Annotated in this window: 40 protein-coding genes, 1 pseudogene and 1 riboswitch (1 of these 42 only partly in view); of the genes and pseudogenes, 4 read left to right on the forward strand and 37 right to left on the reverse strand. The window is 51.6% G+C overall.

The features are described 5' to 3' along the window. Positions 1-897, reverse strand: the 5' portion of a protein-coding gene (locus tag A7K91_RS12755; protein WP_068683255.1) for an AraC family transcriptional regulator. It extends 771 nt beyond the left edge of the window; only the first 897 of its 1,668 coding nucleotides appear in the window; its start codon is at positions 895-897; its stop codon lies off the left edge, out of view. 242 nt (positions 898-1,139) lie between these two features. Between A7K91_RS12755 and A7K91_RS12760 the strand changes: the two genes are divergently transcribed. Continuing rightward, positions 1,140-1,661, forward strand: coding sequence for an LOG family protein (locus tag A7K91_RS12760; RefSeq protein ID WP_068683257.1), 522 nt, complete (start codon positions 1,140-1,142; stop codon positions 1,659-1,661). Positions 1,662-1,751: 90 nt separating this feature from the next. Here the strand turns inward: A7K91_RS12760 and A7K91_RS12765 are convergent, their stop codons facing one another. The 23 genes and pseudogenes from A7K91_RS12765 to A7K91_RS12875 all read right to left on the reverse strand — a co-directional run bounded on the left by A7K91_RS12765 (position 1,752) and on the right by A7K91_RS12875 (position 26,439). After that, on the reverse strand, positions 1,752-2,138 hold the full coding sequence (locus A7K91_RS12765; RefSeq protein ID WP_068683259.1) for a VOC family protein: 387 nt from the start codon (positions 2,136-2,138) through the stop codon (positions 1,752-1,754). 84 nt (positions 2,139-2,222) lie between these two features. Beyond that, positions 2,223-2,942, reverse strand: coding sequence for an SDR family NAD(P)-dependent oxidoreductase (locus A7K91_RS12770; RefSeq protein ID WP_068683261.1), 720 nt, complete (start codon positions 2,940-2,942; stop codon positions 2,223-2,225). Between the two features lie 336 nt (positions 2,943-3,278). After that, the gene (locus tag A7K91_RS12775) at positions 3,279-4,625 is read right to left on the reverse strand and encodes an LLM class flavin-dependent oxidoreductase (RefSeq protein ID WP_068683263.1); all 1,347 of its coding nucleotides are present in this window, start codon (positions 4,623-4,625) and stop codon (positions 3,279-3,281) included. 45 nt (positions 4,626-4,670) lie between these two features. Beyond that, on the reverse strand, positions 4,671-5,381 hold the full coding sequence (locus tag A7K91_RS12780; RefSeq protein ID WP_082967437.1) for a GNAT family N-acetyltransferase: 711 nt from the start codon (positions 5,379-5,381) through the stop codon (positions 4,671-4,673). A gap of 2 nt (positions 5,382-5,383) precedes the next feature. Further along, a complete protein-coding gene (locus A7K91_RS12785) occupies positions 5,384-5,875 on the reverse strand; it encodes a DinB family protein (protein WP_068683330.1) in 492 nt (163 codons plus the stop codon). Positions 5,876-6,004: 129 nt separating this feature from the next. Beyond that, the gene (locus A7K91_RS12790) at positions 6,005-7,267 is read right to left on the reverse strand and encodes an amidohydrolase (protein WP_068683265.1); all 1,263 of its coding nucleotides are present in this window, start codon (positions 7,265-7,267) and stop codon (positions 6,005-6,007) included. Continuing rightward, positions 7,264-8,274 carry an LLM class flavin-dependent oxidoreductase gene (locus A7K91_RS12795; RefSeq protein ID WP_068683332.1) on the reverse strand — a complete coding sequence of 337 codons (1,011 nt, stop codon included), beginning with the start codon at positions 8,272-8,274 and terminating at the stop codon, positions 7,264-7,266. Before A7K91_RS12795 ends, A7K91_RS12790 begins: the two co-directional genes overlap by 4 nt. Positions 8,275-8,308: 34 nt before the next feature. Then, positions 8,309-9,061 carry an amino acid ABC transporter ATP-binding protein gene (locus tag A7K91_RS12800; RefSeq protein ID WP_068683267.1) on the reverse strand — a complete coding sequence of 251 codons (753 nt, stop codon included), beginning with the start codon at positions 9,059-9,061 and terminating at the stop codon, positions 8,309-8,311. After that, a complete protein-coding gene (locus tag A7K91_RS12805) occupies positions 9,058-9,768 on the reverse strand; it encodes an amino acid ABC transporter permease (RefSeq protein WP_068683269.1) in 711 nt (236 codons plus the stop codon). The genes A7K91_RS12800 and A7K91_RS12805 overlap by 4 nt, the downstream gene beginning before the upstream one ends. Then, a complete protein-coding gene (locus tag A7K91_RS12810; protein ID WP_068683271.1) occupies positions 9,765-10,460 on the reverse strand; it encodes an amino acid ABC transporter permease in 696 nt (231 codons plus the stop codon). The genes A7K91_RS12805 and A7K91_RS12810 overlap by 4 nt, the downstream gene beginning before the upstream one ends. Positions 10,461-10,487: 27 nt before the next feature. Next, positions 10,488-11,315, reverse strand: coding sequence for a transporter substrate-binding domain-containing protein (locus A7K91_RS12815; RefSeq protein WP_068683273.1), 828 nt, complete (start codon positions 11,313-11,315; stop codon positions 10,488-10,490). Between the two features lie 141 nt (positions 11,316-11,456). Beyond that, positions 11,457-12,347, reverse strand: a complete 891-nt coding sequence (locus A7K91_RS12820) for a LysR family transcriptional regulator (protein ID WP_068683334.1) — start codon at positions 12,345-12,347, stop codon at positions 11,457-11,459. A gap of 189 nt (positions 12,348-12,536) precedes the next feature. Next, positions 12,537-13,109: pseudogene (locus A7K91_RS12825) on the reverse strand (alpha/beta hydrolase); the annotation flags it as partial. Between the two features lie 118 nt (positions 13,110-13,227). Then, a complete protein-coding gene (locus A7K91_RS12830) occupies positions 13,228-14,964 on the reverse strand; it encodes a methyl-accepting chemotaxis protein (protein ID WP_082967438.1) in 1,737 nt (578 codons plus the stop codon). 327 nt (positions 14,965-15,291) lie between these two features. After that, positions 15,292-15,376: riboswitch (cyclic di-GMP riboswitch) on the reverse strand. A 263-nt stretch (positions 15,377-15,639) separates the two neighbouring features. After that, entirely contained in the window at positions 15,640-16,494 is an 855-nt protein-coding gene (locus A7K91_RS12835) for a DUF368 domain-containing protein (RefSeq protein WP_068683277.1), read from the reverse strand. Between the two features lie 153 nt (positions 16,495-16,647). After that, positions 16,648-17,586 (reverse strand): SDR family oxidoreductase, encoded by a 939-nt coding sequence (locus A7K91_RS12840; RefSeq protein ID WP_082967439.1) that lies wholly within the window; start codon positions 17,584-17,586, stop codon positions 16,648-16,650. Positions 17,587-17,606: 20 nt separating this feature from the next. Beyond that, entirely contained in the window at positions 17,607-18,761 is a 1,155-nt protein-coding gene (locus A7K91_RS12845) for a GNAT family N-acetyltransferase (protein ID WP_068683279.1), read from the reverse strand. Next, the gene (locus tag A7K91_RS12850; protein WP_245697480.1) at positions 18,751-20,106 is read right to left on the reverse strand and encodes a F390 synthetase-related protein; all 1,356 of its coding nucleotides are present in this window, start codon (positions 20,104-20,106) and stop codon (positions 18,751-18,753) included. The genes A7K91_RS12845 and A7K91_RS12850 overlap by 11 nt, the downstream gene beginning before the upstream one ends. Next, complete coding sequence (locus tag A7K91_RS12855) at positions 20,103-21,071, reverse strand: MBL fold metallo-hydrolase (RefSeq protein ID WP_245697482.1); 969 nt, start codon at positions 21,069-21,071, stop codon at positions 20,103-20,105. Before A7K91_RS12855 ends, A7K91_RS12850 begins: the two co-directional genes overlap by 4 nt. Positions 21,072-21,109: 38 nt before the next feature. Next, positions 21,110-22,108 carry an NAD-dependent epimerase/dehydratase family protein gene (locus tag A7K91_RS12860; protein WP_068683281.1) on the reverse strand — a complete coding sequence of 333 codons (999 nt, stop codon included), beginning with the start codon at positions 22,106-22,108 and terminating at the stop codon, positions 21,110-21,112. Continuing rightward, positions 22,105-23,457: an ATP-grasp domain-containing protein gene (locus A7K91_RS12865; protein WP_082967441.1), complete on the reverse strand. Its 1,353-nt coding sequence runs from the start codon at positions 23,455-23,457 to the stop codon at positions 22,105-22,107. Before A7K91_RS12865 ends, A7K91_RS12860 begins: the two co-directional genes overlap by 4 nt. Further along, a complete protein-coding gene (locus tag A7K91_RS12870; RefSeq protein ID WP_068683283.1) occupies positions 23,447-24,448 on the reverse strand; it encodes a beta-ketoacyl-ACP synthase III in 1,002 nt (333 codons plus the stop codon). Before A7K91_RS12870 ends, A7K91_RS12865 begins: the two co-directional genes overlap by 11 nt. A gap of 836 nt (positions 24,449-25,284) precedes the next feature. Beyond that, positions 25,285-26,439, reverse strand: coding sequence for an MFS transporter (locus A7K91_RS12875; RefSeq protein WP_068683285.1), 1,155 nt, complete (start codon positions 26,437-26,439; stop codon positions 25,285-25,287). A 131-nt stretch (positions 26,440-26,570) separates the two neighbouring features. Between A7K91_RS12875 and A7K91_RS12880 the strand changes: the two genes are divergently transcribed. Then, complete coding sequence (locus A7K91_RS12880; protein ID WP_068683287.1) at positions 26,571-27,464, forward strand: LysR family transcriptional regulator; 894 nt, start codon at positions 26,571-26,573, stop codon at positions 27,462-27,464. A 345-nt stretch (positions 27,465-27,809) separates the two neighbouring features. Here the strand turns inward: A7K91_RS12880 and A7K91_RS12885 are convergent, their stop codons facing one another. Then, a complete protein-coding gene (locus A7K91_RS12885; protein WP_068683290.1) occupies positions 27,810-28,397 on the reverse strand; it encodes a TetR/AcrR family transcriptional regulator in 588 nt (195 codons plus the stop codon). Between the two features lie 185 nt (positions 28,398-28,582). Between A7K91_RS12885 and A7K91_RS12890 the strand changes: the two genes are divergently transcribed. Next, entirely contained in the window at positions 28,583-29,443 is an 861-nt protein-coding gene (locus A7K91_RS12890) for an alpha/beta fold hydrolase (RefSeq protein WP_068683292.1), read from the forward strand. 96 nt (positions 29,444-29,539) lie between these two features. Here the strand turns inward: A7K91_RS12890 and A7K91_RS12895 are convergent, their stop codons facing one another. From A7K91_RS12895 to A7K91_RS12950, 12 genes are all read right to left on the reverse strand, one after another. Next, on the reverse strand, positions 29,540-30,679 hold the full coding sequence (locus A7K91_RS12895) for a serine hydrolase domain-containing protein (protein ID WP_068683294.1): 1,140 nt from the start codon (positions 30,677-30,679) through the stop codon (positions 29,540-29,542). 127 nt (positions 30,680-30,806) lie between these two features. Then, entirely contained in the window at positions 30,807-31,271 is a 465-nt protein-coding gene (locus A7K91_RS12900) for a hypothetical protein (RefSeq protein ID WP_068683296.1), read from the reverse strand. Between the two features lie 2 nt (positions 31,272-31,273). Continuing rightward, positions 31,274-31,426: a helix-turn-helix transcriptional regulator gene (locus tag A7K91_RS12905; RefSeq protein ID WP_068683298.1), complete on the reverse strand. Its 153-nt coding sequence runs from the start codon at positions 31,424-31,426 to the stop codon at positions 31,274-31,276. A gap of 125 nt (positions 31,427-31,551) precedes the next feature. Beyond that, entirely contained in the window at positions 31,552-32,493 is a 942-nt protein-coding gene (gene murB / locus A7K91_RS12910; RefSeq protein ID WP_068683300.1) for a UDP-N-acetylmuramate dehydrogenase, read from the reverse strand. Between the two features lie 681 nt (positions 32,494-33,174). After that, a complete protein-coding gene (gene ahpF, locus A7K91_RS12915; protein WP_068683302.1) occupies positions 33,175-34,704 on the reverse strand; it encodes an alkyl hydroperoxide reductase subunit F in 1,530 nt (509 codons plus the stop codon). Between the two features lie 14 nt (positions 34,705-34,718). Beyond that, a complete protein-coding gene (gene ahpC / locus A7K91_RS12920) occupies positions 34,719-35,282 on the reverse strand; it encodes an alkyl hydroperoxide reductase subunit C (RefSeq protein ID WP_068683304.1) in 564 nt (187 codons plus the stop codon). 111 nt (positions 35,283-35,393) lie between these two features. After that, a complete protein-coding gene (locus A7K91_RS12925) occupies positions 35,394-36,485 on the reverse strand; it encodes an NAD(P)/FAD-dependent oxidoreductase (protein ID WP_068683306.1) in 1,092 nt (363 codons plus the stop codon). 204 nt (positions 36,486-36,689) lie between these two features. After that, a complete protein-coding gene (locus tag A7K91_RS12930; protein WP_068683308.1) occupies positions 36,690-37,421 on the reverse strand; it encodes a GntR family transcriptional regulator in 732 nt (243 codons plus the stop codon). A gap of 10 nt (positions 37,422-37,431) precedes the next feature. Then, complete coding sequence (locus A7K91_RS12935) at positions 37,432-38,445, reverse strand: sugar kinase (RefSeq protein WP_082967443.1); 1,014 nt, start codon at positions 38,443-38,445, stop codon at positions 37,432-37,434. Continuing rightward, positions 38,438-39,193 carry a 2-dehydro-3-deoxy-phosphogluconate aldolase gene (dagF, locus tag A7K91_RS12940; RefSeq protein ID WP_068683310.1) on the reverse strand — a complete coding sequence of 252 codons (756 nt, stop codon included), beginning with the start codon at positions 39,191-39,193 and terminating at the stop codon, positions 38,438-38,440. The genes A7K91_RS12935 and dagF overlap by 8 nt, the downstream gene beginning before the upstream one ends. A gap of 631 nt (positions 39,194-39,824) precedes the next feature. Then, positions 39,825-40,928: a DgaE family pyridoxal phosphate-dependent ammonia lyase gene (locus A7K91_RS12945; protein ID WP_068683312.1), complete on the reverse strand. Its 1,104-nt coding sequence runs from the start codon at positions 40,926-40,928 to the stop codon at positions 39,825-39,827. Further along, entirely contained in the window at positions 40,906-42,006 is a 1,101-nt protein-coding gene (locus A7K91_RS12950; protein WP_068683314.1) for an amidohydrolase/deacetylase family metallohydrolase, read from the reverse strand. Before A7K91_RS12950 ends, A7K91_RS12945 begins: the two co-directional genes overlap by 23 nt. 130 nt (positions 42,007-42,136) lie before the next feature. Here A7K91_RS12950 and A7K91_RS12955 point away from each other — a divergent pair, with 130 nt between their 5' ends. Continuing rightward, complete coding sequence (locus tag A7K91_RS12955; RefSeq protein WP_082967444.1) at positions 42,137-44,494, forward strand: helix-turn-helix domain-containing protein; 2,358 nt, start codon at positions 42,137-42,139, stop codon at positions 44,492-44,494. Positions 44,495-44,582 lie beyond the last annotated feature (88 nt).

Raw genomic sequence — 44,582 nt, forward strand, 5'->3', positions numbered from 1 at the left:
CGCAACCGTAGGCTCTAAGCCAAGCGCTCTCATATGGCTTGCATATGGAGGAACCAGCACCGCCGCACGCTTGCCGAATTGCGGCAGGTATCGCGAAGGCGAAATGCCCGTATGCTGCTTGAATCGCCTGCTCAAATAAAACTCGTCCTTATAGCCGGATTGAATTGCAATTTCCTTTAAAGCCTCCTTTCCCTCCAGCAGCAATTCCATCGCGGCATGCACCCGCAGCAGCGCGGCATATTGACTGGGCGAATAACCGGTAAGCTGCTTGAAGGCAACGGAATAATGGGAGCGGCTCATCCGCGTCGCCGCAGCCAGCTGATCTCGCGTTATTTTTTCCCGAAAATGCTCCTCCAGATAAACCACGCTTTGCTCCAGGCTCAAATCGCCTTCGCCGCGCGGGGCGGCGTCCATGACCTGCAGCAAACGGTAAAGCATTTCGTGGAACACCATGCCGTTTCGGATATGGCGCAGTTCATAAATGGGAAGGCGATGGAGGTACAGCTCCTCCAGCATCGTAACCAGTTCAAGAACATTACGAAGGCAAGCGACTTGTTTAGGCGCAGCCAAGCTGCTTGGACGCGGCAGGCTTCCTCCGGTATCATCCTGACTGTGCTTGCGTTGCCTGATATCCATTACATACCCTTGCAGCAATTCGTTTTTATGAGACTGAATCGCCAAATGTGTATCCGCCGGAAGCAGCAGTATGTCGCCTCGCCGCAAATGATAGAACTCGCCGTCTGCCGCTGCCTCTCCGCCGCCGCCAGCAACAGCAACCAGCAAAGCCGCTCCAATAATAGAAGGAGGCGGGATTTGGACATTGCCGTAAAACGTCTCGATAACCGAAAAATAATACGAGGAGAAACGGGATTCCGACCATTCCGGGCTATCCGTCATCTCTTACACCCCTTCCGCCTTTGCTTCTGTATCCTACGGTCATTATAAGCAGGAGCTTTTGACACAAGCAAGCTTCTGTAAGAATACTCACGCCCAATCGCTTGGCAGACTTTGCAAACATTCGTTCTGTACTTCACGCTTCTGGAGGAGTAAAATAGTTGGGGTTGGATGGTACTCGGAAAACATAGCCAGTTGTGCAGCATGCTGTAGGCTAAAGCTTAATTGGAAGAGGAGAATGTAACTTGAACAACATAGCCGTTTTTTGCGGGTCGAGCGAGGGCCTATCGCCGGTTTACAAGGAAAGCGCCATAGCGCTGGGGACAGAGCTGGGCAAACGCGGGTTAACGCTAGTATATGGAGGCGCCAACGTAGGCCTTATGGGCGCGGTTGCGGATGCTGTCCTTAATGCCGGGGGAAAGGCGATCGGCATTTTACCGCGATTGCATGAGAGAAAAGCCAGAATGGCTGAACTCGCGGATGCCTTTATAGCGATGCCGGGCGGTCCAGGCACCCTTGAAGAATATTTTGAAATATTCACATGGGGACAGCTGGGTCTGCACACAAAACCGTCCGGTTTATTAAATGTCAATCACTATTTTGACTCGCTTATAGACATGTTCAATACAGTTGAACGTGAAGGGTTTATGGCGTCCAAATATCGCTCAATGGTGCTTGCAGACACCACGGCGAGCGGCTTGCTGGAGCAATTCGCCGCTTACACGCCTCCCGGGATAAAAACCTATCTCACGGAGCAGCGCACATAACCTCCGGCTTATTGCAAAAGGATAAAATAAGGAGCCTTTCATTCCGCGGATATCGGGGAATGTAAAGCTCCTTTGCTTTAGGTAGTCTTATCAGGCTTCATTACTTTCCATGACGGCAAAATAATTGTCTTCGAAATCTGCAAAGTTAAATACTCTTCCTCCGGGCAATTGAACAATGTCTCCGACCTTAATCTCTTTTTCCTTCAAGTTGGCGTGCAATTGATCAAACTGGTCGCTAATAAACATAAGCGAAGGGGTGCCAAGCGTGACGCCAGGGGACATTCTGGCAACAAAATCCTTGTTGTAAAGCATGATGCTGGTTTCCGCGCCATTTGCCGGACCAATTTCGATTCCTCTGTGCTCCTCTTCCTTGTCCCGATCCGCGATAATGCGAAAGCCCATTATTTCTGTCCAAAACTGAGCCGCCTTGTCCTGATCGTTGACGTAAACCATGATTTGTCCCACTTTTTGAATCATTTTATCCAGCCCCTTTATGTTGGAATGGGTCACCGTTTGGGTACACGCCCTAGTATAACACGCTTGCCCCGCTTTCAATAACGGCTAAGCATTGGAGTCACTCATCGCGGGCACATGGATTTCCTTGACGCAGGCCGCGCGTGACAAGCTGGTCACGCATTTGACGATGGAGACCATGTCCTGAACCGGAATCCGCGTTCCTCCGTATTCCTCTAGTGCCTTGTCCGCCCCATCCACAAACGGAATTTCGGCTGCAAGCTCTCCGGGGTTAATACAGGTTACGGCTATGCCGTCCTTGCGGACATGCTCGCGCAGAGCGCTTGCTATGCCTCTAAGCCCAAATTTGGAGGCTACAAAGGAAACCTGCGTGTTGCCTGTATTTTCCAATCCCGCGGTTGAGCCAATCAGCGCTATTTTACCATTTCCCGACAAACGGACATTGGGAAGCAATGCCTGAATACAAGTTATCGTTGAAGCCATATTGACATGAATAAGGTTTGCAATATCGGCCGGGTCATCCTTTTCAAAATCATAATGCTCCTCGAACCCTTCCTTCTCCCATATGCCTACGTTATAGATCAAGACATCAACCGGCCCGCCATCCAGGGCGGCCGCAATCATACCCGCAGCCCAAGATTGCGACAAATCCGCAGAAATCCATTTACGATCTACGCCATCCTGCACGGCCAAGCTGTCCGGCTTGCTTCGGGAAACAATCCATACTGTATCTCCCGCTTCCGGCAACCCTCTAACAAACGCGTCTCCCAATCCTTTGCTTGCGCCAAAAATGATATATGTTTTCATCATCGTCTCCTTGAAAATATAAATGTATATAAGTTCAACTAAATAATGTTGCTAGGTGGGCTAGGCCGCCGTGAGGAAGGTTCTTCCGATCGCAGTTGTTTCCAGATTTCTTGATTGTATACGTATAATGTTGAAATCTGAAAACACAAGCGAACGCTTCGCTTCTCCAGAACCATCCTCACTTTGGCCTGCCACTGCCAATTTTTTTGTTGAACTTATATATAACGCTGGAACACCAGTCCAGTATACTATAATCATGCCTGCAACAAAAAAACGCATAAAAAAGCACCGGGTATTGCCGCGATTTATAACGGCTTGCCTCCCGGCGCTTCCTATTCAAATAGCTGATTCAGTTTCCCGTTGCAGAGGTTTTGCCGCATTACGGTTAAGCGGGAAGGGCAAGCCCAAATTCCCTCGAAGCGTATCGGACTCATATTCCGTGCGGTAGATGCCCCGTTCCTGAAGAATCGGAATGACGTAATCCACAAAATCGTTCAAGTCGTTCGGAATGTGGGTGTGAACGATGAATCCGTCGCTCGCTTCAGCATCGTACCACTGCTGAATCGTATCTGCGATTTGCTCCGGCGTGCCTATAAAAGCGCTGCGCGGCGTCGCCGTCTCCAGCGCAACCTGACGAAGAGTTAATCCAAGCTCCTTGGCCCGGCTTTTAATTTTATCCGTGCCGCTGCGGAAGGAGTTTTTGCCCAAATCGCCAAGCTCAGGGAACGGGGCGTCAAGATCATATTGTCCAAAATCATGATGCTCAAAAAAACGGCCAAGGAAGTTCAGCGCGTTTTCGATGGAAACCAGACTCGCCAGCTCCTGATATTTACGCTCCGCCTCTTCTTCCGTTTTGCCGATGATGGGAGCAATACCTGGCAAAATAACGATATCATCGCCCGAGCGCCCTTCCTTCGCTGCCCGTTCCTTCACATCGCGGTAAAAGGCTTTGGCCTCCTCTATTGTTTCTTGCCCGGTGAACACGGCGTCGGCCGCCTTGGCAGCCAGCTGCTTGCCCGCCTCCGACGAACCCGCCTGGAAAACAACCGGCTGCCCCTGCTTGGAGCGCGCGATATTAAGCGGGCCAGCGACCGAAAAGTGCTTGCCTTCGTGGTTGAGGCGATGCAGCTTTTCCGGGTCAAAAAATACGCCGGATTCCTTGTCGCGCACAAAAGCGTCATCCTCCCAGGAATCCCACAGCCCGCGTACGACATCCAAATATTCCTCCGCGATTTCGTAACGCTCCCCATGCGAAGGATGGTTTTTCCGGCTAAAATTGCTTGCCGAGCCCTCAAGCGGCGATGTCACCAGATTCCATCCGCCGCGCCCGCCGCTAATATGGTCCAGCGAGGCGAATTGACGCGCTACATTAAAGGGTTCGCTATAGGAGGTGGACAACGTGCCGACCAGACCGATACGGGATGTTACCGCCGCAAGCGCGGACAGAATCGTCAGCGGCTCAAACCGGTTCAAAAAATGCGGAATCGACTTTTCATTAATGTATAATCCGTCCGCGATAAAAGCGAGATCAAACTTGCCGCGCTCCGCCGTCTGCGCCTGGCGCTTGTAGAAATCAAAGCTTACGCTTGCGTCCACAGGCACATCGGGATGCCGCCAGCCGGAAATGTTGCCGCCTACGCCATGAATAATTGCACCCAGTTTAAGCTGTTTTCTTTTTCCCATTATAAAAACCTCCCGTATGATTTTGTGATGCGCCGTTATCCCTTCCTATTGCAAAAACGAAGCGTTCGCCAGCTGCAGGCGATAGCTTTTGACCAGCACCTCGCCCGACATAAACTCCTTATCATAGGCACGCTCAAAGCCTAACCGCTCATAGAGTCGGACGGCTGAATCCATCATGTCCGATGTGTGCAGATGAAGAGTAGACGCCCCGCTGTCCCGGGCGATTCTGGCGCTTGCGGCAATCAGCTCCGTGGCAACGCCAGCCCCTCGCGCTTTGCGGGAGACGCCCAGCAGCCGTATGATCGGGGATAGAATGCCAAGCCCGGGGTTGCCATATGCCTTTTCGGAGGATTCGAACAAAAAGACGCTTCCTACCACCTCGCCATCCAGCTCTGCCACTAGCCTTGCGCTCGTTGGCGCGGCGTCAATGGCTTGAATAATGCTGTCCTTATATTCCATCCACCGCGCTTCGGACAACGTTTGTTCATACTGTCCATATGCGTCAATAAGCACGTCCTGGAGAACTTGCCGATCCTCAGGGACAGCCTCCCGAATGAGAAGATGGCGGCGCGTATTGGCACGATACTCTGTTTGCTTTGTTTTCTCTGTTTGCTTTGTTTTCTCTGTTTTCTCAGCTTGCACTGGCTGCCCTATCTTCTCTGTTTCTACTATCTGTACCGTTTGCACTATCTGTACTGTCCGCCCTATCTGCTCTGTTTGCTCCGCTTTTCCTTCTGCAGCTTGCGCCTCTCCCATACCTACACCTGCTTTCCTGCGGATTGTTGCTTGATTCTGCGAATCTGGTTTAAGTGACTCTGCACATGGGATACAAATGCGGGAATAATTGCCGCGATTTGAATCGGCTCACCTTTGGCGTTAATGCCGCTCCTTTGCCAATCCACCTCGCTTAAGCGCCCAAGCAAGCCGGCATTGTAGCGCACCAAAGCACGGGCGGCTGTCAGCAGTTCGCTTATGCTCTCCTCATTGGCCCTTTGTCCCGCAACCCAGCTATCCTGATCAAAGGCGGGAAGCCGGTTAGCCGAACCTGCCAAAATATCGCGAATCCGAAAAGAAACAACAATACTGTGGTCAACCAGATGGGCAAGCACCTCCGTTATGCTCCAGGATTGGGGCGAAGCCTTCCATTTCACCTGTTCCACCGACAAGCCTTCTATTTCCTCCTCGATGTCGTCATAGACATGAAGGTAGGACAAAATCGCTGACTCCGCTGTCGCTGCTGCATTTCCCATCAAAACCGGCTCCTTTTTCTCAATTTTCAGACAAATAAAGCTTGAAAAGCTCTGGAGGAGCGCTTCTTCGTAAGCCAATGCTTTTCTCCAGAACCCTTCACACTCAGGCTTAAAGCTGTTTTTTTCAGTTTAACTTAGCTTCGTCAACGCATTTTCAGCAATCGCCGCAAGCAAACTAGCGGTTCCCGGCAGCGCCGATTCATCCAAATCGAAGGCGGGATGATGCCACTGAAACGGCCCGTCTGTGCCAACAAAAAGGAAGGCTCCCTTTGTCTGCTCCAGGTAAAAGGAAAAGTCCTCTCCGGCGGGCGACACCTGCGGCTTTACAACCGTTAACCCCTGCTCTTTGGCGGCTTCAGCGGCAACGTCTGCCCAAAACTCGTCATTATGGACGGCCGGAGGGCCATCCAGCCACTTTACTCTGGCGGTTGTGCCAAACGCAGCCGCCACTCCTGCCACTACGCCTTCAAAACGTCCCTTGACCGCTTGCCGAACCTCGCTTGTAAAGGTGCGAATGGTTCCATCAAATACGGCCTTTTCCGAAATAACATTCCAGGAGCTTCCGGCATTCAGCCTGGTTACGCTAATGACCGCGCTGTCCAAAGCGCTCACATTGCGGCTGACGATGGACTGAAGCGCCGTAATGATATGCGAAGCCGTCACGATGGGATCGATTCCGGCCTCTGGAACCGCGGCATGAGTGCCCACACCGTCCACCTCTACGACAAACCCGTCGGCAGCCGCCATAAGCGGGCCGCCGGTGATGCCAATAGTACCCACTGGCAAATCCGGTTTGTTATGGATGCCGAAGATGGCGTCCACTCCCTCAAGCGCTCCGCGTGCAATGAGCTGCTGCGCGCCCTTCGCTTTCTCCTCCGCCGGCTGGAACAGCAATCGGACAACGCCCGGCAGCTCGTGCTCCCGCTCCTTCAGCAAAAAAGCGGCTCCCAGCAACGCGGCGGTATGAAAATCGTGGCCGCAGGCATGCATCACACCATCAACCCGTGAAGCAAAAGGCAACCCCGTTTCCTCCTGTATAGGCAGCGCATCAATGTCCGCCCGGAGCGCCACGACCGGCGCAGCGTTATGCTCTCTCTCTTTCGTTTCTCTGTCTCTTGCTGCGCCGGGCGCGCTTTTGTCTTTGCCGCTTCCTGAATTGCCCGGGCCGGCAGCCGCTTCGCCCTTGTTAATATTTTCTGCCTCTCCGCCACGGCCGCCAAGCTCCGCAACTACGCCTGTCGGCAGCCCGTAATCCAAGATGCGAATTCCGGCTTCGGCCAGCCAGCCCTTGATCGCCTCCGTTGTTTCGTATTCCTGAAAGGATAGCTCCGGCTTCTCATGAAGCTGCCGCCTGATAGCTACCAGCTTCGCTGCAAATGGTTCTCCGGTCATACCAATTCCTCCGCAAAGGCCTCTTTAAGCAGGGTAAAGGAATGAACGCGTTTTTTGAAATCGGGCACAATGGTTGTAAAAATAAAGCTCTCTACCCCATACTCCTCCGACAGCTCAAGCAGCCGCTTCCGCACCGTCTCCTTGGTTCCGCGCGTGATGTCCGCATCCCGCTCAACTGCCGTATAGTCTTCACCCGCCTGTCTTGCAAATTCCTCGGCCTGCTCCAGCGTGTTGACGTTTACGGTTTTGCCGCTGGCGAGCGTCACGCGGACGCTTTTGTGCTGTCCCGCGAGTTCGTTCGCCTCCTCCTCGGTATCCGCCGCGATGACTGACAGAGCCAAAATAGGCTGCGGTTTCCTTCCAAACTCACGGTTAAAGGTCGACCGGTAAAGCTCCAACGCCGCCAGCGCCGTTTCGGGATCATTGTTGATAAACAGCGCAAACGCATAAGGAAGCCCGCGTTTTGCCGCCAGCTCCGCGCTGGATACACTTGTGCCCAGCACGTAGACAGCCGCCGGCTGCTCCGGAAGGGGATGTGCGGCCAATCCAGGCAGGTAATGGGATTCGCCTGTTTCCGAATGCAGAAGAACGTTTAATTCATCCAGCTTTTCCTCCAGCGTCTCCGGCTCCGCAATCCCCTTCTGCAGCGCCTTTGTGGAACGCGGCAAGCCGCCCGGCGCCCGGCCGATGCCAAGCTCAACCCGTCCCGGAGCCAGCGTGGCAAGCACATTGAAGTTTTCGGCTACTTTGTAGGGACTGTAATGCTGAAGCATGACGCCGCCCGACCCGATTGCGATTCGTTTGGTCTGCGCCAGCAAATAAGAAACCAGCACCTCGGGCGAGGAGCCTGCGGCTCCGGCAGAGTCATGATGCTCCGAAACCCAGAAGCGTTCATACCCCAGCGCCTCCGCAAGCTGAGCCAGCTTTACCGTATTGCTTAATGCCTCCGCCGCCGTGTAGCCCGGAAAAACGATGCTTTGATCCAATATGCCCAATGTAAAAGCCATTCCGTCCATCTCCTTCTTCTCCCGTTTCACGATCTTATATAGAATAGCCGGCTTCCGGCGTAATCCGTTTTAAGAACTGTTGGGTGCGCTCCTCCTTGGGATAGCGGAACAGCTGCTTCGGTTCCCCTTCCTCCACAATGACTCCGCCGTCCATAAACACAACGTGATTAGCAACCTCCTGCGCAAAGCCCATTTCATGGGTCACGATAATCATCGTGATGCCTTCCTCCGCGATCTGGCGAATAACGGACAATACTTCGCCGACCAGCTCGGGATCAAGCGCCGAGGTTGGTTCATCGAACAATATAACCTCGGGATTGAGTGCAAGCGCCCGGGCAATGCCGACGCGCTGCTGCTGCCCGCCCGACAGCTCGCTGGGATAAGCGTTCAGCTTGGCTCCAAGCCCTACCTTTTCCAAAAGAGCGATGCTGCGCTCCCGCGCTTCGGCTTTGGATACCTTGCGGACAACAACAAGGCCCTCCATTACATTTTCCAGCGCGGTTTTATGACGGAACAAGTTGTATTGCTGGAATACCATCGCCGATTTTTGCCTCAGCGCATGAACATCCTTTTTGCCGTGCTGTCTGCAATTCAATTTAAAATCGCCGATGGAAATAACGCCGGAGTCCGGCTTCTCCAAATAATTGATGCAGCGCAGAAGCGTCGTTTTGCCGGAGCCGCTTGGCCCAAGGATGGCAACAACCTCGCCCCGATTCACCTTCAGGTCGATTCCCGACAGCACCTCGTTTTTGCCAAAGCTTTTTTTTATTCCACTAAGTGCAATCATGATACGCCTCCCCGGCTATACGCCTTGAACCGCTTCTCGGCCAGCGCGCTCAGCCTTTCAATTCCAATTGTCAGGCCCCAATAAATAAGAGCCGCAGCCAGATAAGCCTCGAAAAATTTCCAGTTTGTTGTCGCAACAATTTGTGCTTTGGCGTTTATTTCGACTACCGATACTGTAAAAGCTAGCGATGAGCCATGCAGCATGCCGATCAGCATGTTGGAGATATTGGGCAGGCTGGCCGCAAAGGCTTGCGGCAGCACAATCCGCAATAGCGCCTGCGGCCCCGTCATGCCGATGGAATAAGCAGCCTCCAGCTGTCCCCGGTCCACGGCGAGCAAGCCCGATCTGACTACCTCCGACGCATAAGCGCCTGCCGTAATCGAAAAGGACAGGAAAGCAAAAACAATCATGGGAATGGAGGCCGAACGGAAGCCAAAACCAAGCGCTTCCGCAGCAGCGTCCAGCAGCATGGGCATGCCGAAATAAATCAGCAGCAGATGGGTAATCATCGGCGTGCCGCGAATAAAGGTGACATACGCCGCGCCTGCCTGGCTCAACACCGGAACCCGGAACTGCCGTGCAAGCGCGACGGCCGTGCCGATCAGAAAACCGCATAGAACAGATACCGCCGTAATGGCAAGCGTAACCGGAATGGCATCCAGCAGTTCAACAAACGCGGTCCAGATAAAGGAAACATCCAGCTTCATAGACTCGCCAGCCCCCTCTTCTGCACTCTCTGCTCAAGCAGCCGGAGCAGCCTCTCCAGCACAAAGCTGACGATAAAATAGATAGCTGCCAGTGAAATGTACGCTTCAATAAGATGCCGGGATACAACCGCAAGCGTAGACGCTTTGCCCGTCAGCTCCATGACGCCAACGCTGAAGGCAAGCGAGGTGTCCTTCAGGCTGGCAATAATCAGATTGGAGAAAACCGGCAGCGCCGTAGCGAACGCCTGGGGCAGCACGATGCGGACAAAGGCTTGCGGCCCTGTCATGCCCACCGCATAAGCGGCCTCCACCTGCCCCCTGTCCACCGAAGCGACGGCTGCGCGAATCATCTCCGACATAAAGGCCCCGCTATGCAGTCCGTAGGTCAGGATAACAAAATACAAGGCGGGCCAACGGGCGGCGTCAACGGCAATCAGCTTCAGCATTTCCGGCAATCCGTAATAAAACAGGAACAACTGGATCAATATCGGCGTGCCGCGAAAAAAGGAGATATAGACCTGGGATACCCGTCTCAGCACCGGAATGTTATACATTTGCGGAAGGGCCACGAGGAAGCCAACGACAAGTCCGATCGCTATGGCGCTGGCAACGATCAACAGCGTTAGCTGGATAGTCGGAAGCAGCTTAATGAAGTATTGAAAAACAAAGCTAAAGTCAAAAGTTGCTCCCATTGCTTCGGCCCGCCTTTCCTGTTGGTATTAGTTGATTTCCGAAGTCGTGTAGTCCGCTCCAAGCCATTGCTCGCTTAGCTTCTTCAGCGTGCCGTCTGCCTTGATTTCCTTAAGCGCTTCGTCCACGCGATCTGCAAGCTTCTGCTGATCGGCATCGTTTTTACGGAACATAAACAGCGTGTTGGATTCGCTAAGCGGAGGGCCAACCAGCTTCAATTCGCCTTTTGTATCAACAAGGGGAAGGGTAAAATCCGCTGCCAGGAACGCTTCTGCGCGGCCGGATGCGATCTGGGCCACCGAATCGTTTGCAGCGCCGTTCTGATACACAATATCCAGCGCATTGTCATTGGCCTTGTTATAGTTTTCCAGCAAAATCGCTTGGGCGCTTGTAGCCGTTGTCAGCACTTTTTTGCCCTTCAAATCATCGATGGAGTGAACGCTGTTATTGCCCTTTGCAACTGCGACTTTATTTTTCCAGTGCGAATAAGGCTCTTTGTTGAACAGATACTTTTGTTCGCGCTCCGGATTTTTTTCCATTTCATGGGCAACCATGTCGATTTTTTTCGTTTCCAGACTGAGCAGCAGGTTGGTGAACTCCAGCGTCTGGAATTCAAATTCGTAATCGTCCAGTCGTTTATCGATCTCTCTGACAAGCTCCACATCATATCCCGTCAATTTCCCGTTTTCGTCGATAAAGCATACATTGGGAAATTGTGTGCCTGTGCCTACGATTATTTTGACCGGCGCAGCCTCTCCGCCAGCTCCCGATGCCGATTTCGATGGACTGCCGGCTCCGCAACCTGTCAACGCCAGTGTTAATACTGCAGTAACCGTCAAAATGGACCATTTTTTCATGTGGATTCCCCCCCGCTAAGCGTTGATTTATTATTCATACAATTCACACCTGATAAGTATGAATTGTTGATGTATAAAAAATATCACCCCGGCAGGAGTGACGTCAATGGGTTTCCTTATAGATAACTTCTATATGGCAATTCAACAATCTGATGCACACCATTTTTTGCTGAATTGAACAACGGCCGCGTACAGCTCCGCATGCTCGCCAGGACAAGCAATAACATTGGTTTGTAGTGCAATACCCTCCGTTTCCGGCAGCAAAACGGGAACAAGCAGACCCTCCGCCACATCCTGGCGTACGCTCAGACTAGGCAAAAAACCAATGCCCGCCCCTCGAATAATCAATTTTCTGGCCGCTTCGGAGTTATCCGTCTGGATTCCGATATTAGGTGGCTGCTCCAGGTTCTCGAAAATCCGATGGATACGAAGCCAATCCAGCGACCCGCATTCAAAAAAAACAAGCGGCTCCTTGGCAACCTCCTCTACGGAAATATGACCATTATCCAAATGAAAAGGGTGGTCCCGATAAACATATAGCCTGATAGGATCAACATATAGGCGATGCGATTGCAGGGCGGGATGCTGAAGCTTGCGGACCAGTCCGATGTCCACCTCCTTATTCAGCGTTTTAGTTGCAATCGAATCCGAGGTGCCTGTTATAATTTTGAAGCTGGCTGCCGGGAAGCTCTCCTTTAAATACGGAATCAAGTCCGAAACCATATAATTGGCGGCTGAAATCGTACAGCCGATGCGATATTCGTTCGGCAGCGATTTTTTCTGATTTAAGTAAAGCTTTCCGGTATTGTACGTATGAAGCATTTGCTGGGCAAAGGGTAAAAAGCGCTTGCCATCCTCTGAAATCTGAACCTGCTTGCCATCGCGAATAAAAAGCTTGCAGTTTAATTCCTGCTCCAGCGTTTTAATTCTGGCCGTAACCGACGGCTGCGAAAGGAACAATGCTTCCGCCGCCTTATTAAAGCTTCCGCAATGAATCACATACACAAACGCCTCTATGTTTTCAATGTTCAGTGCATACACCCCCAACTCTTTATCATGAGTATTCAAATTGGAATTAGTGTATTTAATATACTCATCCTCCTGGAATCCTGTCAATGTTCCTATGTCGTAATCCAATGGCAGCCCTTTTGCCGAGGCTGCCCTTTTTAACAGACGGAGCTGGTTGCTTTACGCCTTTGGCTAAAAAACGCAAGCTCCAGGTTACTTCATCCCGGAAGCTTGCGTTTTTTCAACATATTGCTTCATTGTCTCAGCAATAACATCATACTGGATATCATGGATGTAATGGGAGCTGTCCACATCAACGATTTCCCTGTTTGGCATCTCCTCTGCAAAGCTCCGCTGAGCTTCCTTCCACGCCTCTGGCTTCCAGCCGGTGCCTTCCCCGTTAGAGGAAAAAATGAGAACGGGTACTTGAGTCATTTCCCCTTGTGCCACCTTCAGCGCGCTTGCTTTTACTTCCTGAAGCTCTGCCAGCATTGGTTTTGTAGCCGTTCTGCGATAAAAGACTGTCCGGTACAGCTCTTTTTCTTCATCCGATAAAGTGCCGTATTTTATTGCATCGCTTTCGGAAGCGCCGGGGAGCCATCTCGTTATGCCAAGTCGCGCTGCAACAGCGCCCAGCCGGGCTAAGGGCATATTAGCCCTATAGCTCTCGTAGGACTGGGGAACCGCCATATCCAAGCCAATGATGCTCGACACCTCTTCCGGATATTGCTGCGCCCAATACAAGGCATGAAGGCCGGACATGGAATGGGGAACAAGCACATAAGGGCCCTTGTTCGTTTGCCCTTTTTAGCTATCGCGCCTGGTTGTCTCATCTTCGCTACGTGACCAATCCCTTCTTCCATGCCTATCACTACTCTGCGCCGGCGCCTGCCTGCTTGTTCCTCTATTGCCTAATTGTAAAAGATTGCACCGATTGCTGCAATTCAGCAGCCATCTGGGACAAATTACGGAAGGAAGCCGTCATCTGCTGCATCGTTGCGCTTTGCTCCTCAACAGCTGCGGCCACCTCTTCATAGCCGGCAGTTTGCTCCTCTGTCACTCCCGAAATCTTCTGCATCGCATTGGAAATCATCTCAAAGGAGCTGTCAGCCTTATCAAGCGCGAGCTTTAAATCGTCCATTTGGCTCGAAAAGGAGGAGACTCCATTAAAGATGACATTGAAGTTATCAAACATTTTATGAATCCATACTTGACCCGTTTGAACCGCCTGATTGCCTTGAGCGATGCTTTGCAGCACACGCTTGCTCTCATGCTGCGTGCTGGAGATCAACTCCGAGATGGAGCCAGCAGCATGGGAGGATTGCTCCGCCAGCTTTTTTACCTCTCCCGCCACGACGGCAAACCCTCTTCCTTGCTCGCCGACCCGCGCAGCCTCAATGGAAGCATTTAATGCAAGCAAATTGGTTTGGTCCGCTATTTCGGTAATGATATGAATGATTTCGCCAATCTCTCTTGAACGGGAGCCAAGCTGCGTCGCCGCCTCCTGCGACTGCTCCATTTCCTGCTGGATCGCATTCATCTGGCCCAGCGTTTTCTCAACAAGCTGCTGACCGTCCTCGGATTGACCCGCCACGGCATTGGCCATCTCCTGCATAATTTTGACCTCCGCCGTCACTCTTGTCAAATCGGCATTCACCTCAACGATGGAAGCCGTGCTGTCCGCGATGGAAGCTGCTACATCGGCAACTCCTTCATTCATGCTGTTCATGGAGGTAGCCACCTGCTGAGAGCTTGCGCTCATATCATTCGCCGCATGATATAGCTGCTCGCTTGTCCCTGACACCGTAGCAGACGACTGGGAAATTTGCGCAATCAGTTTCTCCAGATTCCGGCGCATAACGCCAAAAGCCTCTCCCAGCTTGCCAAGCTCGTCATTCCGCTTGATTTCCACACGCTGCGTCAAATCTCCGGCTGCCACTTTTTCCGCTCCATGCATCAGCGCAATTACCGGCTTTGTAATGCTGCGGCTGATCAAATAGGCCACCAGCGAGCCTACGATCGCCACAGCAATCATAATAATGGTTGTAATCCAGAAAATATCCGCTTTGACCTGCGGCACTACGGATGCGTTAATATCAATTCCGGCGATACCGAAGGTTTGGCCGCTGCTATCCAGCAGAGGAATAAATATAGATTTATGAACGCCGAAGCCATCCTCATAAATGGCGCTGACCGTTGTTTGTCCGCTTTCCATCGCTTGATTGATGTCAGGGCTAAACGTGAAATCTGAACCGTAATAATCCTCGTCCCCGGTCAACACAATAATTTGCTCCCTATCCTGGAGCCGTCCCAATATAAATACGTTTTCGAGGACATTGTCATGTTTAATTTGCTCAAGACGTTCTTTAATTTTGATATAGGCGGGATGGCTTATGCTGTTGATCTCGGCGGCGTTTTCGGGAATAGAATCAAGATAACTCTTCATCTCCAAAATATTGGTTTCCAGCCTGATCGCAAACTGATCCTCCAGCTGCTTGGCCAGCTTTTGGCTAATAAAAACCTCCACCCCTGCAAATACGGCGCAAATCAACAGGACCATAGCTAACATGCTGCTTGTCATTTTTACGGAAATACGGCCAAAAAACCTTCTTTTCGTCGTTGTCTGCTCTTGCTGTCTCAATGTGTTGTCCTCCCGGTAATCTTCTTTTCGGGCTGTCCGAAAAGTCTGTTACGGTGAATAATTATTCAGCAAAACCCGTCCCTCCCGGAAAAGGGTGTCTTGGAAGCTTCAAACCTATTTGTCCGCTTTATTTTGATCCTATTTGTAGTGGATAAAAGCGGACAAAAAAACTTGCCCTCAAGACACCTTTTCCATCGGGTCCTCTCTGCTGAATATTTATTCGTTTCACTTGACTTTTGGGACAGCCTTGTCTTTCTCATTACGGACAAATCAGCCATAACAAAAAAGGCGAATATGGGCCACCTGCCCAGCATTCACCAATTACGATCATGCAACTGGCTGACTTACCCTTGCGGATTTAGTCCCTCTAGCTTTGCGTCCCTACCTTTCAATAGGTTTGCCTGACTATTCAATTCGCGTTACTGCTGCACTAAGGTAAATAATAACAAATATAATTTAGGTACAATGGACTAATTATAGTATCTTTTATACAAGTAAGCAATAGATTTAGAAAAATATAACTTCATTCCACTAAAGTGCGTTCCGCATACGCTCCTGAAAACAAAAAAACTTGCTGCTTTTCAGCAGCAAGTAACATATTTTCGCATCAGCGCACATGCTTGTCCGTTTCAAATGCCGGCTAAACATCTGGCTGCGCGCTATGCCCTCCAATCCTTAGGCGGCCTTGACAGTTTCAGGTCTGGCCTGCTGTCTGCGGCTGATGCGTCCGGCAAACAGGGCAATGAAGAAACCTGCCCCTAAAGCTGCGACACAAACGACAATGGACAAAAAGCCGCCAGGAAAACCGGGATAAAGCACCACAATTGAGCCCCCCACCATGCCGATCATCAGCGAATACATCACCAGCGTAAACCGTTTAAGCAAAAAACGTATAAGCTTGCTTGTCAAAAGCACGCCAGCCAATATTCCGCCGCTAATAGCCAGAAGAATGGGAATATCCATCTCGGATATGGCGGAAATTGCCGTGTAATAAACGCCGAGAATGGTCAGCACCAAAGCCCCGCTGATTCCTGGCAAGATAAGCGCTGTGCTGGCGAGCCAGCCTGATGCAAACAGAAACAAATAATCGCCGACAGACAAATCGCTCATCGTCGCTACCCCGGATTGATCCAGAAAACGGGTTGCGGCAATCGCGGCAAAAGCCAGTAAAATGAGGACGGAATGGATAAAGCGGAAGGAGCCTTTGGCTTCTTGCCGCGAGTTCTTCCACAGAGATGGCAGCATGCCAATAACAAGTCCGATAAACAGGAAATGCGTAGGCTGCATAAAATGCTCAAGCAGATAACTGATCAGCAGCACCGAAACCAGGAAACCGCCAATCATTCCGATTCCAATCGGAATCAAATAAGCAATGCCTTCCTTCCACCGTTTAGAGGTCAGATTACCAATCGCTTCAATTAAATTTTCATAGATTCCCATCAACATCGCAATCGTGCTGCTGCTGACGCCGGGAACCGTTTCAACCGTTCCCATGGCCATTCCTTTTACAATCGACTTCCAGTTCAACATATAATCCTCCATTATTGCATATTGCTTAATCTGCTCCGCCGGGAGCCGTCCTTCACGCCCGAAGCTCCAGCTCGCTGACGTATATGCTTAAAACATCCTGCTTATTGTACTTCATTCCCGGTTTAATTTCCAATCGGCCTCCTGATTTTCCTTTCAACGGGTTCCGCTCCGGATGATGCCTTCAAACCATTTCCACGGCAGCAGCGCCTTGGTCCATAATGCAAGCACTGCCCCTTGTCCCATTGGATAGCGCAGTCCAGGCGAGCGCTTTCCAGCCAGCTTTCCGATAAAATCAGCCACTTTCTGCGGATCGGGCGCAGTCTCCCCCGACCTGCGTGAATAGCTCATAATAGCCTGAAGCCTGCTTTTATAAGGCGAATGCTCGGGATTGTTCATTTGGTTCAGCCCCTTGTCCCAAATCGGGGTCCGGTACGCTCCCGGCTCCACCAGCACAACCTTGACGCCAAACGGGCTAAGCTCATGCCGCAGGCTTTCGCTAAACCCCTCCACCGCAAACTTGGAGGCTGCGTAAGGGGCATAACCCGGAAAGCCGACACGGCCGCTAATGCTGCTAATGTTGATAATAATGCCGGATTGCCTGCTTCGCATGGCGGGAATAACGGCTTTTGTCATTTCGACAAGCCCGAAAAAGTTAGCCTCCATCTGCCGCCGCCAATCCTCCATCGGCACCTCCTCCACAAAGCCGCCAACGGCAAAGCCTGCATTGTTGACCAAAACGTCAATCCTCTCATAACGCTGCAAGGATTCAGCAACGACCTGCTTGATCGCTTCTGAATCCGTTACATCCAGCCTGTGTATTTCAATCTCCTTCGCAACTCCTGCTGCTCTGGCCCGCTCCAGCAGCTCCCCTGATTTATCCGGGTCTCTCATTGTGGCGATTACCCGATAGTTTTGTTGCGCCAGCTTAACCGACGTCAACAAGCCAAAGCCGCTGGACGCGCCTGTTACAAAAGCAACCGGCTTATCAGCCGCTGCGGCTTTCCCGCCACGTACACCCTTTTGCTCCGTAGCAGCACTCGCATCCCTTGCATCATCCCGCAAAGCATTATTTTCAACTTCGTTACGCGTCATTATCCTTTCCCTCCCTTGTTCTACAGCTTCAGCCTACGCATCAGCGGCACGCCGACCTTGTTCAACAGCCCCTCCAGCAGCGACCACGCCCAACGTCTCCCGAGCGGCAAATGCCTGTCATACACCGCTGAATATTCAAAATCGGGAATCGCGCCGCGATTGCGTTTAAATTGCGCCGCACCTGCGCTTTCATGCAGCAAATGTCCATTTTCGCGGGATTGCCTGATCAGGCACGCCGACAACATCCGGTACAGCCCGACCGATTGCGGCAGCGTCGTATCATAGCCAAACAGTGGAGTCGTCATCACCCCATTGCGGCAAAAATACCCCATCACCGCATCCAGACGCCCGTTCCTGCGCAGGCCGTACAATTGCAAAATCCCGGCTTCCTTGGCCAATGTAATATAGCTCTCGCTAAACTGCGGATTATGCAACGAATATTTGTCCAGATAAAGCAGCTTGTACAGCTCCGCGATGCGGGGAATATCCGCCTCCGTCATTTCGGCAGCCGAAACAAAGTCATAGCCCTGTTTGGCCAGCAGCTCATAATCCCGCTTTAGCAGCCAACGCGCTTTGGCGTTTCCAAAGCCGGGTTCGTTGGCATGGTACATATAAATCTGCCGGCTCGGCACAAGCTTGCAGCCCCTGGCCCGCAGACTGTCCATCAGCTCCTCATGCAGCGATGCGCACAACGAGCGAATCACAATAGCATGCTTCGGATAACGCTTCTTCACGGCCTCCAGAACCGCCAACAGCTGCTCTCCCTTTACGTCAGGAAACAGATTGGTGGACAACAGCCAATTATTGATATGCACAACCCGGTTAAAATAGCTCTTTTTCATTCCATAGCCCAGCCCGTCCAGCAAAACGGACAGCCCTTTTTCCAGAAGCGGCGATTTAAGCAGCATCAGCTCCTGCTTGGCATACGAAACATAATGCGTATAAGGCGAAACGACATAGGCATTGCCATATTCGCCTTCATTAATTGTAAGGGGCAAAATAAGATCGCCGATTGCCGCCACCTGCAAAACGGTCTGCACATTGGTTATATAGGAGGCAACCCCTTCCCGTATCAACGGCTCCAGATAAGCTCTCCCGTAGCGGCCATCCGGAGTATCCGGCCAGACAAGCTCGTGAAGATTGGTTTGATCATAGAAGGCGACTTCAGATGTCAACGGACCATCTCCTCTCTACGCGGCGAAGCTTTTGCCCTCGCAGCGGCGCGGAGTAGCCTGCAAAAGCCAGGCTTGGCGCACGGCAGTTCATTTTCTGTGCCAGCTCCGCGATAGCGTCAGCGACCCGATTTTGAATATCTCCCTGATCTGCGCCGGGAGCAACAAGGAGCTGAAGCTCTACATCGGCTTCTCCATGCTGAATGACCCGATATTCCAGAATCTTCGGGGAGGCAGAGATGATAGCGCGCGACCAGTAGTCCGGGAAAACGGGAATCAGCCTGCCATCCTCCAGCGAGGCCAAATAAAAAATATCGTCGCATCGTCCTTCTATAGCTTCAATTGCAGTAAATATCGAACCGCATGGGCATGGGCCTTCCGCCTCAGTCAATACATCATTCAACCGATAACGGATAATGGGCTGCGTGATCCGCGAAAAATCCGTTACAACAGGCACGAATTTACGGCCGGAGCCGTCCCCGTCGGCATATTCCTTCCCGATATGAACAATATCCTCGTTGAGATGCAGCGTTCCAAAAGAGCAGGTGCTTGCCAGAAACCCTTCCGTGCATTGATAGATTTGATCTATGCGCCCTCCGAAGGCTCCAACGATGGCATCGGCATCGATGGGATCAAGCACCTCGGCGACGGAAATAACGGTATGGGGGCAAATGGTCAGCAGCCCGTTCTGCTTGTGAAGGGCAAGCAGCCGGAGCATGGAAGGCGGCGCGGCCAGGATGCCGGGGTTGTACCGATTCAGCCGCTCCACATGGCCCTCGATGCTCTCCAGCAAATCAAAGTATTGAAATTGCAGCTTTCCGCTTTGAACAGATTGATACAAATTGCTGTTTGCGCGAAGAAAAAAGGCAATCCTTTGCGGCCTCCAAAACGGCTCCGGCAGCACCTTCGCCAGCATCACTCCGGCCCAGGCGGCTTGCTCGCTTTCGCTGACCAGAAACAACCCCCGATTGCCTGACGTGCCTGTGGACAATCCTACCGTTATGCTTCCGATCCGCGGCTGAAAGTTCCGGCTCCGTTCGGCCTCCAGCGCAACCTCCAGCGCTTCTTCCCTGGAGATGCCAACCGTGTTAAGTGTGTCAAAATGCTCCATCATCAGCGCTTTGTTGATAAGCGGAAATTGCCTCCATTCGGCAAGCGGTACTCCGCCCCAAAGCTCCCTGTAAAAGGGCGAGCGTTTCCTGACAAAAGCAAGCCGCTTCAGCACCTGGCGCTCCTGCCATGCCTCGAAGCTTTGCCGATCCCGCCACCTTCGCCTCCTGCGGGTTAGAAAGTAATGCCAAAGGAAAAGGAATATCCACTTCATTCCCCGTTTTTCGTTACGCCTCACAACCCGTTCCCCCGTTTCCCCCGCGACAACGCTTCAGCGCAATGGCTGGGCACAATTTCGATGTGCGGATATTGCTCATGCAGGGAGCAAAGCCGCTGGAAGGAGTCCTCATATTGGGCGGGGCTGGACATAATAAGGCGGGCAGCGGCATGGGGACTGCGGCGCTCGCGGTAAGCGCGGCTGGACCACACGGCATCGGCGCATAGAAAATGCGTCCCGGCGTCCGTTGTCAGGAAAAGACCGATCTGTCCCGCTGCATGTCCCGGCACATCAACCGCAATCAAGCTGCCGTCGCCAAACAAATCATAGCCGTGCTCAAAAGGAAACTCGCGGTTTAGCGTAAGATGTGCGGCATCCTCCATCAGCAGGGACCGCTCCGCAAAATCCCCCGGCAGCAAACCCGGCAGGTAGGCGGCTTTTACCGCAGCAAATGCGCCAAGCCCTTTAACCGCGTTATAAGCCTCTCCCTTGTACAAAATAGCAGCGGCGGGAAAATCCCGCAGCCCCGCTATATGATCGCCATGGAAATGCGACAATATGATATACCGGATTTCCTCTGCCTCAATGCCAAGGCGCTTCAGCTGATCCAGCGCACTGTCCTCCTCCTTGAAAATGACGGGAGTAATCCATCGGTACAAAAGAGCGGGAAGCTTCGAGGTCTCCTGAAAAAATCGAGCCGAATACCCCGTATCAAACAAGATGTATCCCCGTTCAGGATGGGTAATCAAAGCAAAGCCTGCAGGAAACGAAACCGGCCTGATCGTCCCTCCATCCAGGGTCAAAAACTCGGGATGCCGGCAATACCCCGCCGCAAACAGCTCTAGCCCCACATGGATGCCGGAATTGGCCGCTGCCTCCGGCGAGCTGCTGCCTGGCGCGTTTGAGCCTGCTTCTTGATGGCTCCATTCTGGAGCAGCTGCCATTCTCCCGCCGCCCGATATAATTTGTGAAGTTGTTACTGTCATAATAGACGCCACCAATTTATTAGTTTTAAACATACATTCTATTGTCCGCCAGCGCTCCACCAATCGGCAAAACGTTTTAGCCCTTCGTGCAGACTTATCCGGGGAGCATAACCGAGCTGCTGCCGCGCTTTAGCAATATCAAGCGTCCCGCTTCTGGCCAATACGCCGACGGAGTAGCGGGTAAGCTTTGGTTCGCCCAAAAAAGGCAGCAAACGATGGCTCCACTCCATGAGCGCCGCCGCGCCAAAAGCGACCGGATAAGGGATTTCTCTCGTATTCAGCCGTACTCCCAGCATGTCGAACAACTCCGCAAGCACGTCGCCCAGCCTGGCCGGCTCGCCGTTTGTTATATTGTAAGCCTGGCCCAGCGCCTCAGACGGCGCTTCCCAGCCCAGCAGCATAGCCTCCACCACATTGTCTACATAGGTCAAATCCAGCAAAATGTCTCCCTTGCGAAACAACGGCACTCCACTGGTTTCGTTAGCCCGCATCAGCCGGGGAAGCAGGGCTGTATCCATCGGCCCAAATATGGCGCGGGGGCGAAGAATAAGCCCCTCCTGGCCATTTTGCAGAGAGTCGAAAACGACCTCTTCCGCAAGCAATTTGGTTGCCGCATAAGCATTTGCCTGCTTTGCCGGCAGCTCGGCATTTTCCGCAACGTTAAGGCGATCACGGGTATGGTCGAAATAGATGCTTGGCGTTGAAATATGGATCAGACGTTTGACGTCATGCCTTTGACAGCCCTGTACGACATGTCTGGTTCCATCCACATTAATGTCATGGAACTCGCGATACCGCCCCCAGGGCGACGACAAAGCGCCGCAGTGAAAAACGGCATCTTGTCCGGCGCAGGCACGGGAAACGGCTCCTTCATCGCGCAAATCTCCGCGGACAAATAACACCCCCTTCGCCTCCAGCTTTGCCCCGGCTTCTGGATTTCTCCCAAGACCAGTCACCGTCCAGCCTCGCGATTGGAGCGCCATGCAGGCATGCCAGCCCAAAAAGCCGGTAGCGCCTGTTACCAAAGCCTTTTTCATGCTTCACCATTCCATTCGATATCCATTGTTGTCGCTTGACTTAGTGTTAACCCCTTCTTGCGGCTGATCCGCCATGCGTCAAGCAATACACCTGCCTGCTCCAGCCCGGGCCTAATGTCTCCACGCCGGAAAACGACATCGCGCCCAGAGCGCAAGGCTCCAAACCAGCCCCGCAGCGCGCTCCAGCTTCGGAGGTTCCCGGCAGCGGCGGCCAGCATGCCAGCCGTCAACATGCTGGCGGAGCGATCGGGAGCAATGATGACTTCCGAAGCCCGAAGCTTGTCGGGCGACAGGAATGCTTCCAGCAGTCTGCCGCCGCTAAACAGATGAATGCCGCTAGTCGCCCGGGGATTACATTCCAGTGCATACAGCGCCCCGTCTTCCTCTTCAATAAAGTCAAAGGCGATTTGCCCTGAAAAGCCGGTAGCGCGGACAAACAGCGACACCCATTCCAGTGCAGGCTTGTGCTCCACCGGCTCAAAATAAACCGTCGCCCCGGGTCCAAGCCGGTAGCGGCAAGGATAAGCCGCATGCGCAAGCAAGCTTCCTTCATGCGCAACGCTATAGGTGCTGAGATGGCGTCCGTCCACTCTGCGCTGAGCGATCCAAGGCGTTTCGCGAGATACGGAAGCCGCCGCTTTTTGCAGCATAATCTCCTGCAGCATAACCTCCTTTTTGACCGCGGAATCCCGCTTATTCAAAAAGAGGACGCGGGATGCAAAGCGCGAATAAACCGGCTTAAGGACCATGTTTTGGGCAAGGTCCTCCCGCCCCAGCGCAAGGAGCTCCTGCGGCGTTTGAATCAGCCTGGATTGCGGAACCAGCAACCCTAATGAGCTCGCCAGCTCTGCAAACCGCCACTTGTCATGCAGCTCGCTTAGCTGCTCCGATGGCGGACACCATACCTTGCAATGGCGGGAAAGGCGCTCCAGCCCTTTTGCTACGAAAAAAATTTCCTCGCAGGTCGGGATCAGCACATCCACCCGCTCCTCCGTCACGATATCCTCGATGACTTGCAGGAAACGCTCACGGTCGGCATTGGGAGCCGGGACGAGAAAGGAGCGGTCCACTGCTCGCGAGACGCGGCATAAATGGTACCGTGCGCTTTCAGCCACAAGCACGCGGTGTCCTCCCTTATGGAAGGAGCGCGCCAGCTCCAGCGTGCAAGGCGCCCGGCCTCCCGTCAGCAGAATCGTCAATCCCGTGCCGCCGGTCAGCTTTCCGGAAGACAGCTTTTCGGCAGACAACTTTCCGGAAGACAGCAGGCGCTCAGAAAGCATCGCCTTCTCAGATGGATTCAAGTTTTCAGCAGACTTCAATTTCGCTTTAAGCAAATCCTTAGTAGACAAAAGTGATTCCTCCCAGCGACAATCCAGCCGCCGTGCCTATCATTAACACCCGGTCACCACGCTTGATCTTCCCCTGCATCACGCCTTCATGCAGTCCCATCGGGATGGAGGCGGCAATTGTGTTGCCGTGATTCGGCGTAATATAGACCAGCTGCTCGCCGGATATGCCCAGCTTTTTCCGCATTAGCCGCATCGCCATGGCGCTTCCCTGATGGGGAACAACCGCGGCAAAGTCCTCCATCCGCCAGCCGCTGAACGACAGAAGCTCGTCCACAAAGCCGGGAAGCAGCTTGGAGGCCATTTTGAAAATAGCCTGTCCATTCATATAAAAAAGGAAGTCGTCAGCCGTCTCGGCATTATGCTCGCGGGGATGTATCCGCGTGCCGCCGCCGCGAATCTCCGATAAGCCTGCGCCCTCGCTGTATGTTTTTATGGATGAAGCTACGATGACAGAAGCCTCCTCCTTGCGGGAGGGACCGATTATAACCGCCGCCGCGCCGTCTCCAAACAAAGCGGCGCTCTCCTTCTCCTTCCAGTTCAAGCCGACGGAAGCAATTTCGCTGGAAACCAGCAGCACATGCCGGTACCGCCCCGCATCGACCAAATAAGACATCATATCCAGTCCCGCGAGAAAGCTGAGGCAGGTCGCATCAATGTCAAACGCCGGCACGCCGGACATGGTCTCCCCCAGCTGCTTCTGAATAAGCGATGCCGTGCTGGGCAAGCTCTGCTCCCTCGTCCCGCTTGCGCAAACCAGACAATCAATATCCGCGAGCGTAAGCCCTGCGGCCTCTAATGCATCCTCGGCCGCCCTGGCCCCCATGTAGGAGGCCGTCTCATGCCCCGTTGCAAAGTGGCGGGAAGCCACATCGGTTGTTTTGAGAACCCAGCCCTTTGGCGTATTTAACAAGCTATCCATTTCCACATCCGTTACTATTCGACTCGGCATATATTTTCCGGTCCCCACAATTTTGACGCGCCTCGTCTTCATCTATATTACCTCCGCCTATAATCCGCAAGTCTTGGTTGATGCAGTTCCGCTTTCGCAAGTTGCATAACACGAAAACTGCAGCTAATAACTCGTTACAACTGTACTCTCCCTAAATTCGACAAAGATCGCCGTTCCCCCTTTTGGCGGAGAAAATTTCCGGGAGCAAAAAAAACCTTGATCGGGAGAGAGCATGCTCTCTCTTAACGATCAAGGCGCTAAGTTTTTGTACGATATTCCATACAATAGGTCCTTTAGCTATTGTAAGGAATTCAAGTTGTACGTTTAATCGTACAAAACTTAAGAATCAATAGCCTGGCACGATGATGTAAAGTGGTTTGTGTACCATGTCCTCGCCTGGGGTTGTGTTTTTGTACGATTCATCGTACAAAATCAATACAATAGCATTTGTATGTCCAACTTTTGTACGAACAATCGTACAAAACTTAAAGATCCTTAACCTGAGACTGCACTTTTGTATGATTCATCGTACAAAACCAGGTTCTCCCACGTCCGTTTCTGCATTATTTGTATGATTCATCGTACAAAAGCGCTTGAATAGTCCACATTCGCCTGGCTTTTGTACGAAATATCGTACAATATGAGCTCAGCTTAACTCCTTCGCTTATAAGCATTCATATATGCGTTCGTTCAGCTTACTCCTTCGCTTATATGCATTCATATATGCGTTCGTTCAGCTTACTCCTTCGCTTATAAGCATTCATATATGCGTTCGTTCAGCTTACTCCTTCGCTTATATGCATTCATATATGCGTTCTGCTTCTACTCCATCACGATATACGCATTTCGCTTGGAGAGTCACTTACATGGGTTTGACTTTACCCATCCACTTGAACTTCTTTTTTGGTGCTGGTTATGAGCAGTTGTACGCCAATCATAACAATCGCAATAACGAGCATCGCAAGCAGCGCGGGTAAAAAGCTGCCGCTGCTATCGTAAATGACCCCTATAAGGAGCGGTCCCATTGCGCCGATTACATACCCTCCGCATTGGGACATGGCGGACCAGGTGCCTGCCTCCTCTGAGGTGCTGGTTTCCACGATCGGCAGCATAAGCGCCAGCGGGAAAAGTCCGCCTGCCCCGATGCCAAGACAGATAACCGCCGGCAGCATCGGCATGTGAAGCAGCAGCATAACAAAGCCCGCCAGCTCGAACACGCTGCAAAGGATAAGATAAAATCTGCGATTACCGGATTTTGCGACTAGAAACGGAATAATCAGCGACACGGGAATTTGAATAATGGTGAAAACGGTAAGCAGCATCGCCGCGCTTGCTGCGCTGTACCCGAAGCTATGCGCAATCGGAGAAAGCCATGCCGTTACGGAATAAAACAAGCTGGCCATTAAACCGAAAAACAATGTTAACAGGATCGCTCTTTTGTTGCGCAGAGGAAACGTGGAGCGTGCCTGCCCTCTTTCTCCCGCCTTGTTCCGCAATAACAGCGACCATATGATTAAAGCCGCAACGCCGAATATCGCCCAAAAGGCCAATGTCGTGGTCATGCTGTTTTGACTTGCGTGGTAAAGGGGAATCGTAAAGGCAGAGGCCAATGCCGCCCCGGCGATCATAGATGCGGAATAAATGCTGACGATTCCGGGTTTGGTCGGGAAATACTTTTTAATAAAAGCGGATAACAATGGCCCTGCCACACTGATGCCAATGCCTCCGGCCAAAGCGCTGACCACCAAAATAAACACCGAGCCCATAACTCCACGCAGCGCGGTAGCTGCCGTAATGAGCAGCAATGCCATAAAAATGGTTCGTTCAAGGCCTATCCGATTGCGCAAAACCGTCGCCAATGGAGCAAAAATGCCCATGCAAATAACAGGCAGGGTCGTGAGCAGGCTTGCCGTCAAGCCGTTCATATGCAATTGAGCTTGAAGCGTTTCAAGCAAAGGGGCAACAGAGGTAATGAGCGGTCTTAGATTTAAGGATGCGATAAAAATGGCCAATAACAAATAATACTTTTTCATAGGTGCTGCCTCCTTCTCTGGTTGTTAATAGTGTTTAATCAAGTATAATCATTCTTTTTTCATTGATCAATCCTATTGTTTATATCATAATAATAGTAAAATACTATCAATAAAGCGAGGTGAGCTGTTTTATGGATACCCGTAATATTAGCTATTTTATGGCCGTTTATGAACAGCTTCATTTTACAAAGGCAGCGGAAAGTCTGGGTATTTCCCAGCCAACCTTAAGTCAGCAAATCCGATTGCTTGAAGCAGAGCTGGGCGCACCGTTATTTGATCGCATTGGCAAAAAGGTCGCCGTTACTGAAGCCGGCAGGCTCCTCCATCATTACGCGGTCAAAATGCTGCAAGCCGAAAGGGACGCCCGCAGCGCAATCAAGGAATTGCTCTCGGGACAACGAGGAACTGTTTCACTCGCAGTTCTTCCTTCCGACCTGGACTTTCAGCTTGTTCCGCTGTTTGTTCAATTCAAGCAGAAATTTCCCGATATCGGGCTTAAAGTCATCTCCACCATTCAGGTTCATGAAGAGGTGCTTGCCCACAAGGTGGACATCGGAATTGGCCTTCAGGGCTCGCTTGATAAGCGGCTGGTTCAAGAGCCGCTTGGCTCGGAGCCTTACCATCTGTTTGTCCATTCCGACAGCGAGTTGGCCGGCAGGAAGGAAATATCCCTTGCGGAACTAGAGGAGCAGGCGCTGGTGATGTATCCAAAAGGATATTTGGGGCGGGATTTAATTGACGAGGTGTGTGTAAACGCAAGGGTTGAGCTGACAACTGTCATGGAGACAAGCTCCGCCAATTCGCTGCTGCAGCTGGTTTCCGCTGGTGTAGGAGCAACGATACAGCCAAGAGGGCTGCTCAGGCAACACCCGGAACGGTATCGGATCACCCGTATTCCAATTACAGAACCGGCCCCGGTTCGCCGGCTTGAGCTGGTATACCATGCGGACCGTTTTATCGGGAGCTCGCAGCGGCAATTAACGGATTGGCTGATTCATTTCTTAAAAGACAATATCGTTGGTTAACATGCCAACCGATGGCTATTGCAGGCGAAGACAATAAAAGCCGGCCCGTAAGGCATCCGGGCCAGCTTCCTTGGCTGCTGCTTGTTACGCCGCTGATACTCGATGTGTAATGCTTACCGCTTGCGCCTGCACCTTACTACTCCATTCGTAATGCTTACTGCTTATTCCTGCTCGATGCGCTCGATGCGCTCGATGCTTAATCCATGCTGGAAGGCCTATGGCTTGTTGCTTGTTGCTTGTTGCTTGTTGCTTGTTGCTTGTTGCTTGTTGCTTGTTGCTTGTTGCTTGTCGCTTATCGCACGGACTACTTTCTTCCATTCACAGCTAATGTCCTGTTTCCGCGTTTCAAAAAGACCTAAGTATCCGCTCCAGGATGCTTCCGACCTGGGTTCGGGCAGCAGTTGGATCATCCGCCTCCGCGATGCCGATGGCCGCTTCCGTAACTGCACCAAACAGAATATCGGCAAGCAGGTCTGGAGGCTGCTTTGTGATATGCCCCGACTCCATCAGCTCCTGGAGCAACAAAGCGGATACACTCATAACGCTGTGTTTCTCCTTCTCCCTCCACTGCTTCCAGCCTAATGCCGCGGGACCTTCCTGCAGCACGATCCGGCGATAGGACGGCTGGAGGCACTCCTCCAAATAAATGTCCAGAGCGGTCATTGCCCTCTCCCACGGATCTTTTTTGACTCCGGCAGCCCCGTTAATTCTGACCACTATTTTTTCCAGAAACCGATCCACCACTTGTTCAAAAATGGCTTTTTTATCTTTGAAGTGATAATAAAAGGCTCCTTTCGTTAATTGTTCATGCTTGACGATTTCATCAATCGAGGTTTTTGCAAAGCCTAGTTCGGCAAACAGTATTTCCGCCCGGTGCAGCAGCGCTTCTTTTGTTGCTTCCGCATTGATATACTTTGTATTTTGTTCATTCATAGACCCATTATAGCGCCTGGGCATGACCGGATAAAGATTAAATTGCATCAAACATACCTACAGTATTGCGAACATACCAAAGGTATGTTACAGTAATGCCAACATACTCAAGGTATGTTGAAGTAATTCCACCATACTCGGAGTATTTTGCAATGTTGCCAATTAATCATGAAAGGGGTTAACGCATGAAGGAAGCTAAGGTGGCGTCGGGAATCATACGGTATTTTGATCAAGGGGAGGGTCAATGTATCCTGTTCCTGCATGGGGCGTTGAGCAATAGCAATACATGGAGAAAGGTTATTCCCGTTATAGCCCGGCACTATCGCTGCATCGTCCCCGACCTGCCGCTCGGGGCTCACTCTATTCCCCTTGACTCTGCTGCAGATTTATCGCCAAAAGGCATTGCCGTGCTGCTCAAGCAGTTTATAGACGCCATAGGAGTCAGGGAGGTTGTTGTGGTTGGCAATGATACGGGCGGCGCATACGGCCAGGTGTTTACTATGATGCATCCTTCGTCTGTTGTCCGGCTGGTGCTGTGCAATACCGATGCGCTGGACGTTTTTCCGCCAAAGGCATTTGCTTCCCTGCAAGCCGGGATTGGCGTTCCGGGTTATTTGTGGCTTATGTCCCGGCTGTTCCGCATTGGTTCTTTTCTGAAAAGTCCGATGGCGATGGGGCTTCTCTCCCACACTCTGAACAAGGAGCAGCTCTCGGAGCTGTACGTCAGAAGCTTTACCCGGCAAAAGAGGATTCGGTCCGATTTTGTCAAAGTCGTTAAGGGGTGGTCTCCGGAATATACGCTTCAAGCCGCCAAAAGGCTAGCTCATTTCCATAAACCCGTTTTGGTGCTGTGGGGCGCTGATGATAAGATGTTGTTTCCGGTTGAGTTGGGGAAGCGGGTGTTTGAGATTTTTCCACATGCATCCTTTAAGCTGGTTGAGGGTTCATTGACGTATGTGCAGGAGGATCAGCCGGAACGATTCGCGAGCGAGCTCCTTCATTTTATGGCTGCGCCCAATGCTCCTTTATTATCCCGAACCCAATAAGTATCAACTCCGGTTCAAGCATTAACAAAGGCGTCTCTGCCAGAACGCGTACGCGCCCCCAAGCGAGGCACGCGTACTCTCCCTGAACGATAACAGTTAATCCTCAATGGCGGACATAATCATATTGCTGTATAAGTCCGTACCGCAGTCGGTGTAGTGGCTGTAAACGGAGAAATATACGCCAACCACTTCCCTTACGGGGTCTACCCACAGAAAGGTGCCGCCTGCGCCTCCATGGGAAAAGGTTTGTGGCGAACACAAGGAGCCGTATTCATCCCGTTTATTGCCTTGAATGCTCCAGCCAAGACCCCACGAGGCTTCGGAGAAAAACTGATCTCCCCATCTTGCCGCAACGCCGGGAATCTGGTTTCTTGTCATCGTTTCAACGGAAGCTTTGCTCAAAATTCGGACGCCGCCATAAACACCCTTGTTCAGATACATCTGGGCAAATACCGCAATATCCAGAACGGTTGAATACGCTCCGCTCGAAGCGGATGGGGAAGCCAAATGCCGAGGGGTTCCCGCCCATTGATCCGGTCCGTCGGGGTTGCGCTGAACTACTCTGTCATATTTTGATTCCGGGACAACAAAATAGGTATCCTTCATGCCCAGCGGCTCAAAAATCCTTTCTCTTGCAAAATTGTCCAGCGATTGCCCGGTAATACGGCTAATGATTTCACTCAACAAATCATAACCATATCCGCAATACGACATTTCCGTGCCGGGATTTTTCCAGAGCGGCGCATCGTAGCTCAAATACAGATATTCATGAATGTCGGGATGTTGTCCGGGCGTAGGAGACGGAATATCGACGCTGCCTCTTTTTTGGGTTACATGGTTATAGACGGCTTCGCCGCTCATGCCCGATGTATGCGTCAGCAAGTGATGAACGGCAACATTATTTTTACCTTCGCCAACAAACTCGGGAATATAATACGAAACAGAGCGGTTTAGTCCCAGCTTGCCTTCATCCACCAAAATCATGGCGGCAGTTGCGGTAATAGCTTTGCTGATGGAGGCCAGCGGGAACAACGCATCCAGCTTTAAGGGCGCTTCTTCACCGTAAGCTGCTTTTCCGTATGCCTCCTGCAACACAACCGTACCTCTTCGTGCGGCAAAAACAGCCAGGGCGGGAAGCTTTCCGTCCGCAACCCATTGGGCTGCCGTCTCTTTTGCATGCTTGATCTTATGTGACGACATAAATACGTTTTCCGGATTGCCTTCTGTTAAAATCACTTTTTACCCTCCTATTTGTGCGTGCTCAAACACAGTAACTCCATTAAAGCCTTGATTGTTCAGGTCTGTCAATGAACATTGCCGCTCATCTATGAGGATTGCAAAAATAAGTCGGGTGGCGTTCCTGTCACTCGGCACTGGCTTGGCTTTTGCTCAGTCGATGACGCAGCAGGCTTTGCGCAAGCAACGAAACAAGCAGCAGAACCAATAATGTCCACCAGCCAGCCGTCGCAAAAACCTCTTCGGGAAAAATAAAAGTATATCCAAAATAAGCTAAAAACAATATGCCCTGAAGCAGCTTTAATGTCCCTGCATCAGCCTCATTTTTCAAGGCAACCAGCCGTTCATCGTTTTCAGCAATTATCGTTTTTTTCATTTTGTGCGGGGCGTTCTTCAATCTTGACAGCTTCAGGAAGGATACCAACGCCATACTGAAGGGTAAAAGCGACAACGCCATCAGCACCTTGTGACTAGAAAACAGAATGGAATCCATACCCATAAAAATGAACCCCGCCGCGAGCAGAATTATTCCGGCAAGCAGCGTAACCGCCAAAATCGTTTTTGCTTCTTTAATAGACCTTTCGCTTTTCATCGTCATTCCTCCCAAAATAAATCGTTTAATGTTTTATTTAGCGCCTTGCATATATCCATACACAGCTTAAGGCTCGGGTTGTAGCTCCCGGATTCAATTAAATTGATCGTTTGCCTGGTCACTCCAACGATCTCCGCCAATCGCTCCTGCGACAAGTCGGCTTTCGCTCCTGCACTTGCACAATGAGCGCAAAAAAACCGTGCTTGGTTTGCAGCACGGTTTTTTTGCACCTTCTTATATCAGTAAACTCTCTATCGTTGCATGCACTAACAGCTTCCAGCTAGGTTGGTTGCCCGCTGCTTCGATCCGTTGCGGGATCGCCAATAATTTTCACTTCCGTTTCAAGCTCAACATCAAACTTTTCTTTTACCGTCTTTTTAACATGCTCAATCAATGCCAGGTAGTCGGTCGAGGTTGCGTTGTCGATGTTAACAATAAAGCCGGCATGTTTGGTTGAAACCTCGGCGCCTCCGATCCTGAGCCCCTGCAGTCCACTATCGGCAATCAGCTTGCCAGCGAACATGTTGGGAGGGCGCTTGAACACGCTGCCGCATGATGGATATTCAAGCGGCTGCTTATCTTCACGGAGAAAGGTGAAATGATCCATTTTCCCTTGGATGTCCGCCAGTTCTCCCTTCTCCAGCTTGAAAACGGCTTTCAGCACAATATAGCCTTCCCTCTCAAAAACGCTGGAGCGGTAGCCGAACTGAAATTGGGTATCGTCCAAAACCTTCATTTCCCCGGTTCTGGTCAAGATGGTTGCTTGCTTCAGCACAAAAGAAACCTCGCCGCCGTATGCACCCGCATTCATCATTAACGCCCCGCCGACACTTCCGGGAATGCCGCAAGCAAACTCCAGGCCCGATAAGGAATAATCTCTTGCCGTACGCGACACATCAATAAAGCTTGCGCCGCATTCCGCCATAATTTCTTGGTCCAGGACCTCAATGGCATTCAAAAGATTCATATTCAGCACGATGCCTCGAATGCCGCTGTCGCGAATAATGACATTGCTGCCGAAGCCCAGCACCGTTAGCGGGATCGCCTTCGCATGGGCAAACTTAACCACCTCGGCGGCTTCATCCAAAGTGGATGGCTGCACATAATAGTCAGCTTTTCCGCCAACCTTGATAAAGGTGCGATCCTTCATTTCTTCATTGCTATACATTTTCATATGGGGACAGGCTGTTGTAAGTTCATTAAAAACAGAATAGTCGTTCAGGATGGAGCCTCCTCTTCATCATCATGCGCCACTTTCAACTTGCATCTTCTTTATTATACATACCGTTGTCATAAATGTACGAAAAAGATGCGCCAAAAATGCTCATTCCTCAATTTGTCACAAAAGGCGGTGCCTTTCCCAGGGAAGTTCATAAAAACTTTGCTCCTCTAAATTAAAAGGAAGCAGGGCCAGTAGTCGTCTGTTGTGCGTCCAACTAGTTACGTTATATGACACGTATCGATATGTTGTGATATTGCGCTACGGCGTGAAACTATGCGATACGGCGCGATTTATTGTAATGATACGTTGAATTTGGTTGAAATTCCTTGGGATTCATTTTGTATGATTTTTCATATAAAAGGAGGCTATTGAAGGAAAATACAGGTGGATTTGTACGATTAATCATATAAAAAGTGAGGTATTGGAGCAACAAGCTATCAGTTTTATACGATACTTCGTACAAAGTGTGGTCAATGGCAACACGCCACGGCATATATTGTGTGAATGATCGTATAAAAGCACTCTCAGGCCAAAAATAGCCCCGAAGGTTCTGTGAAAAACCGGACCTTTTCACGCATTCGCGTTGCGCAGCGAGCTGCGCCAAAGGGTTTCAACCGGCATCCATCGGACCTCCGAGGCGGTATTGAGATGGCTCAAGGGGTTATTCACCCTTCAAACCTTTTAGTTACGAATCAGATAATCAAAAGCGCCTAGCGCGGCTGTAGCGCCGGAGCCCATTGAAATAATGATTTGCTTGAATGGACTGTTAGTGCAATCGCCTGCGGCATAAACGCCCGGCAAGCTGGTTGCTCCGCGTTGATCCACCACGATTTCCCCCATACGGGTACGCTCAACAGCGTCTCCAAGCCATTCCGTGTTGGGAACGAGACCAATCTGCACAAATACGCCTTGCAGCTCGACATGCTTCACTTCTCCGCTATCGCGCTCCGTATACGAAATTCCGTTGACCTTATCGGTGCCGGTAATTTCCTTCGTCTGAACATTCGTCAGAACGGTCACGTTGGGAAGGCTAAACAGCCGTTTTTGCAGCACAAGATCCGCTTTCAGCTCAGGCATATATTCCAGAACCGTCACATGGCTGACAATGCCGGCCAAGTCGATTGCCGCTTCGATTCCGGAGTTGCCTCCTCCGATAACCGCAACGTGTTTGCCCGCAAACAGCGGACCGTCGCAGTGAGGGCAATAAGCAACGCCTTTATTTTTAAATTCCGCCTCGCCCGGAACGCCGACATTGCGCCAGCGAGCGCCGGTGGACAAAATAACCGTTTTGCTCTTAAGAACTGCGCCGTTCTCCAGTTCAACCTCGATAAGCTCCTTTTTCTCCAGGCGCTTGGCCCGTTGAAGCTTCATTACGTCTACATTGTATTCCTTCACATGCTCTTCAAGGCTCGCCGCAAGCTTGGCGCCTTCGGTATATTTGACGCTGATAAAGTTTTCGATACCAACGGTATCCATGACCTGGCCGCCGAAGCGTTCCGCAACGATACCGGTGCGAATGCCTTTGCGCGCCGCGTAGATTGCAGAGCTTGCGCCTGCCGGACCGCCGCCGATTACCAATACGTCAAACGGCTCTTTATCCGAAAATACAGAAGCATCCGGAGCGTCAACCAGCTTGGCGATAATTTCTTCAATGGTCATACGGCCGCTGCCGAAAAACTCGCCGTTCAGGTAAACGGTTGGCACTGCCATAATTTCCTTGCTTTCGACTTCATCCTTAAAAGCGGCTCCGTCGATCATCGTATGAGAGATTCCGGGATTAAGCAGGCTCATTAAATTAAGCGCCTGAACAACGTCCGGACAGTTATGACACGTTAAGCTGATATAGGATTCAAAGGTATAATTGCCTTTAATGCTTTTGATTTCATCGATAACGCTTTGATCTACCTTCGGAGCTCGACCGCTCACCTGAAGCAGCGCCAGAACGAGCGATGTAAACTCGTGTCCGAGCGGAATGCCGGCGAATACAATCCCCGTATCTTCTCCCACCCGGTTTACGCTGAAGCTCGGTGTTCTTTCCAATTGAGCTTGCTTAACCGTAATACGGGGGGACATGCCGGCCAGCTCTTCAAGCAGAGCCAGCATGTCCTTGGATACGGAATCGTCGGGCGACGCGCTGGCTTTGATCAGCACATCGCCTTCCAGGAGCTGAAGGTATTGGTCGAGTTGTTGTTTGATATCCGCATCCAACACTGTAAAGCCCCCCTTTAGATTTTGCCTACAAGATCAAGACCCGGTTTCAAGGTTTGCGAACCTTCTTGCCATTTGGCAGGGCAAACCTCGCCTGGATTCGTACGAACATATTGTGCCGCTTTGATTTTGTTAACAAGCGTGCTGGCATCGCGGCCGATGCCGCCTGCATTGATTTCTACCGTTTGGATGACGCCGTCAGGGTCGATGATGAACGTGCCGCGGTCAGCCATGCCGTCCGCTTCAATCAATACATCAAAGTTGCGGGAAATCGTGTGCGACGGGTCGCCGATCATGATGTAAGTGATTTTTCCGATCGTTTCGGAGCTGTCATGCCATGCTTTATGTGTAAAGTGAGTGTCAGTCGATACGGAATACACTTCTACGCCCAGCGATTTCAATGTTTCATATTGATCCTGCAGGTCGCCAAGCTCGGTTGGGCAAACAAAGGTAAAGTCGGCTGGATAGAAACAAACCACGCTCCATTTGCCTTTGAAATTTTCTTCAGTAACTTCGATAAACTTGCCATTGTGGTACGCGGAAGCCTTAAACGGTTTAACTTCTGTTCCAATCAGAGACATAGTTGAAATTCCTCCCAGAGTTTTTTTATTTGGCAAGAAGCACACTTGAGAATCATTAACCTTTTGTAATGATTATTATATACTCCTTGTTTTAAAGAATACCATCGTTTCCTATCCTTCGCATGAAGAATAGATGAACAAAGTGTGTTTTTTGCATGAAATACCGTCTTGCACTATCATGTCTTCTAGGGCGTGTCTGAAAACCCGCTTGTGGAAATCCTGGGTTGACCAGCGGTAGAGCACCTTCTCCACTTCCAGCGCGTCCCGTCCGAATAGACTCAGCGCCTCATAATGAAGACGAGTATCCTGTCCTTGCCCCGCCTTATGGCTTTCGCCCCCGATCAGCACCACTTGCTCGCCGTTCAGCATAGCGGAGCGAATGGAGCGAATCGGTTGATCTACGCTCAAATACATGCCCCCGGGATATTTCATTTTTGTCGTGCAGGCAAGAACGTAGGAGCGGTCCGCGTGCAGCCGGGCCGAATATAGCCCCGTCCCTTCATAAAAGGGAAAGTGCGAGCAGGCAATGACATAATTGCCCGTCACCCGGGAGCCGTTTAGTGTTAAAACGGCCTTTTTATCCCCCGCGTCTTTAATGTTGACCGCTGTTGTGTGTTCATAGATGAAGCTGCCGCCATCCGCAATGGCTTGAACTAAACGGGCCAAATATTGCAGAGGATGGAACTGTGCCTGCCCGCTCATTTTTAAAGCGACCTGAACTTTGATGTCAAAAGGGATGTCCGCAACCAGCTCGCCTTTGATATTTAGCTTCTCATAAGCGGCAAGCTCCTTCTTTAGCTTGGTCAAGGACTGCTCGGAAGTTGCATACAAATAGGCGTCTTGCGCCTCATAATGACAGCTGATCTCATGCTCGTCTACCAGCCCCTTAATGATCTCCAAAGCTCCAATAGCCGCTTCATAATAAAGCCTGGCCGCGCTTTTGCCAAAATGACTAATGAATTCGTCATAAATCAAAGCATGCTGAGCCGTAATTTTCGCTGTTGTATGGCCTGTTGTGCCGTTAAGCAGCTTATCCGCTTCCAGCAAAGCAACCTTCAGACCTTCCTTGACTAGCAGATAGCCTGTCGTGATGCCCGTTATGCCTCCGCCAACAATAACTACATCGACATTCTGGTCGCCTTTTAATGAAGGAAAACTTTGCAGCTTCACTTCATCCCGCCAAAGCGGTTCCAGCCTGGTCACTATCGATCCCTCTTTTCTATTCTCTATTCCCTTGACCTATTCCTCCAGCTATTTATTATGGTTATCTCTTTTTTGCGATTTAAACCTTCACGCCCGGCAAAATGCAAAAGAAACCGGTCCCGCGTTTTGCGGAAGCCGGCTTTTGTTGCCACATAAGAACGTATATGTTTCCAGGCTTGTTGATACAAACAAATGCTTATGGATTCAAGCGTCGTAGCTGACGAGGTAAGGGTGCAGTTGTGTATTATAGATGCCTACGCTATATTCAATCAATGCCCCTCCGCCGTCATAGGAGAAGCGGAGCCGCTTAAGGACGGGCGTTCCTTCATCCAAATCCAGCAAAGCAGAGGTTTCGGCGTCCGCCGCTTCCACCAGAAAGCGGTCACGAAAGCTTTCCAGCGTGAAATGCTGGTCTTCAAGCCATTCATATAGCGAAGAAATGGAGTTTCCCTTGCTTGCATCCAAGGCTCCCGCCTGCGTCAGATCGGCAGTTGGGGTCAAGTAATGGCGGAAATGGATATACGGCTTGTCGTCCAGCAAATAAAGGCGCTCCACACACAGACAGCTTGGTCCAAACAGCTCCGCCAGCTCCGGCCGGGAGGCGGTACCCATCATTCCTGCGCCCAATAAAGTTTTCTCCATCCGATGCCCCTGCTCCACAAGCAGCTCCGTAAACCGTTTGCCCTTGGATAGCTTCGAGGTTGACGTATTGCGCAAAACGATGGTTCCCACTCCGCTTTTTTTCTCTACGTACCCTTCGTCGGCCAACTCGCGGATAGCGTTGCGCACCGTCATTTTGCTCACCTGAAATTCCTGCTCCAGATGAGGCTCCGGGGGTATGTTCGTTCCGAGCGGATAAATGCCGTGCAAAATCCTGTCTTTAATAATTTTTTTGATCTGCAAATAAAGCGGACCATTCTTTCGAGTAATAGGCAACAAACGTCCCCTACCTTTCTACGTCTCCAGTCTCACAGCTCATCGCTTTAACAATTTCCTCGCGGCTCGACATTGGCGTATCGCCCGGAAAAGTATGGGCAAGCCTGGCAGCGGAGCTGGCAAACTCCACTATCTGCTCCGGCGCAAGCTCCCTGAGAAGACCGTCCATAATACCACTGGCGTATGCGTCTCCCGCCCCGACGCGGTCATAAACGAGGAAGCTACGCTCCTTGCCCCATACAAGCCGGTTGCCGTTATAAAGAAAACCTTTGAGGCAATGCGTGTTATCGCCGTTCACCCGGCGGTGCGTGCCGGCAATTGCCCGGATGTTATATTGCTTCGCCACTGCCGGAATTAACTCCTCCAATTGCTCCTCCCGGCTCGTCCGGGCCGTAGACATGCCCAATACGCCAATCGCGTCCTTTTCGTTCATCAATACAATATCCGCCAGCCCGAGAAGCTGCTGAAAATATGGCTTCGCCCGTTCATAACCGTTTTCACCCCAAAGCGAAGGGCGGTAATTACAATCAAAAACGATTGTTTTCCCTTGGCGCCTGGCCTCTCCCGCCAGCCGCAGCATATTGTCTCGTACCCGGTCGTTCATCGCCAACGCAATCCCGCAAAAATGAATGACGTCCGCGTCCGCAACCGCCGCTTCAAGCTGCTCATCCGAAAATTCGGCCGTATTAAAGCTGCTTCCCTGACGGTCATTGTACGTTACTTTGCTGGCTCGCGCGCCAAAGCCTTTTTCCAGCACGTACATACCAATATATTGCCCGGAGCGCTTGATATGCCGTGTCGACAAGCCCAGCCTCCGCAAATTGGCAAAGGCCGCTTCCCCAAGCGAATTATCGGGCAATGCGGACAGCAGAAAAACATCATGACCATACCTGGACATGGCCGACAGCACATTTACGCCGCTGCCGGAAAAGGAATACGCCAGCCGGTTTTCCTGCGCCAGCGTGCTGTAGCCGGGAACCTCCAGCCGCATCATCACTTCGCCAAAGGCCGCGATTCTACTCATATTTGTCTACCAGCCGGCGCAGCTCCGCATACAGCTCACGAACCTGTCCGGGGCGCGTATCGCCTGTTTCCTTGTCGATAATGGAGGTATACACATGCGGAATAACCTGCGGAACCCCCGCCGCCAAAGCAATTTCAAGTATTTTCGAGAAGTTTTGGAGATCGATTCCGCCTGTTGGCTCCAATGCAAAACCCGCTTTGCCGCATGCTTCGGCCACGGCGCGGTATTCCTCCTCGCAAGCAAGTCCTTGCATTGGGAAATATTTGAGGGCGTTGCCGCCCATGTCGCGCACCAGCGCAATTGCCGCTTCTACCGGCACAATTGCTTTTTGCTCCAGCTGAGCGCTATACACGCCCGTCGATATATTGACATAGCCAGGTTTGCCGCAGGGCGAAACCAGCGCGTTGATCCAGCCGTCCCGCTCGCCCAGGTTGGCGCGTGTCGCCCCCACGGCGGGGAAAATCTGATTGATATGCGCGCCTTCGTATTGACGGACGATTTCGGCAACAACGGCAGCCTGGCGGTTATCGCCTGCGCCAAGACCGATCGACACTGCGTCCTCTATTTGAGCTCCGTAAGCCGTCATCGCTTCCGCGGCTTCATCGGCGCTGTTATAATTTTTGGACAGCACCCCCACCACGACATGGCCCTCCGCCGCCTCAAAAATCTGCACTGCGTTTTCCATCGTACCGGTCAGCACGTTAAGCGCCGCTCTATTTTTGTACAGCCTTTTTTCCATTCTAGACATGCATTGCCCCTCCTGCGTTTGTTTATTTAGCGTGTTATGTTATGTGACTTGTTCTATCATTTGGCGGTCATTCATGACCGTTACAGCCTGAAATAGCTGGATTTTTCTTGAGCAACGGTCACCCGTGTCCTTTACAGCTCCAAAACGGCGCTTACGGGCCGAATTTAGAGGAGCTACGGACGTTTATGTCCATTACAAACTGAATTACCGTCAAAAGTAGCTTGTAACGGTCATCTTTGTCCGCAACAGAAGATGAGTCCGTCGCAATTAGAGCTACAGGACTCTTGGGCTCACTGCTCACGGGCTCTTAGGCTATTGAGCTATTGAGCTATTGAACTATTGAGTTATTGAGCTATTGAACTTTTGAGGTTTTGAGCTTTTGAGTTCTTGAGTTCTTGAGTTCTTGAGTTCTTGAGTTCTTGAGTTCTTGAGCTTTTGAGTTCTTGAGTTCTTGAGCTTTTGAGTTCTTGGGCTCTTGGACTCTTGGACTCTTGGACTCTTGGACTCTTGGACTCTTGGGCTCACGGGCTCTTAGGCTATTGAACTATTGAGTTTTTGAGCTATTGAGCTATTGAGCTTTAAACTCTTCAGCTCTTCAGCTTTTCAGCTCTAATGCATTTCAGCTCGTAAGCTATTCGCCGCCGGCTATTTGCCGGATTCGGCCGATAATAATGTCCAGATCGTCGCCCTTGAGCGAGCGGGGATCAAGATCGAAGTAGCCTTGGCGGACGCCGTAATCCCGGGTATAAACCGCAATGTATCCCTCTCGGAGCTGATCGTTCGCCTCCGCCGCCGTAACGCCTGCCGCAGCGTGATCAAAGGTTATCCGTCCCCGGTAAATAGCCCTCCCCGCCTCGTCCTGCACAATGGAGACCGAAATGCCGGGAAGCTCCCCCAGTACTTTCAACCGTTCCAGCTCCCGCTTCTCCTCCTCGCTTTTGTCCGCTTTGACAACGTATTCGTCAAGCGCGGCCAGCAAGCCAAATACCGACTCCTTGCCCACCTTCATACTGCGTCCGATACCGTGCAATTGCGTGCGCACCCAGCTCACAAACGGCTCGCGCCCGGCCACAATGCCGGAGGTTGGCCCCTCGATCGCCTTCGAGCCGCTGTAAATGCATAAATCCGCCAGCTTGACATAGCTGTGGATGTCCTCCTCGGCCGCCGCATCCACTATTAACGGAATGCCGTTGCGCTGCGCGACCTTTGCCGCCTCCTTTACGCCAATCATGTTTTTTTGGACGCAATGATGCGATTTGACAAACAGGATAGCCGCCGTCCGCTCTCCAATTGCCTGCTCCAGATGCTCCGCTCGTCCTTCATTGGCGTAACCGGCCTCAATCAGCCGGCCTCCGCCCAAATAAACCATTGTTTCCACCGGCGCTCCATATTGAACATTATGGCCCTTGAACATAATAATTTCGTTTTTCAAAATAGGCTCCTGATGCAGCCTCAAGCTGGCGCGTTCATTCCCCTTGGTCACGACAGCCGCAACGGACAACGCGATTCCGCTGGAGGCCGAATTGACAACAACGGCTCCTTCCGCACCCATTATATCGGCGATATATTCGCCGGAGCGCTTGACGAGCTCGCTCATTTCCACGTAGTTCTGTCCGCCTTGCTTCATGGCCTCCATGACGTAGTCCGTTGGCGCGGATACGCCAAGAATGCTCATGCGCCCGCTTGCGTTTACAACCCGTTTAAGCCCGTATTTAGATTGCAATGTATTGCCCATTAACGGCAACTCCCTCCGGTTTAATATGCCTTGTTCCCATGCGGATTTCGCCTTCGGAATCGGTCAGCTCCACCTGCCGGGAATGAATACAAAAAACAGTCAAATTCGCAAGATCGCCAACCTGTAGCCTCCCCAGCTCCGGTTTTCCCAGCCAATGCGCGGGCCTGCTTGTCACCCGCTCTATCGTTTCCTCCAGCGAATAGCCAAGCTGCAAAAATTTGTCCAGCGTATGCGCCATGCTTATTACCGGTCCGTTCCTCCGATTGCCCCGGTACATGTCCGTACTGATGGTATCCGGCGTAATGCCAAAAGCTAGGGCGCGCTCCGCCACCTTAAACGAAAAACTCGCCGTTCCGTGCCCCACATCCAGCAAAACGCCCCTATCAAGAGCTTCCGAGAGTGCAGGAATCGGCTTGCCTTGAATGTCGAAAAGGCCGTTTGCCTTGCCGTTAAACGCATGCGTAATTATATCCCCGCCCCTCAAATGGGGCAAAATATCGTTGATCGCGGGCGGCCCCGAGCCGATATGCACCATAAGGGGCAGGTTCAGGCGGTTGGCGAACCGGCGGGCAAGGCCAAGCGGAGCAAGCCCCTGCTCCTTCACTACGCTGCTGCTTATTCGCGCCTTCAAGCCAACAACAAATTCGGCATAGCGCTCCGCCGCATCCATTAGCCGGTTCTCGTCCAGCCATTCCAGGCTGGACAATTCGTCGGTTCGCGTCAGCCCGATATGCGAAATATTCAGCAGCGCAAGCACATTTGTTTTGGCGGAACGGCTTCGTTCCAGCAAACCTCCGATCCGGTCGGCTCCGCAGCTGCCCGCGTCGACAACCGTTGTCGTGCCTTGCAATACGCCTACCTCGTCGATTTCGTCGCCGTAAGGGTTCAAATCGGCATCGGCATGCACATGCAAATCAATCCATCCGCTGGAGACATAAGCGCCTTTCCCGTCTATCCGAGGGTCTGCGATATCTGGCGGCAGATCGGCTCCAATATGGACGATAATTCCGTTTTTCACCGCAATAGCCGTGCTTTCGCCGCTTGTCAGCCTGACATGCTGCAATACAAAATCCTTCACTCCATCCCTGCTCCTCTCATTGTCACATCAGCTGGAGTTGCCATTTTCAAAAACAGCTTAACACAATCTAGCATTAAAATAAATATAACGTTATAATGTTTAAGTACTCAGATGAAAGAGAGGCGTTTTCGTGCAGCCATACAAAACAACCGGTAGCCTTCTGCTTCAAGGCATTCGCAAAAATTGGAATCAATACAAGTCCAGACTGCTGATCAAATACGTGGTCTCTTACATTGTTATTTTTCTGGTTCCGCTTACAGGCGTAACCCTGTTCATCTACGAAAATACCGCCTACAATTTGCGGCAGGAAATCGAACGGTCCAATCTGAACCAGCTGACCCAGGTCAAAATGACGATCGACGGACATATGTCGGATCTCTACGAAATCGCCAGCCGCATTTCCTACGACGCCAACCTGACGCCGTATATGATGGGCGATCCTTACCGCAGCCGCGAGGGCATCAACGCGCTCGCAAGCTATACGGCCAATAGCAGCATCGTGGAGCAATTGTTTCTCCATTACCGCTCACGGGATGAAATTTACTCCTACGAAGGCATGACCCGTCCCGCCACTCTTTTTAAACGGGTTTACCGCTATCAGCACTGGAGCAGCGCCGACCTGTTGAAAGCGCTTAATGAGTCCGATGTACCGCTCATTCGCCCGGCCGAGCCCGTTAGTATCTATTCCAGGGAAGAATCGCTGCTTACGCTGCTGATTCCGATCAAGCCCAACGATCCGTACCCCTACGGCTCCGTTATGTTTTTGCTGAAGGAAGGCAAGCTGACCGGGCTGATGGATACCATTTTGAACCAGTTTAAGGGAAACAGCTATATTTTCTCCTCCACCGGAGATATTTTGACCTCCAACACAAACGGCGCGTCGCTCTCCGGGGAATCACTAAACGCCATTGCGGGGCTTGAGACGGGCATTCACAGCGTACGGCTGGACGGCGAAGAGCAATCCGTCGTCATCGTCAAATCTACGGAAAACGGCTGGAGCTACGCCACCACCATGCCAAGCTATCAATTTTTCGAAAAGGTTGCGCATATTCAGACGCTGATTACGCTTGTTTTCGCTATCGCCACCCTTACCGGCGTTATTGCGGCGATTATTTTGGCAAGACGCCAATATTACCCTATCAAAAACTTGATCGACTTTGCCCGCCTTCAAACCGGAAGCCGGGACGAAGCCCATCATGTCCGCAACGAGTGGGAATGGATTACCCAAACCGTACGGGATTATAAAGCGCGCATCCATTGGCAAACGCCTTTTGTCCGCAATCAATGCCTGATGCTTCTTCTGAAGCATGGCAAGCCGGACGATCCCGAAATCGAACGCATGATCAAGGAAACGGGACTGGAGCCGCCGGATGCCGGAAGCGCCTATTTCTCAGCCGTTTTGACATGGGACCACCCCGAATCCGGTGATGAAGAAGGAAGCCGCGATCACGGACTTCAGCTTGAATCGCTCGGCCAGCTTGCGTTTCCGGAGCTTCATGCCCAGGTATATGGCGTCGAGTTTCCGGTTCAGCAGCGTTTTGCACTAATGGTGCTGCTGCCGGAGCAAACCCCGGAACGGCAGGAGGAAACGGTGCGCAAGCTATTCCAGGGCATTCAGGCGCTCCTGCTGGAGCAAACGAATACGCTGCCCCATATCGGGGTTGGCTCGATTTATCCAGACCTGTCCCATATCAATCAGTCCTTTATTGAAGCCTCCACCGCTCTGGATTACCACAAGCCAGGCGCTCCGGGCATCACCTATTTTGATCAGCTTCAGCATGCGCAAAGCATATCCAAGGAAACGTTCTGGCTGTCGCGCAAAAGCATTCTCAAGCTGGAGCAAAGCTTGAAGCAGGGCAATGAGTCGCTGGCGCAATCCATGATCTCCGGTATGCTGAACGAGATCAAGCAGGAATCGCTGCCCGTTCCCATGCTCCGGCTGATATGCTTCGATATGCTCAACACCATTCTAAGGACCGCCGCCGAATCCGGCATGACCGATGTGTTTAGCCGGGTACCCGCGCTAGCCTCCTTTGACACGCTGGAGGAATTCGAGGGCAAGCTGGCGCTGCTGGCAGGCGAGGTTGGCAAGCAGGTCAAGCATCAGACCGAAATCAGCCAGCCTTCCCTGATCGACGATCTGGTGTCATACGTCGACCAGAATTACGCCGACTACACGCTGAGCCTGGAGCATGTCGCGCTGCGTTTTTCGGTTTCGGCCTCTTATCTCAGCCGGAGCTTCAAGGACAAAACCGGCATGAATTTTACGGCATACATTTGGCTGCTCCGCATGAACGAGGTCAAGCGTCTGCTCCTGACCACCAGCGAGCCGCTGCAAATCATCATCGAACGCGTCGGCTATCTGGATGCGCCAAACTTTATCCGCAAGTTCAAGAAGGAAACCGGACTGACGCCGGGCCAATACCGCAAGCAGCATGAGCACGACGTCTCCGCTGGTGATGCTGACAACCCGCAAGCAGCAAGATAAACGCATTAAACCAGCTAATACTTTGTCAATAGGCTGTTTTATTGGATAACGGTTTTTGGTATACTAAATTTGACGTATGACAAATAAA

The sequence above is a fragment of the Paenibacillus oryzae genome (genome assembly GCF_001675045.1).
In the GTDB taxonomy this organism is placed as follows: Bacteria; Bacillota; Bacilli; order Paenibacillales; family Paenibacillaceae; genus Pristimantibacillus; species Pristimantibacillus oryzae.

Bases quoted from the DNA above. Each gene is read 5' to 3' on its own strand.
- A7K91_RS12875 (WP_068683285.1), bottom strand. From the start codon at position 26,439: ATGAAAAAGTATTATTTGTTATTGGCCATTTTTATCGCATCCTTAAAT.
- A7K91_RS12880 (WP_068683287.1), top strand. From the start codon at position 26,571: ATGGATACCCGTAATATTAGCTATTTTATGGCCGTTTATGAACAGCTT.
- A7K91_RS12945 (WP_068683312.1), bottom strand. From the start codon at position 40,928: ATGGGCAATACATTGCAATCTAAATACGGGCTTAAACGGGTTGTAAAC.
- A7K91_RS12900 (WP_068683296.1), bottom strand. From the start codon at position 31,271: ATGAAAAGCGAAAGGTCTATTAAAGAAGCAAAAACGATTTTGGCGGTT.
- A7K91_RS12795 (WP_068683332.1), bottom strand. From the start codon at position 8,274: ATGGCTTTTACATTGGGCATATTGGATCAAAGCATCGTTTTTCCGGGC.
- A7K91_RS12800 (WP_068683267.1), bottom strand. From the start codon at position 9,061: ATGATTGCACTTAGTGGAATAAAAAAAAGCTTTGGCAAAAACGAGGTG.
- A7K91_RS12855 (WP_245697482.1), bottom strand. From the start codon at position 21,071: ATGACAGTAACAACTTCACAAATTATATCGGGCGGCGGGAGAATGGCA.
- A7K91_RS12890 (WP_068683292.1), top strand. From the start codon at position 28,583: ATGAAGGAAGCTAAGGTGGCGTCGGGAATCATACGGTATTTTGATCAA.
- A7K91_RS12780 (WP_082967437.1), bottom strand. From the start codon at position 5,381: ATGGGAGAGGCGCAAGCTGCAGAAGGAAAAGCGGAGCAAACAGAGCAG.
- A7K91_RS12785 (WP_068683330.1), bottom strand. From the start codon at position 5,875: ATGGGAAATGCAGCAGCGACAGCGGAGTCAGCGATTTTGTCCTACCTT.
- A7K91_RS12835 (WP_068683277.1), bottom strand. From the start codon at position 16,494: ATGTTGAACTGGAAGTCGATTGTAAAAGGAATGGCCATGGGAACGGTT.
- A7K91_RS12770 (WP_068683261.1), bottom strand. From the start codon at position 2,942: ATGAAAACATATATCATTTTTGGCGCAAGCAAAGGATTGGGAGACGCG.
- dagF (WP_068683310.1), bottom strand. From the start codon at position 39,193: ATGTCTAGAATGGAAAAAAGGCTGTACAAAAATAGAGCGGCGCTTAAC.
- A7K91_RS12840 (WP_082967439.1), bottom strand. From the start codon at position 17,586: ATGACGCGTAACGAAGTTGAAAATAATGCTTTGCGGGATGATGCAAGG.
- A7K91_RS12860 (WP_068683281.1), bottom strand. From the start codon at position 22,108: ATGAAAAAGGCTTTGGTAACAGGCGCTACCGGCTTTTTGGGCTGGCAT.
- A7K91_RS12805 (WP_068683269.1), bottom strand. From the start codon at position 9,768: ATGAAGCTGGATGTTTCCTTTATCTGGACCGCGTTTGTTGAACTGCTG.
- A7K91_RS12810 (WP_068683271.1), bottom strand. From the start codon at position 10,460: ATGGGAGCAACTTTTGACTTTAGCTTTGTTTTTCAATACTTCATTAAG.
- A7K91_RS12870 (WP_068683283.1), bottom strand. From the start codon at position 24,448: ATGAAGACGAGGCGCGTCAAAATTGTGGGGACCGGAAAATATATGCCG.
- A7K91_RS12790 (WP_068683265.1), bottom strand. From the start codon at position 7,267: ATGACCGGAGAACCATTTGCAGCGAAGCTGGTAGCTATCAGGCGGCAG.
- A7K91_RS12935 (WP_082967443.1), bottom strand. From the start codon at position 38,445: ATGAGTAGAATCGCGGCCTTTGGCGAAGTGATGATGCGGCTGGAGGTT.
- A7K91_RS12765 (WP_068683259.1), bottom strand. From the start codon at position 2,138: ATGATTCAAAAAGTGGGACAAATCATGGTTTACGTCAACGATCAGGAC.
- A7K91_RS12815 (WP_068683273.1), bottom strand. From the start codon at position 11,315: ATGAAAAAATGGTCCATTTTGACGGTTACTGCAGTATTAACACTGGCG.
- A7K91_RS12885 (WP_068683290.1), bottom strand. From the start codon at position 28,397: ATGAATGAACAAAATACAAAGTATATCAATGCGGAAGCAACAAAAGAA.
- A7K91_RS12775 (WP_068683263.1), bottom strand. From the start codon at position 4,625: ATGGGAAAAAGAAAACAGCTTAAACTGGGTGCAATTATTCATGGCGTA.
- ahpC (WP_068683304.1), bottom strand. From the start codon at position 35,282: ATGTCTCTGATTGGAACAGAAGTTAAACCGTTTAAGGCTTCCGCGTAC.